At 61.4% G+C, this 56,797-nt stretch carries 52 protein-coding genes and 1 riboswitch (2 of these 53 cut by a window edge); of the genes, 37 read left to right on the top strand and 15 right to left on the bottom strand.

Features of this window, described 5'->3' with window-relative positions:
* The 10 genes from dtd to ACL9RI_RS20135 form a co-directional block, all read left to right on the top strand.
* Positions 1-400, top strand: the 3' portion of a protein-coding gene (gene dtd, locus ACL9RI_RS20180) for a D-aminoacyl-tRNA deacylase (protein ID WP_422728274.1). It extends 47 nt beyond the left edge of the window; only the last 400 of its 447 coding nucleotides appear in the window; its start codon lies off the left edge, out of view; its stop codon occupies positions 398-400.
* 55 nt (positions 401-455) lie between these two features.
* Entirely contained in the window at positions 456-1,118 is a 663-nt protein-coding gene (locus tag ACL9RI_RS20175) for a YbhB/YbcL family Raf kinase inhibitor-like protein (protein WP_422728273.1), read from the top strand.
* A 6-nt stretch (positions 1,119-1,124) separates the two neighbouring features.
* Positions 1,125-1,769 carry a histidine phosphatase family protein gene (locus tag ACL9RI_RS20170; RefSeq protein ID WP_422728272.1) on the top strand — a complete coding sequence of 215 codons (645 nt, stop codon included), beginning with the start codon at positions 1,125-1,127 and terminating at the stop codon, positions 1,767-1,769.
* A gap of 139 nt (positions 1,770-1,908) precedes the next feature.
* A complete protein-coding gene (gene dusB, locus ACL9RI_RS20165; protein ID WP_422728271.1) occupies positions 1,909-2,952 on the top strand; it encodes a tRNA dihydrouridine synthase DusB in 1,044 nt (347 codons plus the stop codon).
* A 108-nt stretch (positions 2,953-3,060) separates the two neighbouring features.
* Entirely contained in the window at positions 3,061-3,294 is a 234-nt protein-coding gene (locus ACL9RI_RS20160; protein WP_008445162.1) for a helix-turn-helix domain-containing protein, read from the top strand.
* Positions 3,295-3,392: 98 nt separating this feature from the next.
* A complete protein-coding gene (gene purH / locus ACL9RI_RS20155; RefSeq protein ID WP_422728270.1) occupies positions 3,393-4,979 on the top strand; it encodes a bifunctional phosphoribosylaminoimidazolecarboxamide formyltransferase/IMP cyclohydrolase in 1,587 nt (528 codons plus the stop codon).
* Positions 4,980-5,060: 81 nt separating this feature from the next.
* Entirely contained in the window at positions 5,061-5,600 is a 540-nt protein-coding gene (gene ruvC, locus ACL9RI_RS20150; RefSeq protein WP_422728269.1) for a crossover junction endodeoxyribonuclease RuvC, read from the top strand.
* 39 nt (positions 5,601-5,639) lie between these two features.
* The gene (gene ruvA / locus ACL9RI_RS20145) at positions 5,640-6,218 is read left to right on the top strand and encodes a Holliday junction branch migration protein RuvA (protein WP_422728268.1); all 579 of its coding nucleotides are present in this window, start codon (positions 5,640-5,642) and stop codon (positions 6,216-6,218) included.
* Between the two features lie 7 nt (positions 6,219-6,225).
* Positions 6,226-7,281: a Holliday junction branch migration DNA helicase RuvB gene (ruvB, locus tag ACL9RI_RS20140; RefSeq protein ID WP_422728267.1), complete on the top strand. Its 1,056-nt coding sequence runs from the start codon at positions 6,226-6,228 to the stop codon at positions 7,279-7,281.
* 8 nt (positions 7,282-7,289) lie between these two features.
* Positions 7,290-7,760: a YaiI/YqxD family protein gene (locus ACL9RI_RS20135; protein WP_422728361.1), complete on the top strand. Its 471-nt coding sequence runs from the start codon at positions 7,290-7,292 to the stop codon at positions 7,758-7,760.
* A 166-nt stretch (positions 7,761-7,926) separates the two neighbouring features.
* Here ACL9RI_RS20135 and ACL9RI_RS20130 read toward each other — a convergent pair whose 3' ends face one another.
* From ACL9RI_RS20130 to ACL9RI_RS20120, 3 genes are all read right to left on the bottom strand, one after another.
* Positions 7,927-8,382 (bottom strand): DUF2147 domain-containing protein, encoded by a 456-nt coding sequence (locus ACL9RI_RS20130; protein WP_422728266.1) that lies wholly within the window; start codon positions 8,380-8,382, stop codon positions 7,927-7,929.
* Positions 8,383-8,587: 205 nt separating this feature from the next.
* Entirely contained in the window at positions 8,588-11,242 is a 2,655-nt protein-coding gene (locus tag ACL9RI_RS20125; RefSeq protein WP_422728265.1) for a M1 family aminopeptidase, read from the bottom strand.
* A 105-nt stretch (positions 11,243-11,347) separates the two neighbouring features.
* Positions 11,348-14,155, bottom strand: coding sequence for a valine--tRNA ligase (locus tag ACL9RI_RS20120; protein WP_422728264.1), 2,808 nt, complete (start codon positions 14,153-14,155; stop codon positions 11,348-11,350).
* Between the two features lie 483 nt (positions 14,156-14,638).
* On the opposite strand from ACL9RI_RS20120, the gene ACL9RI_RS20115 reads away from it, so the two are divergent.
* The 15 genes from ACL9RI_RS20115 to ACL9RI_RS20045 all read left to right on the top strand — a co-directional run bounded on the left by ACL9RI_RS20115 (position 14,639) and on the right by ACL9RI_RS20045 (position 31,439).
* Entirely contained in the window at positions 14,639-15,691 is a 1,053-nt protein-coding gene (locus ACL9RI_RS20115; RefSeq protein WP_422728263.1) for a porin, read from the top strand.
* A 168-nt stretch (positions 15,692-15,859) separates the two neighbouring features.
* A complete protein-coding gene (locus ACL9RI_RS20110; RefSeq protein ID WP_422728262.1) occupies positions 15,860-16,606 on the top strand; it encodes a Crp/Fnr family transcriptional regulator in 747 nt (248 codons plus the stop codon).
* Between the two features lie 42 nt (positions 16,607-16,648).
* A complete protein-coding gene (locus tag ACL9RI_RS20105; protein ID WP_422728261.1) occupies positions 16,649-18,541 on the top strand; it encodes an ATP-binding protein in 1,893 nt (630 codons plus the stop codon).
* Between the two features lie 24 nt (positions 18,542-18,565).
* Positions 18,566-19,378, top strand: coding sequence for a response regulator (locus tag ACL9RI_RS20100; protein ID WP_422728260.1), 813 nt, complete (start codon positions 18,566-18,568; stop codon positions 19,376-19,378).
* A gap of 42 nt (positions 19,379-19,420) precedes the next feature.
* A complete protein-coding gene (locus ACL9RI_RS20095; RefSeq protein WP_183680167.1) occupies positions 19,421-19,678 on the top strand; it encodes a hypothetical protein in 258 nt (85 codons plus the stop codon).
* A gap of 61 nt (positions 19,679-19,739) precedes the next feature.
* Positions 19,740-19,853, top strand: a riboswitch (TPP riboswitch).
* Between the two features lie 97 nt (positions 19,854-19,950).
* Positions 19,951-21,864, top strand: a complete 1,914-nt coding sequence (gene thiC / locus ACL9RI_RS20090; RefSeq protein WP_422728259.1) for a phosphomethylpyrimidine synthase ThiC — start codon at positions 19,951-19,953, stop codon at positions 21,862-21,864.
* 14 nt (positions 21,865-21,878) lie between these two features.
* Complete coding sequence (thiS, locus tag ACL9RI_RS20085) at positions 21,879-22,082, top strand: sulfur carrier protein ThiS (protein ID WP_422728258.1); 204 nt, start codon at positions 21,879-21,881, stop codon at positions 22,080-22,082.
* A 17-nt stretch (positions 22,083-22,099) separates the two neighbouring features.
* Positions 22,100-22,894, top strand: coding sequence for a thiazole synthase (locus ACL9RI_RS20080; RefSeq protein ID WP_422728257.1), 795 nt, complete (start codon positions 22,100-22,102; stop codon positions 22,892-22,894).
* A complete protein-coding gene (thiD, locus tag ACL9RI_RS20075) occupies positions 22,894-23,691 on the top strand; it encodes a bifunctional hydroxymethylpyrimidine kinase/phosphomethylpyrimidine kinase (RefSeq protein WP_422728360.1) in 798 nt (265 codons plus the stop codon). The genes ACL9RI_RS20080 and thiD overlap by 1 nt, the downstream gene beginning before the upstream one ends.
* A complete protein-coding gene (thiE, locus tag ACL9RI_RS20070; RefSeq protein ID WP_422728256.1) occupies positions 23,691-24,302 on the top strand; it encodes a thiamine phosphate synthase in 612 nt (203 codons plus the stop codon). Before thiD ends, thiE begins: the two co-directional genes overlap by 1 nt.
* A 91-nt stretch (positions 24,303-24,393) precedes the next feature.
* Positions 24,394-25,026: an ANTAR domain-containing response regulator gene (locus tag ACL9RI_RS20065; protein ID WP_183680157.1), complete on the top strand. Its 633-nt coding sequence runs from the start codon at positions 24,394-24,396 to the stop codon at positions 25,024-25,026.
* A 93-nt stretch (positions 25,027-25,119) separates the two neighbouring features.
* Positions 25,120-26,226 (top strand): S-(hydroxymethyl)glutathione dehydrogenase/class III alcohol dehydrogenase, encoded by a 1,107-nt coding sequence (locus ACL9RI_RS20060; RefSeq protein WP_422728255.1) that lies wholly within the window; start codon positions 25,120-25,122, stop codon positions 26,224-26,226.
* A 343-nt stretch (positions 26,227-26,569) separates the two neighbouring features.
* Positions 26,570-27,421 carry a hypothetical protein gene (locus ACL9RI_RS20055; RefSeq protein ID WP_422728254.1) on the top strand — a complete coding sequence of 284 codons (852 nt, stop codon included), beginning with the start codon at positions 26,570-26,572 and terminating at the stop codon, positions 27,419-27,421.
* 115 nt (positions 27,422-27,536) lie between these two features.
* A complete protein-coding gene (locus ACL9RI_RS20050) occupies positions 27,537-29,102 on the top strand; it encodes an MFS transporter (RefSeq protein WP_422728253.1) in 1,566 nt (521 codons plus the stop codon).
* 24 nt (positions 29,103-29,126) lie between these two features.
* Positions 29,127-31,439 carry a UvrD-helicase domain-containing protein gene (locus ACL9RI_RS20045; RefSeq protein WP_422728252.1) on the top strand — a complete coding sequence of 771 codons (2,313 nt, stop codon included), beginning with the start codon at positions 29,127-29,129 and terminating at the stop codon, positions 31,437-31,439.
* Positions 31,440-31,508: 69 nt separating this feature from the next.
* Here ACL9RI_RS20045 and ACL9RI_RS20040 read toward each other — a convergent pair whose 3' ends face one another.
* The 3 genes from ACL9RI_RS20040 to ACL9RI_RS20030 form a co-directional block, all read right to left on the bottom strand.
* Positions 31,509-32,294 (bottom strand): BPSS1780 family membrane protein, encoded by a 786-nt coding sequence (locus ACL9RI_RS20040; RefSeq protein WP_422728251.1) that lies wholly within the window; start codon positions 32,292-32,294, stop codon positions 31,509-31,511.
* Positions 32,295-32,297: 3 nt separating this feature from the next.
* Entirely contained in the window at positions 32,298-33,254 is a 957-nt protein-coding gene (locus ACL9RI_RS20035) for a homoserine kinase (protein WP_422728250.1), read from the bottom strand.
* A gap of 83 nt (positions 33,255-33,337) precedes the next feature.
* Positions 33,338-33,733 carry a hypothetical protein gene (locus tag ACL9RI_RS20030; protein WP_422728249.1) on the bottom strand — a complete coding sequence of 132 codons (396 nt, stop codon included), beginning with the start codon at positions 33,731-33,733 and terminating at the stop codon, positions 33,338-33,340.
* Between the two features lie 298 nt (positions 33,734-34,031).
* On the opposite strand from ACL9RI_RS20030, the gene polA reads away from it, so the two are divergent.
* Together polA and ACL9RI_RS20020 are read left to right on the top strand one after the other, a co-directional pair.
* Positions 34,032-36,782, top strand: a complete 2,751-nt coding sequence (gene polA, locus ACL9RI_RS20025; protein WP_422728248.1) for a DNA polymerase I — start codon at positions 34,032-34,034, stop codon at positions 36,780-36,782.
* A 145-nt stretch (positions 36,783-36,927) separates the two neighbouring features.
* Positions 36,928-37,812, top strand: coding sequence for a dienelactone hydrolase family protein (locus ACL9RI_RS20020; RefSeq protein ID WP_422728247.1), 885 nt, complete (start codon positions 36,928-36,930; stop codon positions 37,810-37,812).
* A gap of 144 nt (positions 37,813-37,956) precedes the next feature.
* Here ACL9RI_RS20020 and ACL9RI_RS20015 read toward each other — a convergent pair whose 3' ends face one another.
* Positions 37,957-38,181 (bottom strand): hypothetical protein, encoded by a 225-nt coding sequence (locus ACL9RI_RS20015; protein WP_422728368.1) that lies wholly within the window; start codon positions 38,179-38,181, stop codon positions 37,957-37,959.
* On the opposite strand from ACL9RI_RS20015, the gene ACL9RI_RS20010 reads away from it, so the two are divergent.
* Entirely contained in the window at positions 38,093-38,827 is a 735-nt protein-coding gene (locus tag ACL9RI_RS20010; RefSeq protein WP_422728359.1) for a ZIP family metal transporter, read from the top strand. The genes ACL9RI_RS20015 and ACL9RI_RS20010 overlap by 89 nt on opposite strands.
* A 256-nt stretch (positions 38,828-39,083) precedes the next feature.
* Positions 39,084-40,841 carry an ABC-F family ATP-binding cassette domain-containing protein gene (locus ACL9RI_RS20005; RefSeq protein ID WP_422728246.1) on the top strand — a complete coding sequence of 586 codons (1,758 nt, stop codon included), beginning with the start codon at positions 39,084-39,086 and terminating at the stop codon, positions 40,839-40,841.
* A 45-nt stretch (positions 40,842-40,886) separates the two neighbouring features.
* Here the strand turns inward: ACL9RI_RS20005 and ACL9RI_RS20000 are convergent, their stop codons facing one another.
* From ACL9RI_RS20000 to ACL9RI_RS19990, 3 genes are read right to left on the bottom strand one after another with little or no spacing between them, the layout of a single operon-like run.
* A complete protein-coding gene (locus ACL9RI_RS20000) occupies positions 40,887-41,741 on the bottom strand; it encodes a sulfurtransferase (RefSeq protein ID WP_422728245.1) in 855 nt (284 codons plus the stop codon).
* Between the two features lie 14 nt (positions 41,742-41,755).
* On the bottom strand, positions 41,756-42,682 hold the full coding sequence (locus tag ACL9RI_RS19995) for a DMT family transporter (RefSeq protein ID WP_422728244.1): 927 nt from the start codon (positions 42,680-42,682) through the stop codon (positions 41,756-41,758).
* Between the two features lie 55 nt (positions 42,683-42,737).
* On the bottom strand, positions 42,738-43,838 hold the full coding sequence (locus ACL9RI_RS19990; RefSeq protein WP_422728243.1) for an aromatic ring-hydroxylating oxygenase subunit alpha: 1,101 nt from the start codon (positions 43,836-43,838) through the stop codon (positions 42,738-42,740).
* Positions 43,839-44,287: 449 nt separating this feature from the next.
* Between ACL9RI_RS19990 and ACL9RI_RS19985 the strand changes: the two genes are divergently transcribed.
* The 5 genes from ACL9RI_RS19985 (at position 44,288) to ACL9RI_RS19965 (ending at position 50,209) form a co-directional block, all read left to right on the top strand.
* Positions 44,288-44,539 (top strand): exodeoxyribonuclease VII small subunit, encoded by a 252-nt coding sequence (locus ACL9RI_RS19985; RefSeq protein ID WP_422728242.1) that lies wholly within the window; start codon positions 44,288-44,290, stop codon positions 44,537-44,539.
* Positions 44,540-44,562: 23 nt separating this feature from the next.
* Positions 44,563-45,447, top strand: coding sequence for a polyprenyl synthetase family protein (locus tag ACL9RI_RS19980; protein ID WP_422728358.1), 885 nt, complete (start codon positions 44,563-44,565; stop codon positions 45,445-45,447).
* The gene (gene dxs, locus ACL9RI_RS19975; RefSeq protein ID WP_422728241.1) at positions 45,448-47,316 is read left to right on the top strand and encodes a 1-deoxy-D-xylulose-5-phosphate synthase; all 1,869 of its coding nucleotides are present in this window, start codon (positions 45,448-45,450) and stop codon (positions 47,314-47,316) included.
* A 124-nt stretch (positions 47,317-47,440) separates the two neighbouring features.
* Complete coding sequence (locus ACL9RI_RS19970; protein WP_422728240.1) at positions 47,441-49,552, top strand: FUSC family protein; 2,112 nt, start codon at positions 47,441-47,443, stop codon at positions 49,550-49,552.
* A gap of 267 nt (positions 49,553-49,819) precedes the next feature.
* A complete protein-coding gene (locus tag ACL9RI_RS19965; RefSeq protein ID WP_422728239.1) occupies positions 49,820-50,209 on the top strand; it encodes a glutaredoxin family protein in 390 nt (129 codons plus the stop codon).
* Between the two features lie 42 nt (positions 50,210-50,251).
* Here ACL9RI_RS19965 and ACL9RI_RS19960 read toward each other — a convergent pair whose 3' ends face one another.
* The 3 genes from ACL9RI_RS19960 to ACL9RI_RS19950 form a co-directional block, all read right to left on the bottom strand.
* Positions 50,252-50,527 carry a hypothetical protein gene (locus tag ACL9RI_RS19960; RefSeq protein WP_422728238.1) on the bottom strand — a complete coding sequence of 92 codons (276 nt, stop codon included), beginning with the start codon at positions 50,525-50,527 and terminating at the stop codon, positions 50,252-50,254.
* Between the two features lie 14 nt (positions 50,528-50,541).
* Positions 50,542-50,913, bottom strand: coding sequence for a hypothetical protein (locus tag ACL9RI_RS19955; RefSeq protein ID WP_422728237.1), 372 nt, complete (start codon positions 50,911-50,913; stop codon positions 50,542-50,544).
* A gap of 171 nt (positions 50,914-51,084) precedes the next feature.
* A complete protein-coding gene (locus ACL9RI_RS19950) occupies positions 51,085-51,639 on the bottom strand; it encodes a cob(I)yrinic acid a,c-diamide adenosyltransferase (RefSeq protein ID WP_422728236.1) in 555 nt (184 codons plus the stop codon).
* Between the two features lie 119 nt (positions 51,640-51,758).
* Here ACL9RI_RS19950 and ACL9RI_RS19945 point away from each other — a divergent pair, with 119 nt between their 5' ends.
* From ACL9RI_RS19945 to glcF, 3 genes are read left to right on the top strand one after another with little or no spacing between them, the layout of a single operon-like run.
* Complete coding sequence (locus tag ACL9RI_RS19945) at positions 51,759-53,249, top strand: FAD-linked oxidase C-terminal domain-containing protein (protein WP_422728235.1); 1,491 nt, start codon at positions 51,759-51,761, stop codon at positions 53,247-53,249.
* A 17-nt stretch (positions 53,250-53,266) separates the two neighbouring features.
* Entirely contained in the window at positions 53,267-54,337 is a 1,071-nt protein-coding gene (gene glcE / locus ACL9RI_RS19940) for a glycolate oxidase subunit GlcE (protein WP_422728234.1), read from the top strand.
* A gap of 6 nt (positions 54,338-54,343) precedes the next feature.
* Positions 54,344-55,579: a glycolate oxidase subunit GlcF gene (gene glcF / locus ACL9RI_RS19935; RefSeq protein WP_422728233.1), complete on the top strand. Its 1,236-nt coding sequence runs from the start codon at positions 54,344-54,346 to the stop codon at positions 55,577-55,579.
* A 2-nt stretch (positions 55,580-55,581) separates the two neighbouring features.
* On the opposite strand, the gene ACL9RI_RS19930 is transcribed toward glcF, so the two are convergent.
* Positions 55,582-56,574 (bottom strand): MBL fold metallo-hydrolase, encoded by a 993-nt coding sequence (locus ACL9RI_RS19930; protein WP_422728232.1) that lies wholly within the window; start codon positions 56,572-56,574, stop codon positions 55,582-55,584.
* A 119-nt stretch (positions 56,575-56,693) separates the two neighbouring features.
* On the bottom strand, positions 56,694-56,797 hold the final stretch of the coding sequence (locus tag ACL9RI_RS19925; protein ID WP_422728231.1) for a putative bifunctional diguanylate cyclase/phosphodiesterase. The gene runs 1,996 nt beyond the window's last position; the window shows 104 of its 2,100 coding nt (coding positions 1,997-2,100); its start codon lies off the right edge, out of view — the gene reads right to left on this strand; the stop codon is at positions 56,694-56,696.

Below are 56,797 nucleotides of genomic sequence, written 5' to 3'. Positions count from 1 at the left end.
TGGCGCCACCATCGGCGCCATCGATGCCGGCCTGATGGTGCTGCTGTGCGCCGAGCGGGGCGATACGGAAAAAGACGCCGACGCCCTGCTGACCAAGCTGCTGGCCTACCGCGTGTTTTCCGACGCGGCCGGCAAGATGAATCTCAGCGTGACGGATGTGGCCGGCGGCTTGCTGCTGGTGCCCCAGTTCACCCTGGCCGCCGATACCAAGTCCGGATCGCGGCCTTCGTTTACGCCAGCCGCTGCCCCGGCAGATGGCCTGCGCCTGTTTGAACATGTCGTGCGCCAGGCGCGCAGCCGTCATGCGACAGTGCAGACCGGACAGTTTGGTGCCGATATGCAAGTGTCGCTGACAAATGATGGGCCCGTCACTTTCTGGCTGCAGGTGAGTGGTAAATAAAGTAGTACGCCATAAAAAGTAGTACGCCATAAAAAAAAGACAGGGAGATGGGCAGATGAAATTGTGGAGCGAAACATTTCGTGATGGCGGCCTGATGCCTGCGGAGTATGCGTTTGCCGAGATCGACCCGGTCAGCCGCGTGCGCCTGGCGGGCAACCGTAATCCCCACCTGGCCTGGGATGAGGTGCCGAACGGTACCGAGTCGCTGGCCTTGTTCTGCCTTGATCCCGATGCGCCGCAAGAGGCCAGCCTGGTCAACCGCGATGACAGCAGCTTGCCCCTGACGGCGCCGCGCGGCGATTTTTTCCACTGGAGCTTGCTCGATATCCCGCTCGCCATGCGCAGCATTGCTGCAGGACAGTTTTCCAGCGGCGTCACGGCGCGTGGCAAACAGGCGGCCAGCGTGCCCTGGCTGGACGGCAGCGGCCCGTATCAGCTGCGCCAGGGTATCAACGATTACAGCTTGTGGTTTGCCGGCGACCCGGCCATTGCGGGCGACTATCATGGCTACGATGGCCCTTGTCCGCCATGGAATGACGAGCGCCTGCACCACTATATTTTCCGCCTGTATGCGCTGGACGTGCCGCGTTTAGCCTTGCCCGAACGTTTCACGGCGCGCGATGCGCATGACGCCATCTACGGCCATATCATCGATGAGGCGCAGCTGGTCGCTGTGTATTCCTTGCACCCCGCCGTGGCGTCCACCCTCAAAAAATAAGACTTTATGACCACCACGATTTTATTGATACGCCATGGCGAAACGGCCTGGAACGCGGAACGCCGCCTGCAGGGCCATATCGACATCGCCTTGAATCCCGCAGGCCTGGCGCAAGCGGCCGCGCTGGGCCAGGCCCTGGCGGGCGAGCCATTGACGGCCGTGATCGCCAGCGACTTGTCGCGCGCGCAGCAAACGGCGCAAGCCATTGCTGGGCTACAAGACTTGCCCGTGCAGACGGACGCGCTGCTGCGCGAACGCTGTTATGGCGCCTTCGAAGGCTTGCTGTATGCCGATATCGCTGCGCGCTACCCGCATGAATATGCGCAATGGCAGGCGCGCCAGATCGATGCCGTGATGCCGTCCGGCGAGCGCCAGGCCGAGAGTTTTCGCCAGTTCTATGGGCGCAGCACGGACGCCATCGCCGAATGGGCGCAGCGTTATGCGGGCCAGACCATCGCCATCGTGGCGCATGGCGGCGTACTCGAATGCGCGTACCGGGCCGCGGTCGGCATGTCGCTCGACAGTCCGCGCGACTTCCAGGTCAAAAATGCCAGCGTGAACCGTTTTTCATTTGCCGATGGCCAACTGCATCTGCTGCATTGGGGCAATGTCGAACATTTGCAAACGCCTGCGATGGACGAGCTGGGCTAGCCTTGTCGGCTGGTTATTTTGCTGCTTTGCACAAGATGTTTTCCGCCCAGACGCACTGCGCCATGAAAAATAGTGCTTATTATTTAGGCAGATAATCGGTTAAAATAGCAGGTTCCTCCGTCCCCTTCAGGTTCCCTCAGTGCAAATCGGCCCTCACATTCTGCGTAACAACGTTTTCGTCGCTCCCATGGCGGGTGTGACGGATCGGCCATTCCGCCAGTTGTGCAAGCAGTTGGGCGCAGGGTATGCCGTGTCGGAGATGGCGGCGTCGAATCCGCGTCTGTGGGCAACGGAAAAAAGTTCGCGCCGTACCGACCACGACGGTGAAATGGAACCGAAAGCCGTGCAGATCGCCGGTGCCGATCCGCAGGACCTGGCCGATTGCGCCAGGTTCAATGTGGACCGTGGCGCGCAGATCATCGACATCAACATGGGTTGCCCCGTGAAAAAGGTCTGCAATAGCTGGTGCGGTTCGGCCCTGTTGCAAAACGAAAGCCTGGTGGAAAAGATTTTGCACGCGGTGGTCAATGCCGTCGATGTGCCCGTCACCTTGAAATTTCGCACGGGCTGGAACCGTGAAAACAAGAACGCCCTGAAAATCGCCCGCATCGCCGAACAGGCCGGCATCCAGATGCTGACCCTGCATGGCCGCACGCGGGCTGATGGCTACAAGGGGGATGCCGAATACGAAACTATTGCAGCCGTGAAAGCGTCGGTGGGTATCCCGGTGGTCGCCAACGGCGACATCACCAGCCCCCAGAAGGCCCGTTATGTGCTGGATCAAACGGGCGCCGATGCCGTCATGATCGGCCGCGCGGCGCAGGGCCGGCCGTGGATATGCCGCGAAATCGATCATTTCTTACGTACCGGCACTTTGTTGCCGGCGCCGTATGTGGATGAAGTGCGCACCCTGATGGACGAGCATTTGCGCGCCCATTATGCGTTTTATGGTGAATTCCTCGGCGTACGCACGGCGCGCAAGCATATCGGCTGGTATGTGAAAGACCTGGAGGGCGGCGAGGCATTCCGCCAGCAAATGAATTTGCTGGAGTCGACGGACGCGCAGTTGCTGGCCGTCGACCAGTTTTTTGAGTCGCAATGGAAATTTGGCGAACGGTTACAATACCGCCTCTCTGAAGTTGGCGATAGCGGTTTGATAGAAGCAGCCGCAGCAGCAGTATAAGAAGACAAGAAAACAAGACAGAACAAGGGCGAACGCCTCGCGTTACGCGGATGATGGCGTCATGATTGACAGCATCACGACAAATTAATTAGCCGGTTGAACAGCAAAATGAGCAAAGAAAGCATTCAGGAAGTCGTACAGAAAAGTCTAGAAGATTACTTCAATGACCTGGGCGAACAGCAAGCATCGAATATCTACGACATGGTCGTGCTGACCGTGGAAAAGCCCATCCTGGAAGTCGTGATGACACGCGCCGATGGCAACCAGTCGCATGCCGCGCAAATGCTGGGCATTAACCGCAATACCCTGCGCAAGAAATTGCAGGAGCACGGTTTGCTGTAATGCCGGCTTGCAAGTGACGCCAAGATTTGAATCCGCCGCAGCGCCCTGCAGGGACCGTTGTGCATTCGCCAAGAACACTTAACTACCTAGCCTCAGCCATGATCAAACAAGCTCTCATTTCCGTTTCCGACAAGACCGGCGTCCTCGATTTCGCGCGCGCCCTGTCCGCTCTCGGCGTCAACATCCTGTCGACCGGCGGCACCGCCAAATTGTTGGCAGACAACGGTGTTCCCGTGACGGAAGTCGCCGACTACACGGGTTTCCCCGAGATGCTCGATGGCCGCGTGAAAACCCTGCACCCGAAAGTGCATGGCGGTATCCTGGCGCGCCGCGATTTCCCCGAGCATATGTCGAAACTGGTCGAGCACGACATGCCGACCATCGACATGGTGGTGGTCAACCTGTACCCGTTCCAGGCTACGGTAGCCAAGGATACGTGCAGCCTGGAAGACGCGATCGAAAACATCGATATCGGCGGCCCGACCATGCTGCGTTCGGCAGCCAAGAACCACAAGGACGTGGTCGTGATCTGCGATCCGTCGGACTACGACGTGGTGCTGGCGGAAATCAAGGCGGCGGACAGCGCAGTGGATGCGGTCAGCTACGACACCCGTTTCATGCTGGCGAAAAAAGTCTTTGCGCACACGGCCCAATACGATGGCGCCATCACCAATTACCTGACCAGCCTGGGCCCGACCAAGGTGCACGCCGAGCGCGGCGCCTACCCGCAAACCCTGAACGTGGCCTTTGAAAAAGTGCAGGACATGCGCTACGGCGAAAATCCCCACCAGAGCGCCGCTTTCTACCGCGACCTGGCCATCACCGAAGGCGCGCTGGCCAATTACCGCCAGCTGCAAGGCAAGGAATTGTCGTACAACAATATCGCCGACGCCGATGCAGCCTGGGAATGCGTGAAGAGCCTGGGCGGTTTTGAACAAAGCGCCGCCTGCGTGATCGTCAAGCACGCCAATCCATGCGGCGTAGCCCTGGGCAAGAATGCGGCGGAAGCCTATGCGCGCGCCCTGCAGACGGACCCGACCTCGGCTTTCGGCGGCATCATCGCCTTCAATACCGAACTCGACGGCGCTACCGCCGGCGAGATCGCCAAGCTGTTCGTGGAAGTGCTGATCGCTCCGTCGTTCTCGGCAGAAGCGAAACAGATTCTGTCGAGCAAGCAAAACGTGCGCATGCTGGAAATCCCGCTGGGCGCCGGCGTCAATGCGATGGATTTCAAGCGCGTGGGCGGCGGTTTGCTGGTGCAGGCGCCGGACGCGAAAAACGTGGCCATCGGCGACTTGCGCGTGGTGACCAAGCTGCAACCGACGCAACAGCAATTGCAAGACCTGATGTTTGCCTGGAAAGTGGCGAAATTCGTCAAGTCGAACGCCATCGTTTTCTGCGGCAATAACATGACCCTGGGCGTGGGCGCAGGCCAGATGAGCCGTATCGATTCGGCCCGCATCGCCTCGATCAAGGCGCAAAACGCCGGTTTGTCGCTGGCCGGCTCGGTGGTGGCGTCGGACGCCTTCTTCCCGTTCCGCGACGGCCTCGACGTTGTCGTTGATGCGGGCGCGACCTGCGTCATCCATCCGGGCGGCTCGATGCGCGACCAGGAAGTGATCGATGCAGCGGACGAGCGCGGTGTGGTGATGCTCTTGACCGGTACGCGTCACTTCCGCCATTAAGATAGTCCCATCCCAAGCAGCACATTTGCGGCAGGCACCGGTTTCCACCGGTGCCTGCCGTATTCATTATAGAATCTGGCGATGATTATTCTCGGCATCGATCCTGGCCTGCGCACCACGGGCTTCGGGGTCATCGAAAAACTCGGCAACAAGCTGCGCTATATCGCGTCGGGTACCGTCAAGACGGCGTCCGAGGGCGAATTGCCGCCACGCCTGAAGATCATCCTGCAGGGCGTCAGTGAAATCGTGCGCACCTACCAGCCCGATTGCGCCGCCATCGAAAAAGTTTTCGTCAACGTCAATCCCCAATCGACCTTGCTGCTGGGCCAGGCGCGCGGCGCGGCCATCTGTGCGCTGGTCCATGCGGACCTGTCGGTGGCCGAATATACGGCGCTGCAAGTCAAGCAAGCCGTCACTGGCCATGGCAAGGCGGCCAAGGAACAAGTCCAGGATATGGTTTCCCGGCTGCTGACACTGCCTGGCTTGCCGGGCAGCGATGCGGCCGATGCGCTGGGGGTGGCCATCTGCCACGCCAACAGCGTCGATGCGCTGGCCATGCTGGGTAAGGTAGCGCCGCAATTGCAGGGTTTGCGCATGAAGCGCGGCCGGCTGGTCGGCTAAAGTAGCATTTACTCTTATAAAATTAGTTAGGAACATGTCATGATAGGCCGCCTCTCCGGTACTTTGCTTGAAAAAAATCCGCCACAATTGCTGGTCGATTGCCAGGGCGTCGGCTATGAAGTCGATGTGCCGATGAGCACGTTTTACAATCTGCCCCATGTGGGCGAAAAAGTGGTCTTGTTTACGCACCAGGCCATCCGCGAAGATGCGCATTTGCTGTTCGGCTTTGGCAATGCAGCCGAACGGGCCGTGTTCCGCCAGTTGATCAAGATCACGGGCGTGGGCGCGCGCATGGCCTTGTCTATCCTGTCCGGCATGACGATCGCCGACCTGGCGCAGGCGATTACCTTGCAGGATTCGGGCCGCCTGGTGAGAGTGCCCGGTATCGGCAAGAAGACGGCCGAACGGCTGCTGCTGGAACTGAAGGGCAAGATCGGTGCGGATCTGGGCCCGCTGGGTGCACACGCTGCGCCCGATGCGCAGTCCGATATCCTGAACGCCTTGCTGGCGCTCGGCTACTCGGAGAAGGAAGCGCTGGCGGCCGTGAAAAACGTGCCGGCCGGCACCGGTGTCTCGGACGGCATCAAACTGGCGCTGAAAGCGCTGTCGAAAGGCTAGGGCGAGCATGAGCATCCAGACTGATATTTTCACGGAACAGCGCATCATCGATGCGGCGCCCATTTCGCATAATGAAGAGGCGATCGAACGGGCCTTGCGGCCCAAGCAGCTCGATGAGTACGTGGGGCAGGAAAAGATCCGCGACCAGCTGGAAATTTTTATCACGGCGGCGCGCCAGCGCAAGGAAGCGCTCGACCATACCTTGCTGTTCGGGCCGCCGGGCTTGGGCAAGACTACCCTGGCCCACATCATCGCGCGTGAAATGGGCGTCAACCTGCGCCAGACGTCCGGCCCCGTGCTGGAGCGTCCCGGCGACCTGGCGGCGATCCTGACCAACCTGGAAGCGAACGATGTGCTGTTCATCGACGAAATCCACCGCTTGTCGCCCGTGGTTGAAGAAATTTTGTATCCGGCGCTGGAAGATTATCAGATCGATATCATGATCGGCGAAGGCCCGGCCGCCCGTTCCGTGAAACTCGACCTGCAGCCGTTTACATTAGTGGGCGCCACCACGCGCGCGGGCATGCTGACCAATCCGCTGCGCGACCGTTTTGGCATCGTCGCCCGCCTGGAGTTTTATAACACCAGCGAGCTGACCAAGATCGTCAGCCGCAGCGCGGCCTTGCTGAAGGCGCCGATCGATGCGGAAGGCGCGCATGAAGTGGCCCGGCGCGCGCGCGGCACGCCCCGTATCGCCAACCGCCTGCTGCGCCGCGTGCGCGATTTCGCCGAAGTCAAAGGCAATGGCGAGATCACCAAGCTGGTGGCCGACCGCGCGCTGGCCATGCTGGACGTCGATTCCGTCGGTTTCGACGTGATGGACCGCAAGCTGCTGGAGGCCGTGCTGTTCAAGTTTGGCGGCGGCCCGGTCGGCATCGGCAACCTGGCGGCGGCCATCGGCGAAGCGGCCGACACCATCGAAGACGTGCTGGAACCGTATCTGATCCAGCAAGGCTTCTTGCAGCGCACGCCGCGTGGCCGGGTCGCCACCCCGGCTGCTTATCTACACTTTGGCGTGGCCGCACCGCGCATCGGCCCGAACGGCGAAGCGTGGGAACTGTGATGCCGGGGATGCAAATCTGGGTGGATGCCGACGCTTGCCCCGTCGTCATCAAGGATATCCTGTACCGGGTGGCCGACCGCCTGGAATTGTCGGTGACCCTGGTGGCGAACCAGGGCTTGCGCGTGCCGCCGTCGCGCTTTATCCGTACGGTGCAAGTGCCATCCGGCGCGGACGTGGCCGACCAGGAAATCGTGCGCCTGCTCAATCCCGGCGACCTGGTGGTCACCGGCGACATTCCGCTGGCGGCCGATGTATTGAAGAAGGGTGGTTTTGCGCTCAACCCGCGTGGCGAGTTCTACACCAAGGACAATATCGCCCAGCAACTGACCATGCGCGCCTTCATGGAAGAGCTGCGTAGCGGCGGCGTCGATACGGGCGGGCCTGCCGCCTTCAATCAGTCGGACCGGCAAAGCTTTGCCAATAGTCTGGATCGGCATTTGAGCAAGCATCATCGCAAGCCTGCTGAGCGCCAGACGTAAAAAACCGGTATCGAAGCTTGCTATCGTTCAGTTAGCGTTATTTTTACCCCAAAAGCAAACTCCGGGGTCGGACCCTGCAGGGTCCGACCCCGGCACTTTCGACGTTGGGGGAATATGTGCAGGACTGCTAGGGCATCGAAACCGGCTTTTTCATTGAGGAAGAATTTTATTCTTCGCGCACCCACGTCTGCGAACGGCCAAACATCGGCACGCCGATATAGCCGCGTACTTGCAGCTTGCTGCCGCCGTCCGTCAGCTCGGCTTTGCTCTTGTAGACCTTGCCATTGGCCGGGTCCATGATTTCGCCGCCCGACCATTCCTTGCCGTCTTTTTTCAAGCCCGTCAAAATGGTCAGGCCGATGATGGGCTGGTCCTTGTTGGCGCCCGTGCACTTGTCGCACTTGGGATTTTGATCTTCTTCCGGAGTACGGAACAGTTTTTCGATCTTGCCTTGCAAGACACCATTGTTTTCAGTGATGACGATCAGGGACTTCGGCTTGCCGCTGGCGTCGTCGATGGTTTTCCAGGTGCCAACGGGGCTGGTGTTGTCACCGGCTGCGGCGGCCGTGCCGGCGATGGCCAGGGCGGCCACCAACATAGTTGTTTTCAATAAGTTACGCATCGCTAGTCTCCTGTTGGTTTTTCTTGATCGTTATACGAACTGTGGTTTACCAAGGCAAGATTAGCAGTCTTGCGCGGCGCCAGTAGTTGACGCCGCGCAAACTATCCAAACTTGCCTTATGCGCTGGCTAGTGTAGCAAACTGCCCGCGCAATGAGGCAATTGTCGCCGAAAAACTGAGCAAGCGCTCGTTTTCTTGTGCGCCAATTACTGCTTGCTGGAACTGGCGATGCCGTTTGCCGCCTGTAGCAGGCGGTTTTTTTCGTCCAGCTTGAAGTGGGCATATTGCATATTGTTTGCCAGTCTGTGTGCCATGCCTTCGTCGAGATGGGACTTGAGCCAGCTGGACAGTTGCTCCAGCGGCACGCTGTTCCAATAGATGGCGGGGGCGTTTTTCGCCAGCACATCCGGACGATTGCCGGGATTGGGCGCGGTCAGCGTGTCGATGTTCTCGGTGAAGGTCTTCCAGGACAGCTGTGGGTTTTCTTCGTTGAGTCCGAATACCATGCCCAGACGCAATACATCCGCCTGCGGCGGGATCTCCGGCGACAGCGCGATGGCCGCGGCGCGTGCCGCCAGCTGCGGATCGCGCACGCGCATCAGCAGTGCGTAGTAGCGGCGTACTTCCGTCTCGTTGACGGCGGATTTGGCGATGGCGTGCAGTTGCTCGAAGGTGGCGGCGTCGGCATTTTGCGCAACGATGGTCAGTATCATCGCCTGGTCGTCGGGCGCAATGCTGTTGCGGTCCGCGACGAACGTGGCAAAACGCTTGCGTGCCTCGGCCACCACGTCCTGGTCGCCCCAGGCGCCCAGGCGCGACAGGACGGTGCGGCGCAGGCGCTGCACGCCGGCCGTTTCATCGCTGGCGGCTTGCCAGCCCAGGCGCGTGGCGACCGGTTTGAGCAGCCCGCCCGCATAGGCCACAAAGGCAGCGTGGCCGGACGTATTGCGTTCGAAACGTTCGATGGTCGACAGCACGTCGATGACCTGGTTCCAGGCGCGTTCATTGAGCTCATCGCCCATCGCCCCCGCCAGCGCCAGATAGCTGGCCAGCGGCTGGGTGCCGTTTTCCACCTGCGCCCACTGGTCGTCGAGCAGGGCGATGCGGTCGCCCGCCGGCAGGCTGTGGAACTGCCGCGTATTGGTGTCCAGGGTGGCGGCATCGTAGGCGATGCGGTAAAAGCCGTCGGCATTGGCGTTGAGGGACAGCGCCTGGTCGCAGCGGCCGGCGGCCACGGTTTGTCCATCCTCGGTCAGCAACAGCGATTGCGGCTGGCCGCCGGCGCCGATGCGCAGGCGCAGCGGGATGTTCCAGTGTGGCTGTGCCGGATCGCTGCCTTGCATCAGGAAGCGCTGCTGCGACAGCTTGATGCTGCGCGCACCCGTGGCGTCACAGCTGGCGTTCACCGACACGATGGGGAAGCCCGGCTGGTTGATCCAGCTATGGGCCAGCGCGCCGATGTCGCTGCCGCTGGCTTTGCCCAGTGCATTCCACAGGTCGGCGCTGGTGGCGTTCGAATAGGCGCGGTCCTTCATATAGGCGCGGATGCCGCTGCGGAAGGTGTCCGGGCCGATGTAGGCTTCCAGCATGCGCAGGACCGCCTGCCCCTTGTTATAGATGATCAGGTTATCGGCGCCATTTTCCGGCGCCAGTTCGTCGATCACGGGGTTGTGCACCGGTTTCGAGTCCACGCGCGCGTCGACGCCCATCGCCGCTTCCTTGCCGGCGTCTTCCTGCTCGCGCACATGCCAGCCCGGATTGCGCAAGTCGGTTTCCTTGGCGGCGAACCACGAGGCAAAGCTTTCGTTGAGCCAGATATCGTCCCACCAGCCCATGGTCACCAGGTCGCCGAACCACTGGTGCGCCATTTCATGCGCTTCGATGCTGAAGACGGTCTGGCGGTTGTCGATGGTGGACGATGGCGTGACCAGCAGGGTCTGGTCGTTGTACGTGATGGCGCCCCAGTTTTCCATCGCGCCCTGGAAGCCGCCCGGCACGGCGATCAGGTCGAGCTTGGGCAGCGGGTAGGGATGGTCGAAATAGTCGTTGTAATCGAGCAGGATCTGGCGCGCGTTGTTCAGTGCGACGGCGCCGTACTGTTGCTGGCCGCGCACGGCCCAGACGTTGATATCGGTCGCGCCAGCCTTGGTGCTGATGCTGGCCATGTCGCCGCTGGTCAGTTCGACCAGGTAGGACGGCATCTTGGGCGAGCGCTGGAAGGTGGTCGTGGCGCTGCTGCCATGCACCGTGCGCTGCGCCACCGGCATATTGGAGATCGACACCCACTTGGCCGGCGTGGTGGTGCTCAGCTGGAAGGTCGAGCGGAAGGCCGGTTCATCCCAGCAGGGGAACATGCGGCGCGCGTCGGTCGCCTCGAACTGGGTCGACAGCAGCAAGTCCTGGCTGCCGTCGGGTTTCTTGAATGGCTGGGCGAACAGGCCGCGCGGGCCCGTTTCGATCTTCGCGGTGTAATCGAGCGTCAGTGTATGTTCGCCGGGGGCTGCCGCTTTGGCCAGCGTCACCGTGACGATTTGCCGCTTGGGATCGATCACCGTGCTCTTGACCGGCTTGCCGTCGAGGCGCACTTGCTGGAACTGCATGCCGATGGCGTTGAATTGGATATTGGCGCTGGCTACACGGAACAGCAGCTTGACGCTTTCCTTGCCGCGCAAGCTGCGCTTGCCGGCATCGGGCACGATGGCGACCGTGTAGTCGATGGGGACGACGTTTTTCGGCAGGTGCCCCGGTGCGGCGTCAAACGAAAACGGCTGTTGCTGCGGGGCCGGGGCGGCGGCAGCGGCGTGGCATAACAGTGCGGCGGCACTGGCGACAAGGGTGCGGGAGATAAGATTCGGGTGCATCTGAGGCGCTTTCCTGTGTTGAAGGTGTTGATGATTGAACGCGATGCCAGCAGCGCTGGCGCCCAAAGAAAAGGCCGCTCAGTGAGCGGCCTTGACTAGGTTGTATTATGCGGTTGGCAACTTTGAAAATTGCTCCCGCATCTTGTCCAGCGTGGCAGAGAAGTTCGCCACGCGGGCCTTTTCCTGCGCCACCACTTCCGCCGGCGCGCGGGCGACAAAACTTTCGTTCGACAGCTTGCCGTTGGCCTTGTTGATCTCGCCTTCCAGGCGGGCCATTTCTTTCGACAAACGCTCGCGTTCCGCCGCCACGTCGATTTCTACTTTCAGCATCAGCTTGGTGGTGCCGACGATGGCAACCGCGGCAGGCGAATCGGGCAGGGCATCGACGATCTGCACTTCGGCCAGCTTGCCCAGCGAGGCGATGTACGGCGCGAACGATGCCAGCGCCGCTTTTTCATCGGCGTTGCCCGCTTCCACGATCAGCGGCACGCGCACCGATGGCGAAATCTGCATTTCGCCGCGCAGGTTGCGGGTGGCGTCCGTCAAGGCTTTCAGTTGCTGCATCCACGCTTCGGCCGATTCATCGATCTTGTCGGTGTTGGCGATAGGGTAAGGCTGCATCATGATGGAATCACCTTCGGCTTTCAGTGTCTTGCCGGCCAATGGCGCCACCGTTTGCCACAGCGCTTCCGTGACGAACGGGATGATCGGATGGGCCAGGCGCAGTACTACTTCCAGCACGCGCAGCAAGGTGTGGCGGGTGGCGCGCTGCTGGCCTTCCGTGCCTTGCTGTACTTGTACCTTGGCTACTTCCAGGTACCAGTCGCAATATTCATCCCAGACGAATTTGTAGATCGATGCGGCGATATTGTCGAAACGGAAGTCTTCGAAGCCCTTGGCCACGTCCAGTTCGGCTTTTTGCAGCAGGGAAATGATCCATTTATCCGCTTGCGACAGGTCGGCGTCGTTCGGGGAGCAATCCTTGCCTTCCGTATTCATCATGACGAAACGGGTGGCGTTCCACATCTTGTTGCAGAAATTGCGGTAGCCTTCGCAGCGGCCCAGGTCGAAATTGATGTTACGGCCCAGCGAGGCGTAGCTGGCCATGGTGAAGCGCACGGCGTCCGTACCGTAGGCGGAAATGCCTTCAGGGAATTCCTTGCGGGTCGCCTTGGTGATTTTTTCTGCGTCGCGTGGATTCATCAGGCCGGTGGTGCGCTTGACGATCAGGTTTTCCAGGTCGATACCGTCGATCAGGTCGATCGGGTCCAGCGTGTTGCCTTTCGACTTGGACATTTTTTGCCCTGTCGAATCGCGCACCAGACCGTGCACGTACACGGTTTCAAACGGCACCTTGCCCGTGAAGTGCGCCGTCATCATGACCATGCGCGCGACCCAGAAGAAGATGATGTCAAAACCCGTTACCAGCACCGACGATGGCAGGAAAGCCTTCATGTCTGGCGTTTCTTCCGGCCAGCCCATGGTCGAGAACGGCACCAGCGCGGACGAGAACCAGGTGTCGAGCACGTCGTCGTCGCGTTTCAATGGTCCCGTGCTGCCGGCCGCCTGCGCCTTGGCTTCGGCTTCGGCTTGCGTTTTTGCAACAAAAATATTGCCCTTGTCGTCGTACCAGGCCGGGATCTGATGGCCCCACCACAGCTGGCGCGAGATGCACCAGTCCTGGATGTTGTTGAGCCACTGGTTGTAGGTGGTGCTCCAGTTTTCCGGCACGAACTTGATTTCGCCGCTGGCTACTTTGTCGAGCGCCGTTTCGGCGATCGATTTGCCCGGGAAGAACGTGCCTTCCGGGGCCGGTTTGCTCATGGCGACAAACCATTGGTCCGTCAGCATCGGTTCGATGACCACGCCGGTGCGGTCGCCGCGCGGCACCATCAGTTTGTGCGGCTTGACTTGTTCCAGCAAGCCTTGCGCGTCCAAGTCGGCCACGATCTGCTTGCGGGCGGCAAAACGGTCCAGGCCGCGGTACGCTTCCGGCGCGTCGTCGGTGATTTTGGCGTCCAGGGTCAGGATGACGATTTGCGCCAGCTTGTGGCGTTGGCCCACGGCGTAATCGTTCATGTCGTGCGCTGGCGTGATTTTGACGCAGCCGGTGCCGAATTCCTTGTCGACGTATTCGTCGGCGATGATGGGGATTTCGCGGCCCGTCAATGGCAGGGTCAGCATCTTGCCGACCAGCGCCGTGTAGCGCTCGTCCGTTGGATCGACAGCTACCGCCACGTCGCCCAGCATGGTTTCAGGACGGGTGGTGGCCACTGTCAGGAAACCGCTGCCGTCGGCCAGCGGGTACTTGATGTACCACATCGAGCCGTCTTCTTCCTCGGACACCACTTCCAGGTCGGACACGGCCGTGCCCAGCACGGGGTCCCAGTTGACCAGGCGCTTGCCGCGGTAGATCAGGCCTTGTTCAAACAGGCGCACGAAGACGTCGGTGACGACTTTCGAGCGCGGCTCGTCCATCGTAAAATATTCGCGTTTCCAGTCGGCCGAAGCGCCCAGGCGGCGCATCTGGCCCGTGATGATGGAACCCGATTTTTCTTTCCATTCCCACACTTTTTCCACGAATTTTTCGCGGCCCAGGTCATGGCGCGAAATCTTTTGCGCGTCGAGCTGGCGTTGCACGACGATTTGCGTGGCGATGCCTGCATGGTCGGTGCCCGGGATCCAGGCCGTGTTGTGGCCCAGCATGCGGTGGTAGCGCGTCAGGCCATCCATGATGGTCTGGTTGAAGGCGTGGCCCATATGCAAGGTGCCGGTGACGTTCGGCGGCGGCAACTGGATGCTGAAGGAAGGTTTTCCGGCATCGAGGGTGGCGGTGTAGTAACCGCGTTGTTCCCACTCGGTGCGCCAGAATTGTTCAATGTCGGCGGGCTCGAAAGACTTGGCTAATTCCATGATTTGGCGTGTGTTTGGCAAAAGGAACCATTATAGATGACACGGCAAGTCCTGCGCCGTGGATGACCCTGTTTTTCAGTCTTTTGGCGGCTTGGCGGGCACTTGTGTGGCAATCGGACGGGGGGGAATTGATGCTCGGTGTTATCATGTCGGCCTCGGTACTGCTTCCCCGCTTTGCGGACAGTGCCAGCGGCGCATGGTCAGATTGACTATCTGCCCGCATCCATAGCGCCGGCCGCAGCAGCGGTCCCGGCCATATCGGGCGCCCCTGGGCGCCTGAGCCACGCGCACCGCCAGCGGTGCACCATTCACGGCGGACACCCGCGCGCCTTTGTTTTGAGCAGCCGCGCCGCCACAACTTAGCCAGGAAATCTGGCCCGTCGTCTTTCGATACGGCAATCCGCATGGCGGCCGCTTCAGCGCGCCTGTGGCTGCGCCATGGCCTGCCGCTTTCCTGGTTTCGCTTGCATTAAGGAAACTACCATGAAAAAAATTGCGCTCCCGCTCTGTCTCGGCCTCGCCGCCGCCCACGCCCATGTTGCCCACGCTGCATCGTCGGTCGACGTGTATGGCTTGCTGGATGCGGCGCTGGTGCAGGAAAACGGTGGTATTGGCAAGATCAGCAAGCTCACCAGTGGCGTATCGGCCGGATCGCGCCTGGGCTTGCGTGGCACGGAAGATATCGGCAATGGCCTGCAAGCTGTGTTCACGCTGGAAGCGGGCTTGCTGACGGACACGGGCGGTTCCGACCAGGCGGGCCAATTGTTTGGCCGCCAGGCCTTTGTCGGTCTGAAAAGCCCGCTGGGCATGCTGACCGTGGGCCGCCAGTACAATCTGCAAAGCCAGGCGCTGACGGACGTGGCCGACCCGTTCGAGGGCGGCATGGCGGGCGCCTCGACCAATATCGCCGGTTATTCGGCTACCCGCATCGACAATACCGTGCGCTACACCTCGCCCGAATGGCGCGGCTTGACGGCGATCGCCATGTTTGGCGCAGGCGAACAGTCGGGCCTGGCCGCCGACCAGCGTTCGCTGGGCTTGTCCCTGGGCTATGTCAACGGTCCCCTGACCCTGCGCCTGGCGCGCCAGAGCCGTGGCGGCGAGCCGGGCAAGGCCAATGTGAATAACACCATTCTCGCGGGCAACTATAACTTTGGTCTGGCCACCGCCTATGCCGGCTACGGCAGCAACACGGGCGAGGGCAGTTCCATGTTCTTTGCCGAAAATCCCTATGGCGCACCGGTCGCGCCCACGGTCTCGACCGATAGCCGCGACGCCATCGTCGGCGTGGCCGTGCCGCTGGGCGCCGCTACCTTGCTGGCCTCGTTTATCCACAAGGATGACCGCAATGCCGCCAACCGCGATGCGCAGCAACTGGCCATCGGCGCCACCTATGCCTTGTCGAAACGCAGCAAGATTTACCTGGCGTATGCGCATATCCGCAACCGCAACGGCGCCGCCTATATGGTGGGCAATGCAACCGAGGTGGGCAGCGGCGACCGCGCCCTGAATATCGGTTTGCGCCACGCGTTTTAAGCTCGATGCCCGATTGTCCGTTCGCTGGCGAACGGACAATCGGGCAGCAAAGGAATATAGTCGCCACGCCTTGCAGCTGCCGTGTTACCCTGCATCGCGTGGCGGCTCTCGTTCCGACGCCTGACAACTCATCCCCTAGCTGACGACTGGAAACCAGGAATCCTGACCATGTCCAGTCCGCAGCACAATCCCTTGCAACACAACCCGAATCAAAACCATTTGCTCGCCGCCATGCTGGACGAGGATTTCGCACGCCTGGCGCCGCACCTGGAGCAAGTGCCGATGCTGCTGGGCGACGTGATTTATGACTCGGGCGACAAGCTGCACCATGTGTACTTTCCCACCACGGCCATCGTCTCGCTGCATTATTTGCTGGAAAACGGCGGTTCGTCGGAAATCGCCGGCGTGGGCAATGAAGGCATCGTCGGCGTGTCGCTGTTCATGGGCGGCGATTCCACGCCCAGCCGCGCCGTGGTGCAGACGGGCGGTATCGGCTTTCGCCTGAAGGCGCATCTGCTGATGGACGAGTTCAACCGCGCAGGGCCCGTCATGCGGCTGTTGCTGCGCTATACGCAGGCGCTCATCACGCAAATGTCGCAGACGGCCGTGTGCAACCGTCATCACTCGGTAGAGCAGCAGCTGTGCCGCTGGCTGCTGCTGACGATGGATCGCTTGCCGGACCGCGAACTGACCATGACGCAGGAATTGATCGCCAATATGCTGGGTGTGCGCCGCGAAGGCGTGACGGAAGCGGCGGGCCGCCTGCAGGTGCGCGGCTTTATCAGTTACCGGCGCGGCCATATCACCGTACAGGACCGGGCCGGGCTGGAAGGCCATGTCTGCGAATGCTACGGCGTGGTGAAGAAGGAATTTGGCCGTTTGCTGTCGGATGTGCGCCGCCGCCAGGACGTTTGAAGTGCTGTTCCCTACTGCTGTTGTTTTAACCCGGGCCATACCATGCACACCGTAAAAAATACTCCTGCGCGCTGGCCCATGGCGCTGGCCTTCACCTTCAGCGCCATCGTGCTGCTGGCCGTGGGGCTGCTGGCCTGGCATGGACCGGGCCAGACGGCAATCCTGATCGATACGCTGGTCTTGCTGTTGCTGCTGCTGTTGATCGCCGTGTACCGCCGCACGGTGGCGGCAGGTTTGCCGCGCCAGTTGCTGAAAGCAGGCGCCTTGCAGGATGCGATTTTTAACAGTGCCAATTTTTCCTGCATCGCCACCGACGTGCAGGGCGTGATCCAGATTTTCAATGTGGGCGCCGAGCGCATGCTGGGCTATGCAGCCCATGAAGTGGTCGACAGGCTGACGCCGGCCGGCATTTCCGATGCCCAGGAAATCATTGCCCGCGCGCAAGCGCTGAGTCTTGAGCTCGATACGCCGATCACGCCGGGCGTGGAAGCGCTGGTGTTCAAGGCCAAGCGCGGCATCGAAGATATTTATGAGCTGACCTACATCCGCAAGGATGGCAGCCGTTTTCCCGCCATGCTGTCCGTGACGGCCTTGCGCGACGTGCAGAGCAAGGTCATCGGTTATCTGCTGATCGGCACCGACAATACGGCCCGCAAGCAGGTCGAGGCGGAACAGGCATTGCTGGACCAGCGCCTGCAGGAGCACGAGCAGTACACGCGTTCGCTGGTCGAGTCGAACAATGTGGAACTGGAAAAGGCGCGCCAGGTGGCGGACAAGGCCAACCGCGCCAAGTCCGAATTCCTGTCCAGCATGAGCCATGAATTGCGCACGCCGCTCAATGCCGTGCTGGGTTTTGCCCAGCTGATGGCATCCGATGTGCCGCCGCCCAGCGTGCCGCAGCAGCGCTCGCTGGAGCAGATCCTCAAGGGCGGCTGGTATCTGCTGCGTCTGATTAACGAGATTCTCGACCTGGCCATGATCGAGTCGGGCAAGGTCACCATGTCGGAAGAGGCGATGTCGCTGCTCGACGTGCTGCAGGATTGCCAGGCGATGATCGCGCCACAGGCCGAAAAGCGGGGCATCAGCATGCACTTCCCCCGCTGCGGCCAGGCGTTTTATATCCATGCCGACCGCACGCGGGTCAAGCAGGTGATGATCAACCTGCTGTCGAACGCGATCAAGTACAACCAGGGAGGCGGCAGCGTGCGCGTCGAATGCCGCCAGCGCGGCCAGCGCGTGCGGACCAGCGTCACCGACAGCGGCGCGGGCCTCAGTGCCGCACAGATGGCGCAGCTGTTTCAGCCCTTCAATCGCCTGGGCCAGGAAAGCGGTACGGAAGAGGGCACGGGCATCGGCCTGGTCGTCACGCGGCAATTGGTGGAATTGATGGGCGGCGAGATCGGCGTCGACAGCACGGTCGGTGTCGGCACCACCTTCTGGGTCGAGTTCAAGGCCACCAGCGCGCCCGAGCTGGTGCTGGGCCAGGGGGAAGTGCTGCCCCTGGCGCAGGAAGACCAGGAAACCCAGCGCACCTTGCTGTACGTGGAAGACAATCCGGCCAACCTGGCGCTGGTCGAACAATTGATCGCCCGCCGCAGCGATTTGAAACTGCTGACGGCCATCGATGCGCACCTGGGCATGGACCTGGCGCGCACCTATCAGCCGGACATCATCCTGATGGATATCAACCTGCCTGGCCTGAGCGGTTTCGGCGCCTTGCGGCTGCTGCACGACGATCCGCTGACCAGCCATATTCCCGTCATGGCGCTGTCGGCCAACGCCGTGCCGCGCGACATAGAAAAAGGCTTGCAAGCGGGGTTCTTCCGCTACCTGACCAAACCGATCAAGGTAATCGAGTTCATGGATGCGCTGGACGTAGCCCTGCACCACGCGGCCGCCCACGGCCTGGCCGACGACCTTCACGCACCACGCTGATTCAGCATTTTTTAGGAATACACCATGTTGCAAGCTACCGAGATTTTGAATGCCAGCATCCTCGTCGTCGATGACCAGGAAGCCAATGTCATGCTGCTCGAGCAGATGCTGCGCAATGCCGGCTACAGCCGCATCAGCTCCACCATGGACCCGCAAGCCGTGCGCGGACTGCACCAGGAACACCGCTACGACCTGATCCTGCTCGACTTGCAGATGCCGGAAATGGATGGCTTCGAAGTGATGGAAGGCTTGCGCGACATCGAGGCGGGCAGCTACCTGCCGGTGCTGGTGATCACGGCCCAGCCAGGCCACAAGCTGCGCGCGCTGCAGGCGGGTGCCAAGGATTTCGTCAGCAAGCCGTTCGACCTGGTGGAAGTGAAAACGCGCATCCACAATATGCTGGAAGTGCGGCTGCTGTACCAGAAACTCAATGAGTACAGCAAGTCGCTCGAACTGATGGTCGATGAGCGCACGGCGGAATTGCGCGCCAGCGAAGCGCGCTTCCAGCGCTTTACGGAATTGTCGTCGGACTGGTACTGGGAGCAGGATGCGCAAGGCAAGCTGATACGTTTTTCCGGTCCCGTGGCCGAGATGCTGGGCATCGGCAGCGCCGAGGAGCCGCAGCGCTGGAACGCCGATGAGCGGGCTATGCTCGACGCCAAGATCGCTGCGCGCGAGCCGTTTCTCGACTTTATCTACAGCCGCAGCAACCCTGACGGCAGCATGCAGTACCTGCAGGTCAGCGGCGAGCCGATGTTTGACAATGGCAGCCGCTTCATCGGCTACCGCGGCATCGGCCTCGACGTCAGCGAGCGCCTGCGCCTGCGGCCAGCCTGATGTAGACTGTGCCTTGTCTGTATTGATTAACAAGGAGTGATCATGGCTGAAAAATCGCCTCCCAAATACTGGTTCCCCGCCAAGAGCTACGGCATGGGCTGGGGCTTGCCCATCGCCTGGCAGGGCTGGCTGGTGTTCCTGGCGGCGCTGCTGCTGTTCGCCTGCGGCGCCTTTCTGTTTCCGCCACAGGAATCGCTGGTGGCTTACATCGTGTATGAAGTGGCCGTCTTTGCGCTGTTGATCGGTATTTGCGCGCGCAAGGGCGAACCGACGCGCTGGCAATGGGGCAAGAAGAAATAGCCCTCACTTTGTTTGAAAGACGCTGTAGTTACAGCGTATAATTGCTCCGCTGCCGCAAGGCGGCAAACGCTAGGGGTCCTGCCTTTACTGTGGAAACACGGTGAAGCGCGGGTGAGAAATACCCTCCGAACCTGATCTGGATAATGCCAGCGAAGGGAAGCTTTAGGATGCTGCACACCCGCCCATTGTTTGATGGATTGAGCGCGCGCTGTGTGCATCCGAACCTCCTTAGCTGGCTCCAGGCTTTCAACAGTCTAGCCAAGGAGCCAAAAATGAACGCCAATCCGAAATTCCTTTCCGCCACCGCTACGGTGGACCAGGCCGCCATCGCGCCGCTGCCCAATTCACGCAAGATCTACGTCCAAGGCAGCCGTCCCGATATCCGCGTGCCGATGCGCGAAATCAGCCAGTCCGATACGGAGGCGTCGTTCGGCGGCGAGAAAAACCCGCCGATCTACGTCTACGACACCTCCGGCCCGTACACCGATCCGGAGGTGCAGATCGATATCCGCTCGGGCCTGGATACGCCGCGCCTGCCGTGGATACTCGAACGCGCCGACACGGAAGAATTGCCTGGTCCGACCTCCGACTACGGCATCGCGCGCCTGGCCGACCCCAAGCTGGCCGAGCTGCGCTTCAACCTGCACCGTAAGCCGCGCCGCGCCAAGTCCGGCGCCAATGTCACGCAGATGCACTATGCGCGCCAGGGCATCATCACGCCGGAAATGGAGTTCGTCGCCATCCGCGAAAACATGCGCCGCCAGGAGTATCTGCGCGAGCTGCGCGCGTCCGGCGCCATGGGCGAGCGCCTGGCCGACCTGATGGGTCGCCAGCATCCGGGCCAGTCGTTCGGCGCCAGCATCCCGGCCGAGATCACGCCCGAATTCGTGCGCGAGGAAATCGCCCGCGGCCGCGCCATCATCCCCGCCAATATCAACCATCCGGAAGTCGAGCCGATGATCATCGGCCGCAATTTCCTGGTCAAGATCAATGCCAATATCGGCAATTCGGCCGTCACTTCATCGATCGGCGAAGAGGTGGAAAAAATGACCTGGGCGATACGCTGGGGCGGCGACAATGTGATGGACCTGTCGACCGGTAAACATATCCACGAAACGCGCGAATGGATCATCCGTAACAGCCCCGTGCCGATCGGCACCGTGCCGATTTACCAGGCGCTGGAAAAAGTCAACGGCAAGGCCGAAGACCTGACCTGGGAAATCTTCCGCGACACCCTGATCGAACAGGCCGAGCAGGGCGTCGATTACTTCACCATCCACGCCGGCGTGCTGCTGCGCTATGTGCCGATGACGGCCAAGCGCCTGACGGGCATCGTTTCGCGCGGCGGCTCGATCATGGCCAAGTGGTGCCTGGCGCATCACCAGGAATCGTTCTTGTACACGCACTTCGAAGAGATTTGCGAAATCATGAAGGCGTACGACGTGTCGTTTTCGCTGGGCGACGGCTTGCGCCCCGGTTCCATCTACGACGCCAACGACGAAGCGCAACTCGGTGAATTGAAAACCCTGGGCGAGCTGACGCAGATCGCCTGGAAGCACGACGTGCAAGTGATGATCGAAGGCCCTGGCCACGTGCCCATGCAGCTGATCAAGGAAAACATGGACTTGCAGCTGGAGCAGTGCGGCGAAGCGCCGTTCTACACCCTGGGGCCGTTGACTACCGATATCGCGCCCGGCTATGACCACATCACGTCCGGCATCGGCGCGGCCATGATAGGCTGGTACGGCACGGCCATGCTGTGCTACGTGACGCCGAAGGAACACCTGGGCTTGCCGAACAAGGCCGATGTCAAGGACGGCATCATCACGTACAAGATTGCGGCGCATGCGGCCGACCTGGCGAAAGGCCATCCGGGCGCGCAAATCCGCGACAACGCCCTGTCGAAGGCGCGCTTTGAATTCCGCTGGGACGACCAGTTCAATATCGGCCTGGACCCGGACAAGGCGCGCGAATTCCACGACGAAACCCTGCCCAAGGATTCCGCCAAGGTAGCGCATTTCTGCTCCATGTGCGGCCCGCATTTCTGTTCGATGAAGATCACCCAGGAAGTGCGCGAATACGCAGCCGGCATCGGCATTTCGGACGATGCGGCGCTCAAGCAAGGCATGGAGGTGAAAGCCATCGAATTCGTCAGGAACGGCGCCGAGCTGTATCGCAAGGTCTGAGGCAGGCGATGGCAATGATACAGATCGTCTTGAACGGCGCACCGCACCAGGTGCCGCCGGGGCAAACCCTGGAGCAGCTGATCGCTGCGCTATCGCTGGAAAACCAGGCGCTGGCGCTGGCCGTCAACCGCAGCGTGGCGCCGCGCCGCACGTGGCCGGACACGGTCTTGCAGGCGCAGGACCAGGTGGAAATCGTCCGTGCCATCGGTGGCGGCTGAAAGGATAAGGAAAACACATGAATACGGAAACACAGAACGACCTGCTGACCATCGCAGGAAAACAGTATCAATCGCGCTTGCTGGTCGGCAGCGGCAAATACCGCGACTTGCCGCAGACGCGCGAGGCGACCGATGCGGCGGAAGCGCAAATCATCACGGTGGCGATACGCCGCGTGAATATCGGCCAGGACCCGCACGCGCCCAGCCTGCTCGACTTCGTGCCGCCCGACCGCTACACGATCCTGCCCAATACGGCCGGCTGCTATACGGCCAAGGACGCCGTGTATACGCTGCAACTGGCGCGCGAGCTGCTGGGCGGGCGCAATCTGGTCAAGCTGGAAGTGCTGGGCGATGAAAAGACCCTGTTCCCGCACATGCCGGAAACCCTGGTCGCGGCCGAAGCGCTGGTCAAGGATGGTTTTGACGTGATGGTGTACTGCAGCGATGACCCGATCCAGGCAAAAATCCTGGAAGACATCGGCTGCGTGGCCGTGATGCCGCTGGCTTCCCTGATCGGCTCGGGCATGGGCATCTTGAATCCGTGGAACCTGTCGCTGATCATCGAGCAGGCGAAGGTGCCGGTGCTGGTGGACGCGGGTGTGGGCACGGCGTCGGATGCGGCGATTGCGATGGAACTCGGTTGCGATGGCGTGCTGATGAACACGGCCATTGCCGGCGCGCGCGACCCCGTGCGCATGGCCCGCGCCATGAAACTGGCCGTGCGGGCCGGGCGCGAAGCATTCCTGGCGGGACGGATGCCAAGGAAATTTGCTGCGTCGCCGTCGTCGCCGATGGCCGGCCGCCTGGCGTGATGGCGGCTAGCCGCCAGACGGTGCTGGTGTTTGCCGGCGTCGACCCTTCGGGCGGCGCCGGCATCGCCGCCGATATCCTGGCCATTTCGGCGCAGGGGGGGCATGCGCTACCCGTGATCACGGCCCTGACGGTGCAGGACAATGACCGCGTGTATGGCGTCGAACCGGTGGCGCCCGAGCTGCTGCGGCGCCAGGCGCAGGTCTTGATCGACAAGATGGCCATCCACGCGGTGAAGATCGGCATCCCCGGCAGCGCGGCCAACGCGCGCGTCATCGCCGAACTGATAACACAGCTGCGCCAGCGCCAGCCGGGCTTGGCCGTGGTGCTGGATCCGGTGTTGGCCAGCGGCCATGGAGACGTGCTCAGCCGCGACGATGCGGTGCTGGCGCTAGCGCCTTTGCTGCCCGTCACTACCGTGTTAGTACCGAATGGACCGGAAGCCTTGAGCCTCAGCGGGCAAGTCGCGGTGGCGGATCAGGCTGCCTTTTTACAGGCGCAGGGCTGCGGGCATGTGCTGGTGACGGGGGGCCATGGCGAGGGCGACGTGGTCGTCAACCGCTGGTTCGCAGGGGAGGGCATGTGCCGCGCCTGGGCCTGGCCCCGCTTGCCCGGCGAATTTCACGGCAGCGGCTGCACCCTGGCTGCCGCCATCGCGGCGCGGCTGGCGCAGGGACAGGTGATGGCCGATGCGCTCGATGGGGCGCAAAGCTATTGCCATGCGGCACTGGCTGCTGCGTATGCCGTGGCGGCGGGGCAGGCCATGCCGCAGCGGCTCAATTATCTACAGGAGAAATGATGCGTGGACTGTATCTGGTTACTCCCAACTGGGATGACACCGACAAATTGCTGGACGTGAGCGAACAGGCCTTGCGCGCTGGCGTGGCGCTGCTGCAGTACCGCCACAAGAGTGCCGATGCGGGGCAGCGGCGCGAGCAGGCGGGCGCCTTGCTGGCGCTGGCGCGCCAATACAAGGTGCCTTTCATCGTCAATGATTTTGTCGAGCTATGTGAGCAATTGGACGCCGATGGCGTGCATGTGGGCGGTACCGACGCTTCGGTGGCGCAAGTGCGGGCACAGTTGGGCGCCGGCAAGATCGTGGGCGCTTCGTGTTATGGCGACATGGCGCTGGCCCATGCGGCACAACAGGGCGGCGCCAGTTACGTGGCTTTCGGCGGTTTTTATCCGTCGCTGGTGAAAAAATACGCGGTCACGACCGATCCCGATATCGTCTTGCAAGCCAGGCGCGAGATCGCCTTGCCCTGCGTGGTGATCGGTGGCATGACGCCCGTCAATGCGGCCCCGCTGGCCGCGCGCGGCGCCGATATGGTGGCAGCGATCAGCAGCGTGTACCAGGCTGAGGATAGTCTTATTGCTGCACAGCAATTTAATCGCTTGTTTGCGGCTTGAATTCAGGCCTGCGCGTGTGCGCGCGCAGGCTGTTTTTGCGCATAATCAGAATATAATAAGAGCATCATTCATTACCGAGGTTTCTTTACCCATGAGTCAGCCAGCCGCCGCGAAACGCCTTATCCTGATCGTTGACGATGACCAGCTCCTGTTGGAATTCCTTGGCGAAGTCCTGCGTCATGCCGGTTATGAAACGGCGCTGGCCAATTCGGCTGAAGTGGCGCTGCAATTGATTGCCCAGCGCGAGCCGGACCTGGCCCTGCTCGACATCCATATGCCGGGCATGTCCGGCCTGGAACTGGCCAAGCGCCTGCATGGCGAAACGGCCGTGCCTTTCATGTTCCTGTCCGGTAGCGGCGATAGCGAATCGGGCAAGCAGGCTGCCGCCTACGGCGCCGTCGGCTATGTCGTGAAACCGGTCGATGAAGGCCGCTTGATGCCCGCGTTTGAAGCGGGCCTGGCACGCGCCGACGATATCCGCCAGCTGCGCCGCACGGAACTGAACCTGAATGCAGCCCTGGCAGCCGGCCGCGAAACCAGCCTGGCCGTGGGCCTCTTGATGGGCAAGTTCCAGACCGACCGCAACACGGCGTTCGAAGTGCTGCGCGACCATGCCCGTTCCAGCCGCCGCAAGATCAACGAGATCGCCAACCAGCTGCTGCTGGCCGAGGAAACCCTGAACGGCCTGCATGGCGCCTTTTTGAACCGGGCCAAGACCAAGTAAGCTCCTGCACGGGCATGGCTGTTTTGCGTGCCCGTTTGTTATCATGTGAAGATGCGGCGCATTGGCGCCCGATCCCATCACGACAGGACAGACATGAAAACCAAAGCAGCAGTGGCATGGAAGGCAGGCGCGCCTTTGACGATCGAGGAAGTGGACCTGGCCGGCCCGCGCGAAGGCGAAGTACTGATTGAAATCAAGGCCACCGGCATTTGCCATACCGATTACTACACCCTCTCGGGCGCCGATCCGGAAGGCATCTTCCCCGCCATCCTGGGCCATGAAGGCGCCGGCGTGGTGGTCGACGTGGGTCCGGGCGTGAAAAGCCTGAAAAAAGACGATCACGTCATCCCGCTGTACACGCCGGAATGCCGCCAGTGCAAATTCTGCCTGTCGCAAAAGACCAATTTGTGCCAGTCGATCCGCTCCACGCAGGGCCGTGGCCTGATGCCGGATGCGACGTCGCGTTTCTCCATCGACGGTAAGCCCATTTTCCATTACATGGGCACCTCGACCTTTTCGAATTACATCGTGGTGCCGGAAATCGCCCTGGCGAAGATCCGCTCCGACGCGCCGTTCGACAAGGTTTGCTACATCGGTTGCGGCGTGACCACCGGCGTGGGCGCCGTGCTGTTTACGGCCAAGGTGGAAGCGGGCGCCAACGTGGTGGTGTTCGGCCTGGGCGGCATCGGCCTGAACGTGATCCAGGCCGCGAAAATGGTGGGCGCCGATAAAATCATCGGCGTCGACATCAACCCGGCGCGCCAGGAAATCGCCCGCAAGTTCGGCATGACGCATTTCGTCAACGCCAATGAAGTGGAAAACGTGGTCGACACCATCATCCAGCTGACCGATGGCGGCGCCGATTACAGTTTCGAGTGCATCGGCAATACCACCACCATGCGCCAGTCGCTCGAGTGCTGCCACAAGGGCTGGGGCCAGTCCATCATCATCGGCGTGGCGGCGGCCGGCCAGGAAATCTCTACCCGCCCGTTCCAGCTGGTGACGGGACGCGTGTGGAAGGGTTCGGCTTTCGGCGGCGCGCGCGGCCGCACGGACGTGCCGAAGATCGTCGACTGGTATATGGAAGGCAAGCTCAATATCGACGACCTGATCACGCACCGTTTGAAACTGGACGATATCAACCAGGGCTTTGACTTGATGAAGAGCGGTGAATCGATACGTTCCGTCGTACTGTATTAATTTACGCCGTACCACGGCGTTTTTTGCGGAGGCCTCCGACCTCCGCTTTTTTTTGCCTGGACGGTTTGCCGTCCGTCGCGCCGGCATGCAGTCCAGGCGCCCGTTTTGGCGGTTCGTCGCGTGCTGCTCGCTGTCCCTGCCTTCTGGCCTTATCTTATCCATGCCGTACCACGGCACTTTTTGCGGGGGCATCCGACCCCCGCTTTTTTTTGTCTGGACGATTTACCATTCATCGCCCCGGTTTGCGGTCCAGGCGCCCGTTTTGACCGTCCATCGCGCACTGCTGGAGAGGCGTGCCGTCCAGCGCTACAGTCCATGCTCTATCACTTTCAACGAGGCAGCCATGAGCACTCCCCACCGTTTGATCCTCAGCCTGGCCGGCATCCTTATCAGCGGCAGCGTGCTGGCCGTGCAGCCGCCGGAACCGCCCCAGCCTCCTGCCGCGCCCGCACCGGCCAGCAAGCAGATTCATGTTTTCAACAGCGCTGACGAAGGCTATGCACTGGTCGACAGCAGCAAGGACAGCGTCACCACCACGGGCAGTGGCATCGATGGCGTGCAGATCAAGCATTTGAAAGAGACGCTCAAGGGCCAGTTCCTGTGGTTCCGCGACCAGGGCAAGGCATATTTGCTGCAAGATCCCGCCTTGCTGGCCAGGATCAATGCGGCTTGGCAGCCGACGCAGGAACTGGGGCAGCAGATGAGTACCCTGGGCAAGCAAATGGGAGCGCAAGGCAAGAGCATGGGCGCCCTCGGTAAACAAATGGGTGCACAGGGCCGCAATCAATCGGCCGCCGCACGCAGCGAGAGCGAGCAAATGCAGGCGCTCGGTCGCCAGCAGGGAGAAGTGGGACGCCAACTGGGACAGGCATCACGCCGCCAGGCGCTGGCCAGCAGCGATAGCGAACGGGCAGAGGCTGACCGCGAGGTGGCGCAATTGCAGGCAAAGATGGAAAGCCTGCAAGCCCGGATGGAGCAGCATGGCGACCGCCTCGCGGCGTTGACCGATCGCGATGATACTGCGATGCAGGCCTTGTCCCGGCAAATGAAGGAAAACAGCAAGCCCATGGACGCGTTGGGCAAGCAGATGGGAGCGTTAGGCCAGCAGCAAGCGAAAGCCGCCCGGGAGGCTGACAAGGCGACGCGCGCCATCATTGCCGAAGCCTTGCGCAGTGGTAAAGCCAGGCCGGTCTGATTGCCTGCTGGTGCTTGTCGTAGGTGAGCGGTAAGCACCAGGCACCTGAGCGGCGCCGTGCTGGCGCCATTGCGCTATGCTGGGGGCACGAGCAGCCAAGACGGGAGTGCCCACCATGATGTCCCGCACCACGATAGCAGCGCAGTCCGCTTCCCTGTGCACGGCCGCGGCGCGCCCCTGGGTGCTGGCCGCCACGATACTCGCGTCCAGCATGGTGTTTATCGATGGCACGGTAGTGAACGTGGCCTTGCCCGCGTTGCAGCAGCAATTCAGGGCCAGCGCCAGTGCCGTGCAATGGGTGGTGGAATCGTACGCATTATTCCTGGCGGCATTATTGCTGGTGGGCGGCACGGCCGGCGACCGGTATGGCCGGCGCCGCGTGTTTATCTTGGGCGTGGTGGTATTTGCCGCTGCATCGGTTTGCTGCGGGTTGAGCGGCAGTGTGGACCAGCTGGTCGTTGCCCGCGCCGTGCAAGGCATCGGTGGCGCTTTGCTGGTACCGGGCAGCCTGGCCTTGATCAGCGCTTCGTTTCCGGAAAACCAGCGCGGCAAGGCGATCGGCACCTGGTCTGGCTATACGGCGATCACGGCCGCCATCGGGCCGGTGCTGGGCGGTTTCCTGATCGAACATTTTTCCTGGCGCTGGGCCTTCCTGATCAATATTCCGCTGGCGCTGCTGATCTTGCCGCTGACCTGGCGTTATGTGCCGGAAAGCCGCGATCCGAACGCGCCTGCCCGCCTCGACTGGATGGGCGCAGCCTTGGCCAGCGCCGGGCTGGCCAGCCTGGTGTACGGCTTGATCGCTTCGTCGAACCTGGGCTGGGGGCATGCCGCCGTACTGGCGGCCTTGGCTGCTGCGCTGGTGCTGCTGGCCGCCTTCGTCGTGGTCGAGCTGCGCCATCCGGCGCCCATGCTGCCGATGCACTTGTTCCGTTCGCGCGATTTCAGTGGCGCCAATCTGCTGACCTTGCTGCTGTATGCGGCGCTCGGTGGCGGCCTGTATTTCTTTCCTCTGAATTTGATCCAGGTCCAAGGCTATTCGGCATTGGCGGCGGGCGCCGCCTTGCTGCCCTTTGTCTTGCTGATGTTTTTGCTGTCGCGCTGGAGCGGCGGACTGGTCGACCGTTACGGCGCCAGGTTGCCGCTGGTGCTGGGCCCGGCGATTGCCGCGCTCGGTTTTGCCGTGTTTGCGCTGCCCGGTATCGGCGGCAGTTACTGGACCAGCTATTTTCCAGCGGTGCTGATACTGGGTTTCGGCATGTCCGTCGCGGTGGCGCCGCTGACGACGACGGTGATGAATGCGCTGGACGCCAGCCTGGCCGGCGTCGCTTCCGGTATCAACAATGCCGTGTCGCGTGTGGCGGCCTTGCTGGCGATCGCCGTGTTCGGCATCGTCATGGCGCTGGTGTTCAATAGTGTACTGAACAGCCGCCTGGGCACGGTTGCAGCAAAGCCGGCCGTGGTCGAACAGGTCAGGGCGCAGCGTGCAAGGATGGCGGCCATCGTAGTGCCGGCGCACACCAGCGCCGGGGAAGCGGCGGCACTGAAACAGGCGATTGATCTATCGTACGTCGCCGGTTTTCGCTGGGTGATGTGCTTGTCTGCCGGGCTGGCGCTGGCCAGCGCCCTGTGCGCCTGGCGTTTGATCGGCAATAAAGACGCGGGCAGGAAAAAATCCTGAGCGGCGTGCCGGTATAATCACGGCATGCAAAATCTTCTTCACAACCTGAACCCTGAACAATTGGCCGCCGTCACCTTGCCGGCGCAACATGCTTTGATCCTGGCCGGCGCCGGCTCGGGCAAGACCCGCGTGCTGACCACCCGCATCGCGTGGCTGATCCAGACCCAGCAAGTCTCGCCGCCCGGCATCCTGGCCGTGACGTTTACCAATAAAGCAGCCAAGGAAATGCTCACGCGCTTGTCGGCCATGTTGCCGATCAATACGCGCGGCATGTGGATCGGTACTTTCCACGGTCTGTGCAACCGCTTGCTGCGCACGCATTACCGCGATGCCGCCTTGCCGCAGACGTTCCAGATTCTCGATTCGCAGGATCAGTTGTCGGTGATCAAGCGCCTGTTGAAGGCGAACAATATCGATGATGAAAAATTCCCGCCGAAGACGGTGATGTATTTCATCAACAACGCCAAGGACCAGGGCTTGCGCGCCGCTGACGTGGAAGCGTATGACGCGCACGAACGCAAGATGGTGGAACTGTATCAACTCTACGATGACCAGTGCCAGCGCGAAGGCGTGGTTGATTTTGCGGAATTGCTGTTGCGCACGTATGAATTGCTGAGCCGCAACCAGCCCTTGCGTGAACACTACCAGGCGCGTTTCCGCCACATCCTGGTCGACGAGTTCCAGGATACCAATAATCTGCAATACAACTGGCTCAAATTGCTGGCCGGCCATGGCAGCCGCGATGGCGGCGCCCTGTTTGCCGTGGGCGACGATGACCAGAGCATCTATGCGTTCCGTGGCGCCAACGTGGGCAATATGAGTGCTTTCGAGCATGAGTTCCAGGTGCAAAACCTGATCAAGCTGGAGCAGAACTACCGCTCGCACGGCCATATCCTCGACAGCGCCAACTTGCTGATCTCAAACAATAGCAAGCGCCTGGGCAAGAATCTGCGCACGGATGCGGGCCATGGCGAGCAGGTGCGCGTGTATGAGGCCAGCTCCGATCTGCAGGAAGCGCAGTGGATCATCGAAGAATCGAAAAGCCTGATCGCCGATGGCGCCTCGCGCAGCGAAATTGCGATTTTGTACCGCTCGAATGCGCAATCGCGCGTGATCGAACATGCGCTGTTTTCGGCCGGCATGCCGTACCACGTATATGGCGGCCTGCGCTATTTCCAGCGCGCCGAAGTCAAGCACGCGATTGCCTATTTACAATTGATGGACAACCCGCACAACGATTCGGCTTTCTTGCGCGTGGTGAACTTCCCTACGCGCGGCATCGGCGCCCGTTCGATCGAGCAATTGCAGGCGGCGTCCGAACAATATGGCATTTCGCTGTATGCGTCCGTACCGTATGTGGCGGGCAAGGCGGGCAGTTCGCTGGCCGGCTTCGTCAAACTGATCGAAGGCGTGCGTTTTGAAACGCAGCAACTGTCCTTGCCGGAAATGGTGAGAGTGGTGCTGGAAGCGAGTACCTTGCTGCAACACTATCAGAACGAAAAGGAAGGCGCCGACCGCATCGAGAATCTGGAGCAGATGGTCAGCGCCGCCAGCCAGTTTATTTCTGAAGAAGGATTCGGCCAGGGCGCGCCCGCCCACCTGGGGCCGGCTGCGCAGGCGCAGGCGGGCGCGCCCGTGCTGAACCAGGATGGTGTCGAGATCCTCGACGCCGATGCGCCATTGCCGGCCGTGATGTCGCCGCTGTCCGCGTTCCTGTCGCACGCCTCGCTGGAAGCGGGGGACAACCAGGCGCAGGCGGGCCAGGATGCCTTGCAGATGATGACCGTGCATTCGGCCAAGGGCCTGGAATTCGACAATGTGTTTATCACGGGCCTGGAAGAGGGCTTGTTCCCGCACGAAAGCAGTTCCAAGGAAGATGGCGGCGTGGAAGAAGAGCGGCGGCTGATGTACGTGGCCATTACGCGCGCGCGCAAACGTTTATATATGAGCTTCTCGCAGACGCGCATGCTGCACGGCCAGACCCGCTACAACATGAAGTCGCGTTTCTTCGATGAATTGCCCGAGGAATCGTTGAAATGGCTGTCGCCGAAAGTGCAGGCCAACTGGTTCGGCAACCGCAAGTCGGCCTGGGACGAGGCGCCGCGCACGGTGGGCAGCCTGGGGTCGGACAATGCGATTGCGCAAAAGATCGTGCAAAAATCAGCCGGTCCCGGCTGGCGCATCGGTGAATCGGTGGCCCATGCCAAGTTTGGCGAAGGCGTGATCGTCAATATCGAAGGCGGCGGCGGCAATGCCCGCGCGCAAATCAACTTCGGCCAGCATGGCATGAAGGTGCTGGACCTGGGCATCGCCAAGCTGGAGAAGCTGGGCCGCTGACGTCAGCAACCATAAAAAAGGGGCAGCTTGTAAAAGCTGCCCCTTTTTTACATCTGGCTACCTATCCAGTCAGGTTTCCGGTTTCTCCAGCGATACCTTGCCCTCGTCGACCGGCAACCCAAAGATCTGCCGGTACGCCGCATAAAACGAGCAATGCATGACGACGGTCAAGATCATCGACAGCGGCATCATCAGCTGTACGCCCATGCTGCGGCCGGCGATTAAAAACAGCAGCTGGCTGGTGACCATGCTGATGGCGAACCAGCTGGCGCCAAACACGAGGAAGGCGGACAAGGAGCGCCAGACGGCAAAAAAGCTGAAGAACAGCGATTTGCCCAGGCTGACTTTTTTCCAGTAGATCAGTGGCGCGGCAAAGCAGAACGCCATCGCGGCCGGCACGTACAGGGCAATGGTCAGCAGCAGGGCGGAACCCATATTCGAGTTGCGCATGACATCTTCGGCCGTCTCCTTGTTCAGCTGGCCCGTCAGCAATTGCCACAAGGCGCCGCCATCGACCAGCGACGAGGCGCCGATGGCCACGATGGCCATGATGATGTAAAGCACGCCCAGCGCGAACAGCAGGGGGAAGGCGGGCTTGCGGAAGCCCGACAGCAGCAAACTGGGCAGGACGCGCTTGCCCTGGTCGATATGCAGGCAGCCTTGCACGAAGGCAACCGAGAAGACGGGCACGAGGATCACGGGCAGCAGCTGGCCCAGCAGGGGAATGATGCTGACGGCCAGCATGCAGAACATATAGCCGAGAAACAGCATCGACATGCCGCCAGGTTGCTTGCGAAACAGGGCGAAACCCTGTTTCACCCATGACCAGCCTGTACTTGCAGGTAATTTTTCCATTTTTTAAAACAATTCAGGGGCAGGTGTGGCAATACGTTCGCGCAATATGCGTTCGAAATGCGCCGGATCGTGCGGGGTCAGCATTTCCGCTACGCGCGGCTGATAATAATCGTACAGGCGCGACAGCCAGAAACGCAGCGCGGCAGCGCGCAGCATCGGCTGCCACGCCGCGTGTTCTTCGGTCGTGAACGGCCGCACGGCCTGGTAGGCGGCGAGCAGGGCGCGCACTCGTGCCTGGTCGAGCACGCCTGTTTCCAGGTGGACGCACCAGTCATTGACGGTGACGGCCACGTCGAACAGCCAGGTGTCGCAGCCGGCAAAATAAAAGTCGAAAAAGCCCGTCAGTTGTTCGCCGTCAAACATGACGTTGTTGCGGAACAGGTCTGCATGCACGGGACCGCGTGGTATCGCTTTATAGGTGTCGCAGGCGGCAAAGGCATCCTGGAAGTGGATTTCCGAGCGCAACAGATGCGCCTTGTGCTCGTCCAGGTGCGGCAGCACCAGCGGCGTGGTGGCGTTCCACCAGTCCAGTCCCCGCAAGTTGGGCTGCTGCAGCGGAAAATCCTGTGCCGCCAGGTGCATCTTCGCCAGCATGGCGCCGACAGCCGCGCAATGCACGGGTTGCGGGTCCATTTGCGAGCTGCCATCGAGCTTGCTGACGATGGCGGCCGGCTTGCCTTGCAAGGCGGTCACCAGTTGACCATCGGCATTCGGGATGGGATTGGGCACCAGCACGCCGCGCTCGGCCAGGTGGCGCATCAGCTGCAGATAAAACGGCAGTTGTTCGAAGCTCAGGTTCTCGAAGATCGTCAGCACATATTCGCCGCGCTCGGTACTCAAGAAGAAGTTACTGTTTTCGATGCCGGAAGCAATCCCTTTGAGCGCCAGCGGCTTGCCGAGTGGAAACTGTGTCATCCACTGGCCGATATCGTCCAGGTGTAGCGCGGTAAAAACTGCCATGGGAAAGAAGGTGTGAAATCCAAAAAGTCAAAAAAAGCCGGCTGCCCCGCAGATGGAGGGGCAGGGCAACAGAAAGTGCGGGTTTATTTAGTCGGTTGCGGTGGTTCTGGCGTGGTATCGGCCGCATCGTCGTCGCGCTGTTTCTGCTTTTTCTTGCCCAGGTCGAATTCCAGTACCTTCCACTGCGGGCCGCGCAGCTGGCTGTTCGTCGGGTCGCCAGGCGTGCCCGGTTTCATGTAATAGGTGCTGCCGCCGGTGCTGACTTTGACTTCGCTGACGACGCCAGCTTCGCGTTTTTCCGTAATTTGTTGACGGGGAGCTACTGGCGCGACGGTAATGGGCGCATCGCCGACTTCCTCGATCTGTTCCAGCTTCGGTGGTGCATCGCTGGGCTTGGCTGGCGTCTGGGCGCCCGCAATGGCCGAAACTGCCAACAGTGGCAGGGCCAGGAATTGCCAGAATGTGGAGGTACGCATCATGATGGGTTCGCTTCCGTGTGTGGACTGCAGCAGTGCAGGGTTATTCAGTGTATTAAATGCGATGCGATAAATTTGTCTACAGGCCATTGTAACAAACTGGTACGCAATGCTGTTTTAAAACGCTGAAATGCCCGCCCATTGCCCGCCAGTACGCATTTACAAGGCTGCTGTTGCTAAAAACAGGGTGCAGGATGGTCATAAGTGCAGCCCTAAACTCTGCGATAATTGAGTGATATTCCACCCGCCTGCGGCTTTTTTTATTCCTTGCAGGCGCGGCTCACCTTATTTTATTGGCATTATGCAAAATACCCTGCTGTTGGTCGACGGTTCCAGTTATCTTTATCGCGCTTTCCACGCGCTGCCCGACTTGCGCAGCCCGGACGGCTACCCTACCGGCGCCATGCACGGCATGGTCAACATGCTGCGCCGCCTGCGCGCCGACTACCCGGCTGCCTACATCGCTTGCGTATTCGATGCCAAGGGCAAGACTTTCCGCGATGATATGTACCCGGAATACAAGGCCACCCGCGCGTCCATGCCGGACGACTTGCGCCTGCAGATCGAACCGATCCATGAAGCCGTGCGGGCCATGGGCTGGCCGATCCTGATGGTCGAGGGCGTGGAAGCGGATGACGTGATCGGCACCCTGGCCGTGCAGGCGGCCAATGCCGGCATGAACGTGGTGGTGTCCACCGGCGACAAGGACCTGGCGCAGCTGGTCAATGGGCAAGTTACCCTGATCAATACCATGAGCAATGAAAAGCTCGACGAAGCGGCCGTGCTGGTCAAGTTTGGCGTGCCGCCGAATCGCATCATCGATTATCTGTCGCTGATCGGCGATACGGTCGACAACGTGCCGGGTGTATCGAAATGCGGTCCGAAAACGGCCGTGAAATGGCTGACGCAATACGATAGCCTGGAAGGCATCATGGAAAACGCGGCCAAGATCACGGGCGCCGTCGGTGAAAACCTGCGTACGGCCCTGCCATGGCTGCCGCAGGCGCGCGCCTTGATCACCGTCAAGACCGATTGCGACCTGGCTGGCCATATGACGACGATCAATGAATCCTTGCAAGCCAAAGGCGAAGACAAGGAAGCCTTGCTGGCCTTCTTCCAGCGCTATGGTTTCAAGGCATTATTGCGCGAACTGGGCGCCACGCCGCCGCCGATGTCGCCCGTGGGCGCGCCAGTTGCTGCCTCGAACGTGACGGGTGACATGTTTGCCGACGCTGCACCGGCCCCCGTCGCCGAGTATGAAACGGTGCTGACCGATGCCCAGCTCGATAAATGGCTGGACCTGATCGATGCCGCGCCGCTGACGGCCGTCGATACGGAAACCACCTCGCTGGAACCGATGACGGCGCAAATGGTCGGTATTTCCCTGTCCGTGGCCGAGCACGCGGCTTGCTACATTCCGCTGGCCCACGATTATGCGGGTGCGCCGGAACAGTTGTCGCGCCAGCATGTGCTGGACAAGCTGCGCCCGTGGCTGGAAGATGACAGCAAGCCCAAATTAGGCCAGAACCTGAAATACGACAGCCATATTTTCGCCAACCATGGCGTGACTTTGCGCGGCATCAAGCACGATACCCTGCTGGAATCGTATGTGTTCGAGTCGCACAAGAAACACGACATGGATAGCCTGGCCCTGCGCCACCTGAACTACACCACGATTCCGTTCGAGGACGTGTGCGGCAAGGGCGCCAAGCAAATCACCTTCAACCAGGTGGAAGTGGAGCAGGCGGCCAAATATGCGGCCGAGGATGCCGATATCACCTTGCGTCTGCACAACAATATGTGGGGCAACGTGGCCGGTGATGACAAGTTGACCTTTATTTATGAAAAGATCGAGTTGCCGACGGCGACCGTGCTGCAAAAGATCGAGCGCAACGGCGTGCTGATCGACGACGAATTGCTCAATCTCCAGTCGGCCGAGTTGGCCGTCAAGATCCTGGAACTGGAAAAGACCGCCTATGAGCTGGCCGAACAGCCGTTCAACCTGGGTTCGCCCAAGCAGATCGGTGAAATCTTCTTTGAAAAGCTGAAACTGCCGGTGGTGAAAAAAACCCCGACCGGCGCGCCGTCGACCGATGAAGAAGTGCTGCAAAAGCTGGCCGAAGATTACCCGCTGCCCAAAGTGCTGCTGGAATACCGCGGTCTGGCCAAGCTGAAATCGACCTACACGGATAAATTGCCGAAGATGATCAACGTCACCACGGGACGCGTGCATACGAATTATGCGCAAGCCGTGGCCGTGACGGGGCGCCTGGCGTCGAATGATCCGAACTTGCAGAATATTCCCATCCGCAGTGCGGAAGGGCGCCGCATCCGCGAAGCATTCATTGCACCGCCGGCCAGCAGCATCGTCTCGGCCGACTATTCGCAAATTGAATTGCGCATCATGGCGCACATCTCGGGCGATGAAGCGATGCTGCGCGCGTTCGCCGACGGCATCGATATTCACCGCGCCACCGCCGCCGAAATCTTTGGCGTACCGGCCGACGAAGTGCAAAGCGAGCAGCGCCGCTATGCCAAGGTGATTAACTTCGGCTTGATTTACGGCATGAGCGCGTTTGGCCTGGCCGGCAACCTGGGCGTGGACCGCGCGGCCGCGCAAAGTTATATCGACCGTTATTTTGCCCGTTTTTCCGGCGTGAAACAGTACATGGAAGACACGCGCCAGCAAGCCAAGGCGCGCGGCTACGTGGAAACCGTGTTTGGCCGCCGTCTGTGGCTGCCCGAAATCAATTCGCCGAACGGCCCGCGCCGCCAGGGCGCCGAGCGGGCGGCGATCAATGCGCCGATGCAAGGCACGGCCGCCGACCTGATCAAGCTGGCCATGATCGCCGTGCAAGGCTGGCTGGAGCAGGATGGCTTGCAGACCAAAATGATCATGCAGGTGCACGATGAACTGGTGCTGGAAGTGCCGGACGCGGAACTGGAACTGGTCAAGCGCAAGCTGCCGGAACTGATGGCCGGCGTGGCGCAGCTGAAAGTGCCGCTGACGGCCGAAGTAGGTATCGGCAAGAATTGGGATGAAGCCCACTGATAAGCTGTGGAGGTGTCGGCTTACGCGGGGCCAGCCCCGCTAAGCCGACCTACGCACTACGATTTTTGTAGGAAACAGAGTACCGTAGGTCGGCTTAGCGCAGCGTAAGCCGACATTGATGAATGCCATATTTCAGGAGAAACGCATGCATGACATGATCAAGGATTGTGAGAGTTTGCTGGGCCAGAGCAGCTTGTCCGGGCCCGATGGCCGGCGTGGCTTCCTGAAGGTGGCGCTGGGCACGGGTTTTGCCATGGCCGCCTTGCCGGTGGTGGCGCAAAACGTCATCAAGACCGATACGGTAGGACTGATCGCCGGCACCATGACGGTGATGGTCGATGGCCAGGCCGTACCCGTGTATGCTGCCCAGCCCGAAGGCAAGACGGGCCTGCCCGTGGTGCTGGTGATTTCCGAGATTTTTGGCGTGCATGAGCATATCGCCGACATGGCGCGCCGTTTCGCCAAGCAGGGTTACCTGGCGCTGGCGCCCGACCTGTTCGTGCGCCAGGGCGATCCGACCAAGGTCAGCAATATCCAGGAGTTGATGAAAGGCATCATCGCCAAGACGCCCGATGCGCAGGTGCTGTCCGACCTGGACGCCGTGGTGGCCTGGGCCAAACAGAATGGCGGCGATACCAGCCGTCTGGGCATCACCGGTTTTTGCTGGGGCGGCCGCGTGACCTGGCTGTATGCGGCGCATAACCCGGCCGTCAAGGCAGGCGTGGCCTGGTATGGCCGCCTGGTGGGCGAGCCCAATCCCTTGATGCCGACCAATCCCATCGATATTGCGCCTACCTTGAAGGTGCCGGTATTGGGCTTGTATGGCGGCAAGGATACGGGTATCAGCCAGGAATCGATCGCCAAAATGAAGGAAGCGCTGGCCAAGGGCGGCAACCAGTCCGAATTCGTGGTCTACCCCGATGCGGGTCACGCCTTCAACGCCGATTACCGCGCCAGCTATATCGCGGCCGATGCGAAAGACGGTTATGCGCGCTGCCTGGCGTGGTTCAAGGCACACGGTGTCGCCTGATCTGGCACGACCTGCAACGTTTCTTTTCTGCCATGTAAAGTAACTGGCACGCCGGGCTGAAATGCCCGGCTGCGCCTCAAGCGCGCCCCAATGCAGTACAATTGCATCTTCTCTGCGCGACGCTGCCGCCAAGCGCTCAAAAAATTAAATAATTGGCAATATTGCAGTCATCAGGCCAGACGCCAGCACAGCGGGCGCCCGTGACCCGGCGCCCATTTTGAGGTAAGAAATCATCGATCCCGTCCTTTTATCCATATTGCTCGCGACCACCATCGCGGGCCTGTTCAGCATTACCGCGGCGGCGATCTTTTCGTTTGCATTCTTGTCCAAGGTGGTCGAGCGCATGGTCAGCTTGTCGGTGGGCATCATGCTGTCGACTTCCTTGCTGCACGCCTTGCCGGAAGCGTTCGAGTCGCATGCGGACCCGCGCAGCCTGTTTGCCACCTTGCTGATCGGCTTGCTGGCCTTTTTCTTGCTGGAAAAGTTCGCCATCCTGCGCCATTCCCACCACCATGAAGGCGATGGCCACCACCATGCGCATGGCCACGACAAGCACGAGGCGGGCAAGGCGGGCTGGATGATTTTGGTGGGCGACGGCATGCATAACTTTACGGACGGCATCCTGATCGCCGCCGCCTTCCTGGCCGACCCGAAACTGGGCCTGGTCACGGGCCTGGCCATCATTGCACATGAAATCCCGCAGGAAATCGGTGACTTCATCGTGCTGCTGAACGCCGGTTTCTCGCGCCTGCGCGCCTATGTCTTCAACCTGCTGTGCAGCCTGATGGCGGTGGCTGGCGGCCTGCTCGGCTATTTCACGCTGGACCGCGCCAGCAACCTGATCCCCTACGTGCTGGTGTTTGCTTCGTCCGGCTTCATCTATATCGCCTTGAGTGACCTGATGCCGCAGATGCAGCGCCGCGCCACCCTGCGCGAAACCATCCCGCAAGTGATCCTGATCGCCGTGGGCGTAGGCATCGTGCTGTTTTTGACGCGGCACCGGCACGGTATTTGATGTATCGCATGGTGAATGCTATATTGATTCTTTCGATAACTTATTAAAGAAAGGAGGAATCATGGAAGACTGGAAGTATGCCGTTTGGGGCGTACGTGCCTTTGGTATAGTTGCCCGCTCTTGCCCTCGTTCTATCGCGCTGCGATAACTTGGTCAGAGCAAAGTCAATCTCCCTGCAGAGTCTTTTCTCGGCTCCTGGTTGTCGTTAGCGCTCCTGTTAACGCGGATGCTTGCATCCCGAACAAAGACAAGAGCCATGACTACCCTTATCTCTACACAAGCTTTACACCTGGAATCCCACGACGGTTTCCTGTTCTCTGAACTCGCCTTTACCTTGCGCCAGGGCGACCGCATCGGCCTGATCGGCCACAATGGCTGCGGCAAATCCACCTTGCTGGGCCTGCTGAGCGGCAAACGGGTAGCCACCTCCGGCACCATCCACGCCGCGCGCGCCTGCCGCCTGCAGCACGTGGAACAGCATTTGCCCGCCGGGCTTGCCAGCCTGAGCCTGTACGACGCCTTGCTGGCGCCCGTGCTCGAGCATCCCGAATTGCATTGGCGCATAGACAGCCTGCTGGCCGAACTGGGTTTCGATGCGGCCACGGCGCAAGTGCCCGTGCGCTCGCTGTCCGGCGGCCAGCACACGCGCTTGTTGCTGGGGCGTGCCCTGCTGCAAGAGCCGAACGTGCTGCTGCTCGATGAACCGAGCAATCACCTGGACTTGCCATCCCTGCTGTGGCTGGAGCAATTCCTGGCGCGCTGGCGCGGCGCTTTTATTCTCGTCTCGCACGACCAGCGCCTGCTCGACAATGTGACTACGCGCAGCTGGATCTTGCGCGATGGGCGCATCTACGATTTTGACTTGCCTTGCGGCCCTGCGCTGACCGCACTGGCCGAGTCCGATGTGGCTGCCGCCGCCCGCCATGCGGCGGAACAAAAGGAAATCGACCGCCTGGCCGTCAGCAGCAAGCGCCTGGCCGTCTGGGGACAGGTCTACGACAATGAAAACCTGGCGCGCAAGGCCAAGACCATGCAGCGGCGCATCGCCAAGCTGAAGGATGAACAAGCCTTTGTCAGCGATGGCGCGCCGTGGCGTTTGAGCTTGCACGGCAAGGCGCTGGTCGCGAAACAGTTGCTGGCGCTGGACGCGCTGGACGCGCTTGCCGTGCGCGCCGTGCCAGAGTCGCCCGTGCTGTTCCATGCGAACCAGCTGTGGCTGAAACCGGGCGACCGGGTGGCCTTGCTGGGCGCCAACGGCAGTGGCAAGTCGTCCTTGCTGCGCTTGTGCTGGCAAGCGATGCAGGCAGACGAAGAAGATGAACGCCTGGATCTGCGTTTTCACCGGGCCGCCAATGTCGGTTACTACGACCAGTCCTTGCAGCAGCTGGCCGACGAGGCCGATTTATCGGACGCCCTGTATCCATTTGCCGTGCAGAATGAAGCCAGCCGCAGCCAGCTGGCGCGCCGGCAAGCCTTGATCTCGGCGGGCTTTGCCTATGCACGGCATGGGCAAAAGGTGGCTACCCTGAGCGGTGGCGAACGGGCGCGGCTGCTGTTCCTGGGCCTGTCGCTAGCCAGTTATCACTTATTGCTGCTCGATGAACCGAGCAATCACCTTGATCTGCAGGGCAAGGCCGAACTGGGAGTGGCACTGCAAGGTTTCGAGGGCGGCTGCCTGCTGGTCTCGCATGACCGCGACCTGGTCGAAATAGCGTGCAACCGCTTCTGGGTGGTGGCCGATGGCAAGCTGGAAGAGTGGCCGGATGCGGCCAGCGCGTATGCAAGGCTGAGCCTGGGAGGCGGCGTATCTCCCCTACCCCAGCCATGCATGGAGGCGCCGGCGCTGGTGCCTGTGCAAAGCGATATTGACCGGCAACTGGAACGCTTGTGTGAGCTGGAACAATTGCTGGCCGGCGACCTGGCCCGCAAGCCCCGGCACCAGAAACCGGCCAGCCAGCGTGTCTGGCGGGAAGAACTGGAACAGTTGAATCGGGCGTTGGGGATAACTTCGTAATTATCCACCGGCAATAAAAATGGCGGACCATCGGGTCCGCCATTTTTAATTCCCCGTTGCCACCGGCCTGGCCGGATCCGCGCACCATTCGCTCCACGAACCCGGATACAGTGCCGCGCCGGGCAAGCCGGCCACTTCCAGTGCCAGCAGGTTGTGGCAGGCGGTCACGCCCGAGCCGCATTGCATGATGGCCGATGCCGGCGAGGCGATCAGCGCCTTGAAGTCTTGTTTCAAGGCTTCGGCGCTCTTGAAACGGCCATCGGCTTGCAGGTTATCCTTGAAGAAACGGCTTTTGGCGCCCGGGATATGGCCGCCGACCGGGTCGATGGTTTCATTTTCCCCACGGAACCGGTCCGGCGCGCGCGCGTCGAGCACGGTTGCCGCCTGGGTTTCCAGGTTCGCCACCACCTCTTGCACGCTTGCGGTGCGCGTCAGGCTGGCTTTTTCGCTGATGTTGCCCGCTGTGCGCGCTGGCGCGACGGGCGTGACCAAGGGCAAGCTGGCCGCTTGCCAGGCGACCAGGCCGCCGTCGAGCACGGCCACGGCCGGGTGGCCGATCCAGCGCAGCAGCCACCACAAACGGGCCGCGAACATGCCGCCCTGGGCGTCGTAAGCGATCACTTGCGTATCATCGTTGATGCCCCAGGCGCGCAGGGTAGCGAGCAGGGCGGCGCGGTCGGGCAGGGGATGGCGGCCCGTGAATTGCGGTCCCAAGGCTGCCTTCGGGCCGGACAGGGCCGTGTCTATGTCGGCAAACTGGGCGTTCTGGATGTGGCCGGCGGCAAAGGCGTCGCTGCCGGCGTTGTGGTTCAGCAAGTCATGGCGGCAATCGAGAATGACCCACTGGCTGTCATTCAAGTGCTGGGCCAGCTCGCTGGCGCTGATCAAGGTCGTGTACATAACAACAAACTCCTTCAGACTTCACTGGCGATGGGATCGGTGCGCGTGGCGGAGGTGGCGGGCGCGTTCCGGCTACGGCTATTGTAGTAGGTTGCGGCGATGCCGGAGCACAGGATCACGGCGATGCCCAGCCAGCCATGCCAGTCGAACAGGTCGCCGAAGATCACCACGCCCCAGAAACTGGAAAAGATGATGCCCGTGTATTGCAGGTTGGCTACGACCAGGGTCTTGCCCAGGCGATAGGCGCGCGTCATGGCCATTTGCGCCATGGTGGCGCACAGGCCGATAGCGGCCAGCAAGCCGACGCCAAAGCCGCTGGTGTGCGCATGCCAGGTGACGGGGCCGCCGCCCGCGCTGGCCACATGGCCGATCACGCCGGCAAAGAAATTGACGATGGAAAAGTAAAACACCACCCGGTATTCGGGTTCGCCCAGCAAGCCAAGCTTGCGTACCTGCAAGTAGGCCAGCGCCGACAGCATGCCCGAAACCAGCGCCGTGATGGCGCCGCCCAGTTGATCCGTCTCAAACACGGGGCGCAGCAGCAGGGTCACGCCGACAAAGCTCATGGCAATCGCCGCCACCAGCGGCCATTCCGCCACTTTGCCGCCTTTCCACCAGCCGCCCGCCAGCAGGATCACGGCGATCCAGATGGGCGCCATGTAGTTCAACGTCATGGCGGTGGCCAGCGGCAAGATGGAAATCGCATAAAACCATAACCACAGGGCCACTACGCCGACCACGCCGCGCCACAGATGTTGGCCCGGCATGCTGGTCCTGAAGCTGCCGCCCTGGTACACAATGGTGGACGCCATGATGGTCATGCCGATGACGCCGCGATACATGACGATCTCGGAGGTGGAATACATGTCCGAGGCCAGCTTCACGCACACGCCCATGATGGCAAACATAAAGCTGGCAAACAGCATCCACAATGATTGCATCTGATTCCTGACAAACTAATGATAAAAAAAGGCCGCACACGGCGGCCCTTGGGGACTACAGTTCGATATTGCTGCGGTACCACTCATGGAAATGCTGCATGCCATCTTCCATCGGTGACTGGTAAGGGCCTACTTCGCTCACGCCGCGCGCCATCAGCACCTTGCGGCCGGCATCCATGCGCAGGGCGATTTCATCGTCCTCGACGCAGGTTTCCATATAAGCTGCCCGTTCCGCCTCGACCAGTTCGCGTTCGAACAGGGCGATTTCCTCGGGGTAATAGAACTCCACCACGTTGCGCGTCTTTTGCGGGCCGATCGGCCACAGGGTCGAGACGACCAGTACGTGCGGATACCATTCGACCATGATGTTCGGATACAGGGTCAGCCAGATAGCGCCATACGGCGGCGGTTCTCCGCCACGGAATTTCAGCACCTCTTCCTGCCATTTTTTGTAGGCGGGCGAACCGGCCTGCTGCAGGCCGCGGTGCACACCCACCGTTTGCACGCTGTAATCCTTGCCGAATTCCCAGCGCAGGTCGTCGCAGCTGACAAAGCTGCCCAGGCCCGGGTGGAACGGCTCGACATGGTAATCCTCGAGGTAGACTTCGATGAAGGTCTTCCAGTTGTAGTCGCACTCGTGGATTTCCACGTGGTCGAACAGATAACCGGAAAAATCGAGGTCTTTCGACACGGAAAGCTGTTTCAGCTTGTCCATGACGTTGTAGCCATTCTGTTCGAACAGCAAGCCGTTCCAGCTTTGCAGCGGCGTTTTCGACAGGTTCAGGCACGGCGTTTCGGGGAAATGCGGCGCGCCGATCAATTCACCCTTGAGGTTATAGGTCCAGCGGTGCAGCGGGCACACGATATTGTTGGCGTTGCCGCGGCCATTGAACATCAGCGCCTGCCGGTGGCGGCACACGTTGGACAATACTTCGATGCCATTGGCGTTGCGCACGAGCATGCGCCCTTCGTTCTCGGACGCCAGGGTCGCAAAATCGCCGGTTTCCGGCACCATCAGTTCATGCCCGACATAGCGCGGGCCGGCCTGGAATAATTGCTGCATTTCACGCTGCAACAGCGTTTCGTCAAAATAGACGTGGACCGGAAGTTGCGCGTTTGAACGCGCCAGCTTGGCGTGAGTAGCCAGATCGGACATCCCAACCCCCCATAAATGTACAACGGTCAGCAGTTTGCCAAGTCATCCCCCGGCAAGCGCTACAGAGAGAAAGAATCCGCAAAGACCTGAATTCAAATTTGTTGAAACGGTATTTCGGACAGAACCGGAGATTATAACGCGGATCGGGCGCGAGATTGCCAAAACCCCCAGCAAATCCATGTTTTTCCTGCAGAAGATGCGCAGCTTGTGAGATACAAGGGGCGTCAGGCTGCCAATTTCCGGCAGATGGGGGCGATTACGCTAAAATCCATGGGTAAGATGAAACTATCTCTTCTTTTCAGCCTGCTTCGCGAGTGTGGTTCACGCTTGCTGCACGCTTTAGTTTTCACTTAAGCGTGTGGTTTGTTCTAAAATAACGCTTCCATGCTGGCCGGGCATCCCCGCCGTCTACTGATCAGTCCCTGCTTGCTACAAAGAGAACAGAGTTTATGTCGAAGAAATTAACTGCCGCTGCTGCCCCGCCGGCCTCGTTTGAAGAGGCAATGGCTGAATTGGCGCAGCTGGTAACGCAAATGGAAGCGGGCCAGCTGCCGCTGGAAGCATCGGTCGCGGCCTATCAGCGCGGTTCGGAACTGGTCAAGTACTGCGCGGCCCAGCTCGATGGCGTCGAAGCGCAGGTCAAAGTACTGGAAGGCGATTTGCTCAAACCGTTTACGGAGAATGGCGAGGCGGCGCAATGACGGCCGGCCTGGATCATTTCGGCATGACCTTCGGCGACTGGATGCAAGCGACCCAGTCGCAGGTGGAAAGCCAGCTCGATCAATTCCTGCCATCGGCAGACAGCGTGCCGCACAAGCTGCACGCCGCCATGCGTTATGCGCTGCTGGGCGGCGGCAAGCGCGTGCGCCCCTTGCTGGTGCGCGCGGCCGGCGAACTGTTCGATGCCGATGCGGATACGCTGGCGCGTGCTGCTTGTGCACTGGAAATGATCCACGTGTATTCGCTGGTGCATGACGACATGCCTTGCATGGATGACGATGCCTTGCGCCGTGGCAAGCCCACCGTGCACGTCGCCTACGATGAAGCGACGGCCCTGCTGGTAGGCGACGCGCTGCAATCGCAGGCATTCATGCTGCTGGCCGAAGGCGCGGCGATTCCACCGGCGCGGCAAATGGCCATGGTACGGCTGCTGGCGCAAGCCTCGGGTTCGGCTGGCATGTGCGGCGGCCAGGCGATCGACCTCGATAGCGTCGGCCTGGCCTTGAGCCTGCAACAGCTGGAACAGATGCATCAATTGAAAACGGGCGCCCTGTTGCGCGCAGCCGTGGTGCTCGGTGCGCTGGCCGGCAAGGATGTCACGCCTGAGGAAATGGCGGCGCTGAACGCGTATGCGCGCGCCGTGGGCCTGGCTTTCCAGGTGGTCGACGACGTGCTGGACGCCACTGCCGATTCGGCCACCCTGGGCAAGACGGCGGGCAAGGATGCGGCGGCCAACAAGCCGACCTATGTATCGATACTGGGGCTGGAGCCATCGAAAGCCCTGGCAGAACAATTGCGGTGCGACGCCCATGCGGCGCTGGCGCCATTCGGGGACAAGGCACGCCGCCTGCGCGAGATGGCAGACCTGGTCGTGCAGCGGAAGGCATAAATGAAACTGTTAGAAACCATCAATGAACCGGCGCAAGTGCGTAAACTTGCTCGTTCGCAACTGACGCCGCTGGCGCAGGAATTGCGCAGCTTCCTGCTCGATTCCGTTTCCAAGACGGGCGGCCATCTGTCGTCCAACCTGGGCACGGTCGAGCTGACTGTTGCCTTGCATTACGTATTCAATACGCCGCACGACCGCATCGTGTGGGACGTGGGCCACCAGACCTATTCGCACAAGATCCTCACGGGCCGCCGCGACCGCATGCACACCCTGCGCCAGCGCGACGGCATTTCGGGTTTCCCGAAACGCGATGAAAGCGAATACGACACCTTCGGCACGGCCCATTCGTCCACCTCCATCTCGGCGGCCCTGGGCATGGCGCAAGCGGCCAAGATCAAGGGCGATCCGCTGCACGCGATTGCCGTGATCGGCGACGGTTCGATGACGGCCGGCATGGCGTTCGAGGCGATGAACAATGCGGGGGTGCAGGAAGACATCAACCTGCTGGTGATCCTGAACGATAACGACATGTCGATTTCGCCGCCCGTGGGCGCGCTGAACCGCCACCTGGCGCGGCTGATGTCGGGCCAGTTCTATGCAGCGGCGAAGAACGTCGGCAAGTCCGTGCTGCCCGGTCCCGTGCTGGAACTGGCGAAACGCTTTGAAGAACACGCCAAGGGCATGGTGGTGCCTGCCACCATGTTCGAGGAATTCGGCTTTAACTACATCGGCCCGATCGATGGCCACGATCTCGATTCGCTGATCCCGACCCTGCAAAATATCAAGCAGCTCAAAGGCCCGCAATTCCTGCACGTGGTGACCAAGAAGGGCCAGGGCTACAAGCTGGCCGAGGCGGAACCGATCCTGTACCACGGCACCGGCAAGTTCAATCCGGCCGAGGGTATCAAGCCGGCCACGGCGCCGGCCAAGATGACGTACACCGAAGTGTTCGGCAACTGGCTGTGCGACATGGCCGCGCACGACAAGCGCCTGGTCGGCATCACGCCCGCCATGCGCGAAGGTTCCGGCATGGTGAAATTCGAGCAGCAGTATCCGGCCCGCTACTTCGACGTCGGCATTGCCGAGCAGCATGCCGTGACTTTCGGCGCGGGCCTGGCTTGCGAAGGCTTGAAGCCGGTGGTGGCCATTTACTCGACCTTTTTGCAGCGCGCCTACGACCAGTTGATCCACGACGTGGCGCTGCAAAACCTGGACGTGACGTTTGCGCTGGACCGCGCCGGCCTGGTCGGCGCCGATGGCGCCACGCACGCCGGTAATTACGACATGGCCTTCCTGCGCTGCATTCCGAATATGGTCATCATGGCCGCATCGGACGAAAACGAATGCCGCCAGATGCTGACCACGGGCTACCACTATCCGGGGCCAGCGGCGATCCGCTATCCGCGCGGCGCGGGTGCCGGTGTGGCCATCGTGCCTGAACTGAGCAGCATTGAAATCGGCAAGGGCGAGCTCAAGCGCCAGGGCAAGCGCATCGCCATCCTGGCCTTCGGCTCGATGGTTGTACCGAGCGTGGCCGCGGGCGAGCAGCTCGACGCGACGGTGGCCAATATGCGTTTCGTCAAGCCGCTCGACGTGGCGCTGGTGAAACAGCTGGCCGCCGAGCATGATTATCTGGTGACGGTGGAAGAGGGCTGCATCATGGGTGGCGCCGGTTCGGCCGTGGCCGAAGCGCTGGCGGCGGAAGGCATCGTCAAGCCGCTCCTGATGCTGGGCTTGCCCGACCAGTTCATCGACCATGGCGACCCTGTGCAATTGCTGAAAAGCGTGGGCCTGGACGGCGCCGGCATCGCCGCGTCGATTGCCCAGCGCTTTGGCGACACGGCGCCGCGGCTGGCGGTAGTCAGCTGACCAAGACAGAAGCGACACTGCGGTGTCGCTTTTTTTTCGCATGATCCCAAGGTTTACGCTGCACTGCAACATTTTGTGTCACGGCAATGATACGATCCTGTTTTGATCCTAAACGAAGCTGACCTTGCGAATCAGGAAACTCCATCGCCGCGCGCGTACCTCGACCAGCCGACTCGTGACGGCGCTGCATGTGCTGAGCGACAAACTGGCACAGCGCCGTCCACTGTGGATGGTGACCCTGGCCATCGACGAAACCAACCTGTCCGAAGGCTTGCGCGCCGCCAGCGCCGCCAGCGCCGTGTTGTTGATGGGCTTGCTGCTGGACCACCCCGATTTTGCCTGGGCCGCCATCGGCGCCTTCTGGACTTGCCTGGCCGATGCGGCCGGCACGCGGCGCATGCGTTTCGTATCGATGCTGGGCTTCGGCTTGCTGTCGACCGTAGTGGGCGGACTGGCCGCGCTGGCGGCCGGCCATGGCCTGCTGATGGCGGCCATCGCCGTGCTGCTGTTTTCCTGGGCCGGCGCGCTGGCGCGCATCTGGGGCGCGGCCACGGCGCAGGTGTCTATCCTGGCGGCCACCGCCTGCGTGGTAATGGTGACGCATCCGCTGCATTCCTTGACGCAAAGCGCACCGTTCCTGGGCCTGTACCTGTTTGGCTGCGTGTTTGCCACCGTGCTCAGTTTTACTGTCTGGCGCATCCACCCCTTCGTGCCCGCCCGGCGCGCCGTGGCCGCCGCTTATTCGCGTTTGGCCGGTATCGCGCGCGACAATGCCCGCTACCTGGCGCAGGATAGTGAGCAGGGCGGCACTGGCGCGCATGGCGCCAGTTACCGTTCGCAGGCGCGTGCTGCGCTGGAAGCGGCGCGGGTGGCGCTGGCCGCCGTGCCGCCTGCGCGCGCGGGCCGTGGCGACTTGTATGACAACCTGCTGCTGGCGCTCAGCGACGCCGAACGCATCTTCGCCTACCTGATCGCCGTCACGCATTCCTGCGAGCGCGAACGCCCGCGCTTGCGGCATGATCCGCGTGCGCGACGCAGCCTCGAAGCGATGGCGGTGCTGCTGCGGCGCCTGGGATTATCGGTACAGCGCCAGCCCGATGTCGCGCCGCTGGCCTTGCAGCGGCGCCTGACGGCGTGCGGACGGCGGCTGGAAGCGGCGCTGGGCGCCTTGCTGCCCTTGCGCCTGAACGTGGAATTCATGGACCTGGGCATGGCGCGTGCCACCGAGCTGCCTTGGCGCGAGCAAGCCTTGCTGTCGCTGGCGCAAGCCTGGCAAACCCTGAAAGTCAATGCCACGCCCCGTTCCCTGAGCTGGCGCCATGCGGCGCGCGTGTCGCTGGCGACCACGACCGGTTTTTTGCTGGTCGAAATGCTGCATATTCCGTTTGGCTACTGGGCTACCATGGCGACTTTGCTGATACTGCAGCCGTCCGTATCGACCACCTGGCCGCGCGGCATCGAACGCGTGGCAGGCAGCGTGCTGGGCGCCTTGCTGGCCGTGCTGATCGGCATCGTGATCCATACGCCGCTGGCCATTTCGCTGGTGGTGTTCCCGCTGATCGTCGCCACCATGGCCTTGCGCCGCGTCAACTATGGCTTGCACGTGCTGTTCATGACACCGGCCTTCGTGCTGGTGGCCGACTATGCGGCGCCGGCCAATGAGATGGTGTATGCGCTCAGCCGGCTGGGCAACAACGTGCTCGGCTGTGTGCTGGCCTTGCTGGCGACGTTTTTCCTGTGGCCAGACCGCGAGGCGGACGACCTGGACCAGCGCCTGACCGATGCCGTGTCGGCGAATCTGCAATATTTGCTGGGCGTGATGGCGGCCGGTGGCAAATGGGACAAATCGATCGCCCATTTACGCCGCGAAGCGGGCCTGGCCAGCAATAATGCAGAGCAGGTGGTGCAGCGCCTGCGCATCGAGCGCCGCCTGGACCGCAGCGCGGGCGTCGGCCTGGCCGCCATGTCCACCTTGCCCTTGCTGCGCCGGGTGGCAGGCAGCACGGCGCGTATCAGCCTGAGTCCGCAGGCAGAACCGGCCCCGCCCGCATTGCAGCGCTGGATCAGCGAAGTCAGTCGCGAAATCGATGCACTGCTGCGCGGCGATGCCGAGGCGCCAGCGCCTGCTCCGTGTAACACGGAAAGCTTGACGGCCCTGCAAGCCGATGCCATGGCGCAGGTGCAGTTGCTGCGCGGATTGCTGCGTGAACATCTGCACGCGCCAGCCCGTAAATAGCGCAGAAAAAACCGCCTTCGCCGTCTCCAGGGGCGCGATATTGTATAGACAGTTATCGCGCTCCAATCTCTCCAAATTCCACATTTCACGTGCTTTCCATAAATATTTTCCAAAGTGAAAATTATTTTAAGGAAATGTTGACGCTCGAATAATCGTGTTTTATATTTGATTTTATAGCAATCAAATTTGATCCGTGCATAAGCGTATTTCAGCTGTGATGCAGCCTGATTCACGCGATAAGACATTCCTTTACAGATAGGAAAGCGCATGACGATGCAGAAAAAAATCAAAACCGCAGCAATGTATCTGCTCATACTCGTTGCCGGCCTGGGCAGCGGTTATGGCCTGTCCTTGTTACCCGGCCTGTTCAAATCGAATTACGTGGAAGGTAATTACGCCGCGTATTTCCCGAATGCCCAGAGCAAGGTGGTTTTATATGGCACCGACTGGTGCGGTTATTGCGCCAAGACCCGCGCCTATTTTAAGGAACATCAGATTGAATTCGTCGATCTCGATATTGAAAAATCCCCGGAAGCCAAAAAAGCCCATGAAGCATTGGGCGGCGGCGGCGTGCCGCTGGTCCTGATCGGCAACCGCAAGATCCAGGGTTATAACGCCGATGCGCTGCAGGCTGCACTGAAGAAGATCGCCGGCTGATGAAAGCCGACGTTCGCAACGTGAAGAGGCGGCATGTTGCGATTATTTTTTCGCCATGATTGCAAAAAGGATGTCATGTTTAAAAAGATCGCTTTTTTTCTTTTCGTCGCCAGTGCCAGCCTGGCCTTCAATAAGGCCGCTCACAGCGAACCCACTTGTGCTTTTCTTTGCGGAAAATTGAGGGCCATTTGCCTCGATGAGGGGCGCGGTGCGGCTTCCTGTCGCGATAACTACAACTTCTGTATCGATAATTGCCGCAATGGCATTTATCCGGAAATGCCGTAGTAATCCCCCCGCCATTTCATTATCGCCATGCATGTTTGCATGGCTCTTTATCTGAAAGGCTGCCCATGTCTAAAAAGCTTGCTGCTTTCCTGTTTGCCGCTGGTGCCGCCCTGTCCTTTGGCGCCCAGGCCGGCGGACCCGATTGCACTTTTGTTTGCGAACGCAACTATATCGATTGCGTGGAGTTTGGCCAGCCAGCGTGTATGCCGCTTTACCAGGCATGCATGAAACAGTGCTTCCGCTAATCGGCTGGCCTCAGGAGCAACAGCAATGGGGTGGCGCGTATGGGACGGCGCGCCATCGTAGTCCGTGATCGTCTGTCTATCAACAGGGGTGATAATGATTAAAAAATTGGGTTTCTTCTTGTTTGCCATGGGTGTCAGCGCATCGTATGCCATGGCCAGCAGTACCGCCGACATAACGGAATGCCAATCCGAGTGCTATATGGCGCTCGATGCCTGTGTCATGGAGTTCAAGGTGCCGGAATGCGTGCGTGCCAATAAAATCTGCCTGCAGAACTGCGGCTAATCGGCGCCTGTCTGCCTGATGAAGTACGGCGATGCTGTTGGACAGGCATCGCCGTTTTCATTTCAACCCCGTGTGCGCTCATGCCGCCACAACACATCGCCACCGCCGCCAAAACGGTTCAGCACGCGCGACAAGACAAACAGCAAGTCCGATAAACGGTTCACATACTGGCGCGGATGTGCGTGCAGGGTTTCCGCATTGGCCAGCGCCACGATGCTGCGCTCGGCGCGCCGGCAGACGGTGCGGCAGACGTGCGCGAGGGAGGCTGCGCGCGTACCGGCCGGCAGGATGAACTCTGTCAGGGCGGGCAGGTCGGCATTGTAGTGGGCCAGCAGGGCGTCCAGGCGCAGCACATGCTCTTCCTTGATCAGCTGGTAGCCGGGGATGCACAGTTCACCACCGAGGTCGAACAAGTCGTGCTGGATGGCCACCAGTTCGCCGTGCAGGGTGTCGGGCATGGCTTCGCACAGCAGCAATCCCAGCTGGGAATTGAGTTCATCCACGTCGCCGATGGCGTGGATGCGCAGGCTGTCCTTGCTGGTGCGGCTGCCGTCGCCCAGGCCCGTGCTGCCATTGTCGCCCGTGCGCGTGGCGATTTTCGAGAGTCGCTTGCCCATCTTGTGCCTTGTGTTGTGAAGAATGGGGGCAGCATACGGCATCTGCGCAAAAAAATGCGATGGCCGCGCCTTTTGTGCTTACAATCGTTGCAAGACCATCTTTGCCTGATCACCATCTTATGCATAATGCCGTCCCAGTTCCGCAAGTAAACGTTGCGCGTCAGCAATCCGTGGTCGCCGCCTTGCTGGCCGTGCTGCCTGCCCGCTGCGTGTTGTCCGACAGCGAAGACACGCGCCCGTATGAGTGCGACGGCCTGGCCGCCTACCGCCAGTTGCCGATGGTGGTGACCCTGCCCGACACGGAAGAACACGTGCTCGCCATCCTGCGCGTGTGCCGCGAACTTGGCGTGCCGATCGTGCCGCGCGGCGCCGGCACGGGATTGTCCGGCGGCGCCTTGCCGATTGCCGATGGCGTGGTGCTGTCGACGGCGCGCCTGAACCGCATCGTGCGCCTCGATGCGCATGCGCGCCTCGCCGTGGTGCAGCCGGGCGTGCGCAACCTGGCCATTTCCGAGGCGGCCGCGCCATACGCGCTGTATTACGCGCCCGATCCCTCGTCGCAAATCGCCTGCAGCATCGGCGGCAACGTGGCGGAAAATTCGGGCGGCGTGCATTGCTTGAAATATGGCTTGACCGTGCACAATGTGCTGCGCGTGCGCGTAGCCACCATCGACGGTGACATCATCGAACTGGGCGGCGAAGCGCTCGATTCACCGGGCCTCGACCTGCTGGCCGTCTTTATCGGTTCCGAAGGCATGCTGGGCATCGTCACGGAGGTGACGGTCAGGCTGATCCCGAAGCCGGCCACGGCGCGCGTTATCATGGCCTCCTTTGGCGACGTGGTCACGGGTGGCAATGCGGTGGCCAGCGTAATCGCGGCCGGCATCATCCCGGCCGGCCTGGAAATGATGGACCGCACTTCCTCGCGCATGGTCGAACCGTTCGTCAAGGCCGGCTACGACATCGACGCGGCCGCCATCCTGCTGTGCGAAGCCGATGGCACGCACGCCGAAGTGGAAGAGGAAATCGCCCGCATGACGGCCGTGCTGGAAGGGGCGGGCGCCAGTGCGATTACCGTCTCGGCCTCGGAAGCGGAGCGCATGCGCTTCTGGTCGGGCCGCAAGAACGCCTTTCCCGCCGCCGGGCGCATCTCGCCCGACTACTACTGCATGGACGGCACCATCCCGCGCAAGCGATTAGCCGAAGTCCTGACGGGCATCGCGCAGATGGAGCTGACGCATGGCTTGCGCTGCGCGAACGTGTTTCACGCGGGCGACGGCAACCTGCACCCCTTGATCCTGTTTGACGCCAACCAGCCCGATGAATTCGAACGGGCCGAGGCGTTTGGCGCCGATATCCTGGCCCTGTGCGTGGCCGTCGGCGGCACCATCACGGGCGAACATGGCGTGGGCATGGAAAAGATCAATTCCATGTGCCTGCAATTTACGCGGGCCGAACTCGATGCGTTTTTTGCCGTCAAGCGGGCCTTCGATCCGCCTGGCTTGCTGAACCCGGACAAGGCGATACCGACCCTGAACCGCTGCGCCGAATTTGGCAAGCTGCATGTCACGGCGGGGCGCCTGCCGTTTGCGGGCCTGCCGCGCTTTTAACCGTGTTGGAGACTTCTTTGCAAGCGATCGAGGAACAATTCAGATTAGCCATCGTGGCTGCCAGCGCGGCCGGTACACCGTTGCGCCTGCGCGGCGGCGGCAGCAAGGACTGGCATGGCCAGCAGTTGGAAGGCGACGTCCTCGACACGCGCGCGTATGCCGGCATCATCGATTATGAGCCGACGGAACTGGTGATCACTGCCCGCTGCGGCACGCCGCTGGCCGAGATCGAGGCGGCGCTGGCCGAACGCCAGCAGATGCTGGCGTTCGAGCCGCCCCATTTTGGCCAGGGCGCCACCATCGGCGGGGTGGTGGCCAGCGGCTTGTCCGGTCCGCGCCGCGCTGCGGCCGGCGCCTTGCGCGACTTCGTGCTGGGGGCCGTGCTGATGGATGGCCGCGGCGAGCGCCTGGCCTTCGGCGGCCAGGTGATGAAAAACGTCGCCGGCTACGATGTCTCGCGCCTGCTGGCCGGTTCGCTGGGTACCCTGGGGCTGATCCTGGAAGTGTCCTTGAAAGTGCTGCCCTTGCCGCCGCGCGAGGTGACGGTGGCTTTCGAGCGTGCTGAAATTGCTGCCTTGCGTTTGCTCAATGAATGGGCCGGCAAGCCCTTGCCGATTTCCGCCAGCTGCTGGCATGACGGCATCCTCACCTTGCGCCTGTCGGGCGCCGAGGCGGCGGTGGCGGCAGCCTTGCGCAGCCTGGGCGGCGAGGTGGTGGAACCGGCCCAGGCGGCGCTGTTCTGGACCGCCGTGCGTGAACAGCGCCATGCTTTCTTTTCTGGCGACGGCAGCTTGTGGCGTCTTTCGCTGCCGCCGCACGCCAGCGCCGTTATCCTGAAAGGGCGGCAATTGATCGAGTGGGGCGGGGCGCAGCGCTGGCTGAAACTCGATGGCGAGACCGATGCGGCCGGCGCGCAACGCATCCGCCAGACGGTGGCCGCCAGCGGCGGCCATGCCACCCTGTTCCGTGGCGGCGACAAGTCAGTGGGCGTGTTCCACCCCCTGGCGCCAGCCGTGGCGCAGATACACCAGCGCCTGCGGCTGTCGTTCGACCCCGCATCCATCTTCAACCGACACAGAATGTACTGAGGGCGCATGCAAACCAATCTCGCCGATTTCATCAAGCACACGCGTGAAGGCATGGAGGCCGAAACGATCCTGCGCGCCTGCGTGCATTGCGGGTTTTGCACGGCCACTTGCCCCACCTACCAGTTGCTGGGCGACGAACTCGATGGCCCGCGCGGGCGCATCTACCTGATCAAGCAGGTGCTGGAAGGCGCAGAAGTCACCGGCAAGACGCAGATGCACCTGGACCGCTGCCTGACCTGCCGCAACTGCGAATCGACCTGTCCCTCGGGCGTGCAGTATGGCCGCCTGGTGGACATCGGCCGCAATGTGGTCGAGCAGCGGGTGCAGCGGCCCCTGCGCGAACGGGCGCTGCGTTATGCGCTGGCTCAGACCTTGCCGCGCCGCTGGCTGTTTACGCCGGCCTACAAGCTGGGGCAGGTCCTGCGGCCGGTGCTGTCGAAGGGGCTGCAGGACAAATTGCGGCCCGGTGCGGCGCCAGGACAATGGCCCACGCGCCGCCATGCGCGCAGCATGCTGCTGCTCGATGGCTGCGTGCAGCCTGCCATGTCGCCCAATATCAACGCGGCCACGGCGAGGGTGCTCGATGCGCTGGGCGTGCAATTGATCACCGCGCCCAAGGCCGGCTGCTGCGGCGCGCTGCGCCACCATCTGAACGAGCAGGAAGCGGCGCTGGACGACATGCGCCGCAATATCGACGCCTGGTGGCCGTATGTGGACACTGCCGCGCCGGTGGAAGCCATCGTCATGACGGCGTCCGGCTGCGGCGTCACGGTGAAGGAATACGGCCACTTGCTGGCGCATGATCCGGTTTATGCAGACAAGGCGCGGCGCATTGCGGCGCTGACGCGCGATCTATCCGAAATCATGCCGGTCTTTGAGGTGGAACTGGCGGCACTGGTGCAGGGACGTATCAGGCAGCGGGTGGTCTATCACCCGCCCTGCACCCTGCAGCATGGCCAGCAAATCCGCGGCAAGGTGGAACAGGTGTTGCGGACCGTCGGCGTCGATGTGGTGCTGTGCGCCGACAGCCATCTGTGCTGCGGTTCGGCCGGCACCTATTCGATGCTGCAGCCAGCCTTGTCGCAGCAACTGCGCGACAACAAGCTGGCCAACCTGGCGCAATGCGCGCCGGACGTGATCGTGTCCGCCAATATCGGCTGTTTGAACCACCTGCAATCGGGTACGGACACGCCCGTGCGGCACTGGATCGAAATCATTGATTCCGCTTTGGTGTCCGCCTGAGATTATTTCAGCTCGGTGGAGTAGTTCAGCGGTACCCATACCCACGCCTTGCCCTGGGCGCGCAGATGGCCCAGGCCGGGGAAGGACAGGTGGGCGGCGGCGACCAGCGCGCCTTCGCTGGCGGCCTCGCCAAATACTGCTGCGCGGGAGGTTGCCGCCGCCTGCTTGTCGGTATCGAAGTCGATCGTGACGGAAGGAGAGGCGAACTGCACCGCACCCGCATGGATCAGGTCACCGGCGATAATCAATTTTTGCCCTTTGCTCTCGATCAGATAGCTGGTGTGGCCCAGCGTATGGCCGTGGCTGGCAATCGCCGTCACGCCGGGAAGCAGGGCGCCGCTGCCCTGGAAGGGCTGGAACTTGCCGCTGGCGATATAGGGCTTGAGCACCGTCATCGCGTCCTTCACGAATTCCGGCACGAAGCTGCGGGCATCGGTGGCAGCGTGATCCAGGGTGGCTTGCGACAGCCAGTAGTCGGCATCGCGCTGGTCGGCGTGGATGGTGGCATTGCTGAACACGATGGCGCCGCTGGCGACCAGGCCGCCCACGTGGTCAGGATGCATATGCGTGATGAAGATGTCGTCGACTTGCTCCGGCAGGTAGCCGGCAGCCTTCAGGTTGGCCGCCAGCTTGCCCAGGGTCGGCCCGAAGAAGGCGCCGGCGCCCGTGTCGATCAGGATCAGCCGCGTGCCCGTGTTGACGAGATAAGCGTTGGTCGAGGTTTCTGTGGGCACGCCGAGGAAAGCACGCTTCAGCGTAGCCGTCGTTTTTGCTGCCGGCGCGTTGAGCAGCTTGTCCATCGGTGCATCGATGGTGCCGTCGTTCAGCGCGGTGATTTCGAAGTCGCCCAGCATGGCGCGGTAAAAGCCCGGAGCCTGGGTCTTGACCTGCGGGGCGGCGGCGTATGTCACAGTCGGGGCGGTGCTGGCGCCCAGTGCCAGCATGGCGGCGAGGATGCTGGCGTGCAGCGTGCGGGTAAATGGCATCGTAGTCATAAAGCGTTGATCGGCGGTTGAAAGGAGGTCGTGTCAGCGCCATCCTATCCAAACGGCGTGTGCTGTTGAAATCGATAGTTTGCATGCCAGGCATAAGTGGCATCGATAGCTGCAGGACCTTACACGGGACTTTCGCTGAACTGCGCGATGCGCCACTGCGGCGCCGGCACGAAATTGGCCGCCCAGTCGAGCACCGCGTCGGCCGGCATCGGGCGGGCGATGC

The sequence above is a fragment of the Janthinobacterium sp. Mn2066 genome, assembly GCF_049319705.1.
GTDB lineage: Bacteria > Pseudomonadota > Gammaproteobacteria > Burkholderiales > Burkholderiaceae_D > Janthinobacterium.
This window is presented reverse-complemented; position numbering and strand designations above follow the sequence as displayed.

Bases quoted from the DNA above. Each gene is read 5' to 3' on its own strand.
- thiC (WP_422728259.1), top strand. From the start codon at position 19,951: ATGAACGCCAATCCGAAATTCCTTTCCGCCACCGCTACGGTGGACCAG.
- ruvC (WP_422728269.1), top strand. From the start codon at position 5,061: ATGATTATTCTCGGCATCGATCCTGGCCTGCGCACCACGGGCTTCGGG.
- ACL9RI_RS20105 (WP_422728261.1), top strand. From the start codon at position 16,649: ATGCACACCGTAAAAAATACTCCTGCGCGCTGGCCCATGGCGCTGGCC.
- ACL9RI_RS20050 (WP_422728253.1), top strand. From the start codon at position 27,537: ATGATGTCCCGCACCACGATAGCAGCGCAGTCCGCTTCCCTGTGCACG.
- ACL9RI_RS19990 (WP_422728243.1), bottom strand. From the start codon at position 43,838: ATGTCCGATCTGGCTACTCACGCCAAGCTGGCGCGTTCAAACGCGCAA.
- thiE (WP_422728256.1), top strand. From the start codon at position 23,691: ATGCGTGGACTGTATCTGGTTACTCCCAACTGGGATGACACCGACAAA.
- polA (WP_422728248.1), top strand. From the start codon at position 34,032: ATGCAAAATACCCTGCTGTTGGTCGACGGTTCCAGTTATCTTTATCGC.
- ACL9RI_RS20095 (WP_183680167.1), top strand. From the start codon at position 19,421: ATGGCTGAAAAATCGCCTCCCAAATACTGGTTCCCCGCCAAGAGCTAC.
- ACL9RI_RS20170 (WP_422728272.1), top strand. From the start codon at position 1,125: ATGACCACCACGATTTTATTGATACGCCATGGCGAAACGGCCTGGAAC.
- ACL9RI_RS20080 (WP_422728257.1), top strand. From the start codon at position 22,100: ATGAATACGGAAACACAGAACGACCTGCTGACCATCGCAGGAAAACAG.
- ACL9RI_RS20020 (WP_422728247.1), top strand. From the start codon at position 36,928: ATGCATGACATGATCAAGGATTGTGAGAGTTTGCTGGGCCAGAGCAGC.
- ACL9RI_RS20045 (WP_422728252.1), top strand. From the start codon at position 29,127: ATGCAAAATCTTCTTCACAACCTGAACCCTGAACAATTGGCCGCCGTC.
- ACL9RI_RS20135 (WP_422728361.1), top strand. From the start codon at position 7,290: ATGCAAATCTGGGTGGATGCCGACGCTTGCCCCGTCGTCATCAAGGAT.
- ACL9RI_RS19960 (WP_422728238.1), bottom strand. From the start codon at position 50,527: ATGCATGGCGATAATGAAATGGCGGGGGGATTACTACGGCATTTCCGG.
- ACL9RI_RS20115 (WP_422728263.1), top strand. From the start codon at position 14,639: ATGAAAAAAATTGCGCTCCCGCTCTGTCTCGGCCTCGCCGCCGCCCAC.
- ACL9RI_RS20160 (WP_008445162.1), top strand. From the start codon at position 3,061: ATGAGCAAAGAAAGCATTCAGGAAGTCGTACAGAAAAGTCTAGAAGAT.
- ACL9RI_RS20130 (WP_422728266.1), bottom strand. From the start codon at position 8,382: ATGCGTAACTTATTGAAAACAACTATGTTGGTGGCCGCCCTGGCCATC.
- ACL9RI_RS20000 (WP_422728245.1), bottom strand. From the start codon at position 41,741: ATGTACACGACCTTGATCAGCGCCAGCGAGCTGGCCCAGCACTTGAAT.
- ACL9RI_RS20005 (WP_422728246.1), top strand. From the start codon at position 39,084: ATGACTACCCTTATCTCTACACAAGCTTTACACCTGGAATCCCACGAC.
- ACL9RI_RS20065 (WP_183680157.1), top strand. From the start codon at position 24,394: ATGAGTCAGCCAGCCGCCGCGAAACGCCTTATCCTGATCGTTGACGAT.
- thiD (WP_422728360.1), top strand. From the start codon at position 22,894: ATGGCGGCTAGCCGCCAGACGGTGCTGGTGTTTGCCGGCGTCGACCCT.
- ACL9RI_RS20100 (WP_422728260.1), top strand. From the start codon at position 18,566: ATGTTGCAAGCTACCGAGATTTTGAATGCCAGCATCCTCGTCGTCGAT.
- ACL9RI_RS20120 (WP_422728264.1), bottom strand. From the start codon at position 14,155: ATGGAATTAGCCAAGTCTTTCGAGCCCGCCGACATTGAACAATTCTGG.
- ruvA (WP_422728268.1), top strand. From the start codon at position 5,640: ATGATAGGCCGCCTCTCCGGTACTTTGCTTGAAAAAAATCCGCCACAA.
- ACL9RI_RS20035 (WP_422728250.1), bottom strand. From the start codon at position 33,254: ATGGCAGTTTTTACCGCGCTACACCTGGACGATATCGGCCAGTGGATG.
- purH (WP_422728270.1), top strand. From the start codon at position 3,393: ATGATCAAACAAGCTCTCATTTCCGTTTCCGACAAGACCGGCGTCCTC.
- ACL9RI_RS19955 (WP_422728237.1), bottom strand. From the start codon at position 50,913: ATGTCGGCGGTACTGCTGGCCATGGCATACGATGCGCTGACACCCATG.
- ACL9RI_RS19930 (WP_422728232.1), bottom strand. From the start codon at position 56,574: ATGACTACGATGCCATTTACCCGCACGCTGCACGCCAGCATCCTCGCC.
- ACL9RI_RS19945 (WP_422728235.1), top strand. From the start codon at position 51,759: ATGCATAATGCCGTCCCAGTTCCGCAAGTAAACGTTGCGCGTCAGCAA.
- glcF (WP_422728233.1), top strand. From the start codon at position 54,344: ATGCAAACCAATCTCGCCGATTTCATCAAGCACACGCGTGAAGGCATG.
- ACL9RI_RS20030 (WP_422728249.1), bottom strand. From the start codon at position 33,733: ATGATGCGTACCTCCACATTCTGGCAATTCCTGGCCCTGCCACTGTTG.
- ACL9RI_RS20175 (WP_422728273.1), top strand. From the start codon at position 456: ATGAAATTGTGGAGCGAAACATTTCGTGATGGCGGCCTGATGCCTGCG.
- ACL9RI_RS19995 (WP_422728244.1), bottom strand. From the start codon at position 42,682: ATGCAATCATTGTGGATGCTGTTTGCCAGCTTTATGTTTGCCATCATG.
- thiS (WP_422728258.1), top strand. From the start codon at position 21,879: ATGATACAGATCGTCTTGAACGGCGCACCGCACCAGGTGCCGCCGGGG.
- ACL9RI_RS19965 (WP_422728239.1), top strand. From the start codon at position 49,820: ATGACGATGCAGAAAAAAATCAAAACCGCAGCAATGTATCTGCTCATA.
- ACL9RI_RS20060 (WP_422728255.1), top strand. From the start codon at position 25,120: ATGAAAACCAAAGCAGCAGTGGCATGGAAGGCAGGCGCGCCTTTGACG.
- dxs (WP_422728241.1), top strand. From the start codon at position 45,448: ATGAAACTGTTAGAAACCATCAATGAACCGGCGCAAGTGCGTAAACTT.
- ACL9RI_RS20015 (WP_422728368.1), bottom strand. From the start codon at position 38,181: ATGATGCCCACCGACAAGCTGACCATGCGCTCGACCACCTTGGACAAG.
- ACL9RI_RS20040 (WP_422728251.1), bottom strand. From the start codon at position 32,294: ATGGAAAAATTACCTGCAAGTACAGGCTGGTCATGGGTGAAACAGGGT.
- ACL9RI_RS20110 (WP_422728262.1), top strand. From the start codon at position 15,860: ATGTCCAGTCCGCAGCACAATCCCTTGCAACACAACCCGAATCAAAAC.
- ACL9RI_RS19985 (WP_422728242.1), top strand. From the start codon at position 44,288: ATGTCGAAGAAATTAACTGCCGCTGCTGCCCCGCCGGCCTCGTTTGAA.
- ACL9RI_RS20055 (WP_422728254.1), top strand. From the start codon at position 26,570: ATGAGCACTCCCCACCGTTTGATCCTCAGCCTGGCCGGCATCCTTATC.
- ruvB (WP_422728267.1), top strand. From the start codon at position 6,226: ATGAGCATCCAGACTGATATTTTCACGGAACAGCGCATCATCGATGCG.
- ACL9RI_RS19950 (WP_422728236.1), bottom strand. From the start codon at position 51,639: ATGGGCAAGCGACTCTCGAAAATCGCCACGCGCACGGGCGACAATGGC.
- ACL9RI_RS20125 (WP_422728265.1), bottom strand. From the start codon at position 11,242: ATGCACCCGAATCTTATCTCCCGCACCCTTGTCGCCAGTGCCGCCGCA.
- ACL9RI_RS19980 (WP_422728358.1), top strand. From the start codon at position 44,563: ATGACCTTCGGCGACTGGATGCAAGCGACCCAGTCGCAGGTGGAAAGC.